A 57,671-nucleotide genomic window follows, 5' to 3' on the forward strand; every position below is an offset into this window, starting at 1 on the left:
GGTGTAGTTCTGATAATGATGTAGTTGATAATGAAGGAGGTGTTGGTGATAAAGAAAATGCACTATTAACTATTTCTAGAGGTTCAAATCTAGAGTTCTATACAGATGAAATCAAGGATTTTACAGTTGAAGCAGTTATCACAGGTGATGATGGTTCAGTTTTAGCAAGAAACTTTATAGAAACAAGTAAAGAAATAACGTTTAAAGCGGATTACGATACAAATAAAACCTATGATCTACATTTTGTTTGGAGATATATAAAAACTGCCGATGATATAAACCCCAACGATGTAATCAATTATTCTGTGCAAACTTTTTTAGATGTTTCAAACCGAACCTATTTTTATGACTTAAATTCTAAGGGAGAAAGTAGTAATGATTTTACAGGAGTTGCTAAACTAAATTTTAATAATATCCCTAACGATTTAATAAATACAACTTATAGTACAGGGTTTGGTAGTGGTAATTTTGGAGGGGCTTTTACTTCAAATAACTACACTTTTGATTTAGATGTTGCATCAGACAGGTCATTATTGGTGTATGCGTATGGAGAAACAGCAAATAAGGAAAGACGATATGTAAAGAGAGAATTTAGTAATGGGGAGATTGTAACAGAAGATTATAATACTTTGCCAAAAACGATACCAGTACCTATTAGTTATCCAGATTTAAATGATACAGCAGGCTTAAATACAATAAGAAAATCTCTTTTTGTTTATGGTTTTGATTCATCTACATATTCTCTCAAAGTAGATTCAGATATACAGCTAAACCAAGAAGATCAATTAAAACAGCAATATCATATCCCTAATAATGTTTTTGAGAATTATTCAATAGTTGGAGTGACTAGGTTAGATGATTTTCTAATTAGAACGCATAGATCTTATGGCGATATTAATGAAATTCCAGAAGTGTATACCCCTACAGATTTAAGAGCAACTATTACCAGTTATGACTTTTTGAATTTTGAAGCGAATACTGCAAATAATTATGATTATTTTAAGGTGAGAACTTCGTATTCTAATACAAGTGATGGAATAGCTGCTACAAAAACATTTGTTTGGAATGTATACGGAAAAGCTACCCCAAATATTTCTATTAAATTAATTGATTTAGTTAACAAATTTACCAAAGAAGGAGATGAGTTTGACATTACAGCTTCTGATTTATCAAAGGGGCAGTTGAGTATATATAATACTTCTGTAATAACTGATCAAGATGATTTTGTAGACATGATTATTGACAATAACTCTTCTCTGAACTCAAATAATTTTTCATTTGAGTCATGGATTTCAACTTCTAGAGCTAAAACTAGATCATTTAAATTACCTGAAATGAGTAAATCAGAATTAGAAGATAGATACATCAATTTAAAATACTAATACATCAAACGTATAATTCATTAATTTTTTGTAAAATTATTAAGATAAATATCATTAATAGTCTACGATTATTAAAGTTTAAAATCCTTAATATTACGTAAGCTGCTTTTTTACACTTGTATTACCCCTAAATTAAATTTCTTTTCAATAGGAGCGTGGTCGGCAGCTTCTATTCCCATAGAAATCCATTTTCTGGTATCTAATGGGTCAATAATAGCATCTGTCCAAATTCTAGCTGCTGCATAATAAGGAGAAGTTTGCTTGTCGTATTTGGCTTTTATAGAGTTAAATAGAGCTTTTTCATCCTCTTCAGATAATTGTTCTCCTTTTTTCTTCAATGAGGCAGTTTCTATTTGTAATAAAACTTTTGCGGCCTGAGCTCCTCCCATAACAGCAAGTTCTGCACTTGGCCAAGCAGCTATCAGTCTAGGATCGTATGCCTTACCACACATTGCATAATTACCTGCTCCATAAGAATTTCCAACAACAATAGTAAATTTAGGAACTACACTATTACTTACAGCATTTACCATTTTTGCACCATCTTTGATAATTCCTCCATGTTCACTCTTACTTCCAACCATAAAACCAGTAACATCTTGTAGAAATACCAAAGGTATTTTCTTTTGATTGCAATTGGCAATAAAACGGGTAGCTTTATCTGCAGAATCAGAGTAAATAACTCCACCAAATTGCATTTCTCCTTTTTTGGTCTTTACAATTTTACGTTGATTTGCAACAATACCAACAGCCCAGCCATCTATTCGTGCATATCCTGTAATAATAGTTTGTCCATATCCAGCTTTATATTCTTCAAAATCAGAATCATCAACAAGTTTATTAATGATTTCCATCATATCATATTGCTCATTTCTGGCTTTTGGTAGTATCCCATAAATATCTTCTTGATTTCCTTTGGGAACAATAGGTTTTGTGCGATTGAACCCTGCTTTATCAAAATCTCCAATTTTAGACATGATGTTTTTGATTGTATCAAGAGCATCAGCATCATCCTTGGATTTATAATCGGTAACTCCAGAAATTTCACAATGAGTAGTGGCACCACCTAATGTTTCATTATCAATGGTTTCTCCAATAGCAGCTTTTACCAAATAACTTCCTGCCAAGAATATACTTCCTGTTTTATCAACAATAAGAGCTTCATCGCTCATAATAGGTAAATAGGCTCCTCCTGCAACGCAACTACCCATAACTGCAGAGATCTGAACAATCCCCATACTACTCATCACAGCATTATTACGAAAGATTCTTCCGAAATGCTCTTTATCAGGAAAAATCTCATCTTGCATAGGTAGATAAACCCCTGCACTATCTACAAGATAAATAATAGGTAATTTATTCTCTATAGATAATTCCTGAGCTCTAAGATTTTTTTTTCCCGTAATAGGAAACCAAGCTCCTGCCTTTACAGTTGCATCATTGGCTACTACAATACATTGTTTACCGCTTACATATCCAATCTTTACAACAACTCCACCACTAGGGCATCCCCCATGTTCTGCGTACATGTCCTCACCAGCAAAAGCTCCAATCTCTATAGACTTAGCATCCGCATCCAAAAGGTAATCAATTCGCTCTCTGGCAGTCATTTTTCCTTTGGAATGAAGTTTTTCTATACGTTTCTCGCCTCCACCTAATTTTACTTTGGTCAATCGTCTACGTAATTCTGATACTAAAAGTTTATTGTGATCTTCGTTTTTATTGAAGTTTATATCCATTGTGCCTATTGTTTGCAACGAAAATACAAAAAACGTAGATTTTATAAAGGATAACCAGTTTTTTTAAAAAAAGAAAACGAGGGATTAATTATCAAATATAATTTAGAGGAACATTATAATACTAATTAAACTTTGAATTTACTGTAAAAAAGAAAATCAACTATTTTTTGTTTATGCAAGGAAGAAAAAGTTAGCATAGATATAGCTACGGTTAATTTTTATTGCGGTAAATTCAAAGTGTAAATGGTATAAGTATAGATATCCTCCTTAGTAATTCTAAAGTAAGTATAGATAAATAAAGGAATGGTTAAATGTTTGTTAATTAGGATAGGGAGGATTTATAAGTTATAAGAATTCCTACATATCAACAGATGTGATAAAAGTCTTGATAGTAGCGATTTATAGTTTTTAGTAGTAGAATAACATTATTTTGTGTTGTATTTGAGTTTGATTTGAATAAACCCAATACTAGCTGTGATGCCTATAGAATATGTCTTTTTTAGTACCTTTCCGCTGTGAAAATAAAAAAAACATTTGGTTGTTTCGAGATATTAAAAACCTTACTTGATTCAAAAAAATAAGGAACACATAAAAAATACTCAAAAAAGATAAAAAGTAGATTATAATGAAAGTGATAATAAAGATTTGCATTATTGTAATGATAATAATAATAGGTGGTTGTTCTAGTGATGATGACACGAATGTTTCTGTTGACCCTCTAGTAGGAACATGGCATATTGTCTATGATATAACAGAGGATGGAAATGGGAATTTTTTTCGGTATGATTCTTCAGAGTGTGAACAAAAATCACACTATATATTTAATGAAGATATGAGTTTTCAGTTTGTAACCTATGATGAAGAAAGAAATAATTTAGGCTGTATGAAAATTAATGAATCTAAAACCGCATTTTGGGAGAAGGTTGCAGATACTAGTTATGTTACACGTGGTAGTATGTATGATTATAGAGACGAAGATCAATTAGAAAAAGAATATACTGAGTACCCCGATAAATATACAATTCATAACGATACTTTGATTTTATTTTACCATAAAATAGAAGGTACAAGCAATAAGTATTATAATCAATTTATCTATAAGCGAGTAGAAAAATAGAGTTGAATACGCTAAATAAATAGATAAATCAAAATGTATATTGTTTTGTTTTTGTAAATTTAAATAACTCATTTTTAGATTTATATGTTTTTGATCTGTAATAGTAAGCTATTCTGATAAAAAACTTTATTACCTGAAAAAGGCACCAAAATATCGTTTGTTAATATATTGTAATAGAGCGGTTAAGGTGTTTTTTTATCTTAACAACTCTATAAAAAACTATGTTTTGACGATAAAATACCGATATTTGCGTCGGTTTATTTGAAAATGTAACTAACCATACTAAACTAAAAAAATAATTTATGGGAATGAATAAAAATACAGTGTTAGCTTGGGCTACTTTTATAATGATATTGGTAGGGCTCTCTCTTATTGCACTAGGAGCTTTTAGATACAGAGATGTGTCAGGATACGGTTTTGCAGCTGTTGGAGTAGGCTTTTTTGCAATAGCTTGGGTTTTTAATGCATTAAAAGGAAGAGTATAACACTTTATAGATAATCATCTTATAATACAAATAATAAAAGGGGCTTATGTCAGACGATAAAAAAGTAATTTTCTCAATGTCGGGAGTGAGTAAGACGTTTAAAAGCGCAAATACTCCGGTACTTAAAAATATATATTTAAGCTTTTTTTATGGAGCTAAAATTGGAATTCTGGGTCTCAATGGTTCAGGTAAATCTACATTATTAAAGATTATTGCAGGTGTAGATAAGAACTATCAAGGAGATGTTGTATTTGCTTCGGGATATACTGTTGGTTTATTAGAACAGGAACCACAATTAGATCCAGATAAAACCGTATTAGAAGTTGTAAAAGAAGGAGTTGCAGAAACTGTTGCGGTTCTAGATGAGTACAACAAAATAAATGACATGTTTGGTTTGCCAGAGGTATATGAAAATCCTGATAAAATGCAGGAGCTTATGGACAAGCAGGCAAATCTACAAGATCAGATAGATGCTAGTAATGCATGGGAATTAGACACGAAGCTAGAAATAGCTATGGATGCACTTCGTACTCCTGATCCAGACAAAAAAATAAGTGTGTTATCAGGAGGAGAACGTAGAAGAGTGGCACTTTGTCGTCTTTTATTAAAAGAACCAGATGTGTTATTATTGGATGAACCGACCAACCATTTAGATGCAGAATCTGTGCATTGGTTAGAGCATCATTTGCAACAATATAAAGGAACTGTAATTGCTGTAACGCATGATAGGTACTTTTTGGATAATGTAGCTGGATGGATACTAGAGTTGGATAGAGGAGAAGGGATTCCTTGGAAAGGAAATTATTCTTCGTGGTTAGATCAAAAAGCAAAACGACTGGCAAAGGAACAAAAACAAGCTTCTAAACGCCAAAAAACATTAGAACGTGAGTTAGAATGGGTTCGTATGGCTCCAAAAGGAAGACAAGCGAAACAAAAAGCACGTTTGAGTAATTATGATAAATTACTAAGTCAAGACCAAAAGCAAGTTGACGAAAAAGTAGAAATTTATATTCCTAATGGGCCAAGATTAGGAACCAATGTTATTGAAGCTAGTGGTGTAAGTAAAGCTTTTGGAGATAAATTGCTTTATGAAGATTTAAATTTTAATCTTCCTCAAGCTGGTATTGTTGGGATCATAGGACCCAATGGTGCTGGTAAAACTACCATTTTTAAAATGATTATGGGAGAGGAACAACCCGATAAAGGTAACTTTACTGTAGGTGATACCGCTAAGATTGCGTATGTTGATCAAAGTCATAGTAATATTGATTCTGAAAGAACTATTTGGCAGAATTTTAGTGATGAGCAAGAGTTAGTAACGATGGGAGGTAGACAAGTGAATTCTAGAGCATATCTAAGCCGTTTTAATTTTAGTGGAAGCGAACAAAATAAAAAGGTATCTGCACTTTCTGGAGGAGAGCGTAACCGATTACATTTGGCAATGACGCTAAAAGAAGAAGGAAATGTATTGCTCCTTGATGAGCCTACCAATGATTTGGATGTAAATACTTTGAGAGCATTAGAAGAAGGATTAGAAAATTTTGCAGGATGTGCTGTGGTTATTTCTCACGACCGATGGTTTCTAGATAGAATATGTACTCATATTTTGGCTTTTGAAGGAGATTCACAAGTTTATTTCTTTGAAGGGAGTTTCTCTGATTATGAAGAAAATAAAAAGAAACGTTTGGGTGGTGACTTGATGCCAAAGCGTATTAAGTATAAGAAGTTAGTAAGATAAGTAGTAAGAGATGTCTTTAAGTAAGATAAAAGTAATTGCTTTTGATGCAGACGATACCCTATGGGTAAATGAAACTTTTTTTAGAAAAGCAGAAGAAGAGTTTTGTGAGTTATTGGTAGAGTATATGCCTGTAGAAAAGGCTAATAAATTACTTTTTGAGGTAGAAATGCAGAATTTGCCTATATATGGATATGGTATTAAACCTTTTACTCTATCCTTGATAGAAGCCGCAATCAAAATATCTAATGGTAATATGACCATAGATTTGGTGCAGAAGCTTATTGAAAAAGGTAAGCAGATGCTTGAGGAGCCTATAGAGTTGATCGATGGAATTGATAAAACGTTACATACCTTATCAAAAAAATATCGATTGGTAATGGCTACCAAAGGAGATTTATTAGATCAAGAACGCAAATTAATAAAGTCTGGATTAGAGAATTATTTTCATCACATAGAAATTGTATCTGATAAGACAGAGATGCATTATCAAAAATTGGTAAAGCATTTGGATATTTCAGAAAATGAATTTTTGATGGTTGGTAACTCTTTAAAATCAGATGTGTTACCTGTTTTAAATATCGGAGCACATGCATTTCATATTCCGTTTCATACTACATGGGTACATGAAATGGTTGATGAAAAAATAGAGCATCCCAATTTTAAGAGCTTTGCCAAGGCTACCGATCTATTAGAGATATTGTAAAGATTTAACTCTCACAAGAAATTACCGTTTTATACAGTAACTTCTTGTGAGAAATGATATCGTTCTATATCTGCAATAAAATTATCAATCTGCTCATAAGAAACATTAGGCATACAAATAATATGCGACTGTCCTTTTTCTGTTGCCAATTGCCATTTATTTATAATTTTTGAATCAGGAGTAGGAAAAACGATGGTAATAGCATTGGGGTTTCTCCAAGCTTCGATCCCCAGTTTTTTTAATTTATCTTCTGTATACGATGCTACTGCAAGACTGTGCTCTGTACGTTTTTTAAAACCTTCTACTCCTAATTTTTTTATAGCATACCATAAAAATAATGGAGTATGCCCATTTCTAGACCCTGTAATTGTAGCATCAGAACTACCAATATATGCTATTCTTCTTGCAATTCTATCTCTATTATCTTTTCTTACAATCACAACTCCTGATGGCATAGGTGACCCTATAAATTTATGTCCACTTATAGAAATACTATCAACTCCATCCTCAAAATCAAATTCTGGTCTAGGAGAAACAAATGGAGCAAAACCTCCAGCTAAAGCCGCATCTGCATGAATATAATACTTTTTGATAGCCATGCTTTCTATAATTGTTTTGATTTTTCTAGTATTATCCTTGGCTTCGGTCATGGTAGTACCAATATTTGCAACCACAATAGCAGGTCTGTGTCTGTGATATCCAATTGCTTCTTGCAGGTCATTATAATCCATCTCACCATTTGGAAGTGATTTTATAATAACGTAATCAATATTGAGTAAGGTTACATTTTTTTGAATACTGTAGTGTGTAGCTTCAGAAAAATATACCATTCCCTTAGGGTGTAGTTCTCTTGCGACATATAATCCATAAAGATTCCCTTCTGACCCTCCATTAGTTACATATCCCCAAATATCATTTTCATGTGCCCTAAACAAATTGGCAAAGAAATTTACAACTTCACGTTCCATAGCTCTTGAATCAACCCGATAGGTAGATTCTCCAAAAGGATCTCCTAAATTGTTTAATGGAAATTGTAGAAAAGGTGTTAATTCTGAATAATCAAAATCTTTTGAGACTGGATATCCCAAAAAATTTTGAGTAGTATTTTTTATGCTGTTGTATAACTGTTCTAGTTGCTCTTGCTCTTGGCTATGTAATTTCATAACTGAATTTATAATGCGCCCAAAATTACATGTTTATGATTTATTTTCGCTTAAAATATGTTATTTTAGAAAATAATTCTTTAAAAATTATTATTAGTGATTTTTTATTCTTCATAAGAGTAATGTACTACTTATTTTTAGAATAAGATTCTTAAGTCTAGGGTAGGAGGGTAAAGAATATTTTTTACTAAGCGAAAAATCATTAAACGAATGGTTTAATAGATGTAATTTTTATGTTATTGGTTACGTGATGTTTATTTTTATAACTTCTCCTGTTTGCATTGACCCTAGATGAATATCGCCTACTCTAATTCTTACCAATCGCAATGTAGGAAAACCAACGGCAGATGTCATTTTTCTAACCTGACGAAACTTTCCTTCACGTAGTGTAATAGAAACCCAACTAGTAGGACCATGTCTATCATCTCTAATTTTTTTTGCTCTTTCAGGAAAATCTGGTATGCTATCTAATTTGATTGCTTTGCATGGAGAGGTCATGTATTTTTTTCCATCAAACCCAATTTCTACACCTTCTTGTAGTGATGCAATAGCCTCTTTTGTAATATCTCCATTCACCTGTGCATAATACTCTTTTTCTATAGAACTACTACATATACGATTACTGGTTTTGCCATCAGTTGTTAATAATAATAAGCCTTCAGATTTTTCATCAAGTCTTCCAATCGCCATTATTCTTTCAGGAAAATCATGTAATTCACCCAACAATTTTTTTTTATGTTGTTTTTGACCATTATTTACAAACTGACTTAAATAGCCATAAGGCTTGTAAATTTTGTAATGATGATGTTTTTTGTCTTCTGTATTTGTATTCATTCAGAAATGTGTTGATGCTCTTTCTTTCAGTCGTATTGGATAAAATCATCAAAAGGTTTGCGTGTAACAAACCTTTTGATAGTTATTATACTGTAAGTGTTATTTTATAGTAGGATACCAATCTAGTTGTATAACTTCTATATTGGGATCTATCGATACCATTTTTTTAAATTTTTTAACATCACTTAAACCTTGTGGTCCTTTAAAATGGTATGGGTATACTTGCTTTGGTTTAAACTCTAATACTGCATCGGCAGCACTCTCAACAGTCATAGTATAAGGTAGGTTCATGCATATAAACGCCATATCTATATATTGTAAAGCTCTCATTTCGGGGATATCTTCTGTATCTCCAGAAAAATAAACACGTTTTTTACCCAAGGTAAGAATATAGCCATTACCTCTACCTTTTTTATGAAACTTCAAGGCTTCTTCTCGTAAATTATACATGGGAATAGCTTCTATAGGGATGCCTTGTATTTCTTTTACATCACCGTTATTCAAGATGATCAGATGATCTGTATATTTTGCAGGAAGTTTTTCGGCTACAGCTTGTGGCGCTATTATTTCAGCATTTGATAAATCTAGACTATCTAATGTTTCTATATCCATATGATCACCATGTACATCAGTAATAAGAACTAAATTGGCAGGTTTTTTATCTTTAAAAGGGGCGAAACCTCCTGTAGGGTCTATGTAGATTGTTTTTTCTTTCCATTCAAGGATAGTAGTTGCATGTTGTATTGCATGAATAGAGATGTCACTTTTAGGTTTTTCGGGTGTTTTTTGAGGTGCTTGTAAGGTAGTTTCATTTGTGCTCTTAGGAGCTTCTTGTTTTTCTGATTTACAATTCAAAAAAACAAGACCAACTAATGCAATGTAAAGGGGGTAAAACTTCATGACAAATTGATTTTTGTGTTTAATTTGGATTTAAAAGATAAGAATAATGAATGATATATAAGTGGGGAGGTCAAGTATATTAAGGGAGGAGATACTATTTTGAAATTATTTTATTTGTACTCCACTGTAAATATGAGGAATACAAGAAGGTTTTGTTGTACGTGTAATTATGCGTTAATTTTGTTTTTTTAAGTCAAATGCTTTCAAAAGGGAGAAATTTAATTGCTTACCCATAATTTAATAGCCATTGTAATTACCATTATGATTAAAAATATTTTGACCAATCCTTCTCCTTTTTTTACAGACCACCGACTGGCAATCCATCCGCCTGAAGCATTTCCTATAGCGAGTACAAAACCATAGATATAATCGATTTGATTATTATATATAAAAACAGCTAGGGCTCCAATGGTGTATATAAAAACTACAAGCGCTTTGATGGCATTTGATTTTACAAGATTTAAGTGATTTATAGAAGTTAGTCCCAGCAAAATAAATATTCCAACACCAGCTTGTATAAACCCTCCATAGATACCAATGAGAAAAAACACAAATATTGATATCCAGAGATGCTTCCCTTGTGTCCTATCTACTAAATCCTGAATATTTATTTTTGGTTTGAATACCATAAAAAGAACAACGATAATCATTACAATGGCAAGAATTTTATTGAATGTATCTCCTTTGATATCTACCGCAATTCTAGCGCCTATTAAAGAGCCAATAAGTGCAGATATACCTAGATATATTCCAAAAGAACTAGGTTTGATGCCTTTGCTTTTGAAACCAGCAATAGAAAAAATAGATTGAATGAAAATTCCGATACGATTTGTGCCGTTTGCTACAGCAGGAGGTAACCCCATAAAAATCAATAAAGGTAATGTGAGTAAAGATCCTCCTCCTGCAATGGTATTAATAACTCCTGCAATAAACCCAATACATGCTAGGATAAGAAGGAGTAAATATTCGTTCATTGAGTTTTATAAATGATAAGTTGTGTACTATCTACTCAAAAATAAGCATTTCTTTAAACTATAAATATAAATCCTATTGAAAAATAAGAAATTAACTTTTGAGAAAACAGAAATGTAAATTCTTTTGGTATAACTTCTCAAACTATTGTAGATTTACCTAATTAATCAAAACTATATATAACGTTAAAGCACTACATAAAATAATCCCGTTCCTTCAGGTTTTTAAAGAAAAAAAATACAATCGTTCTGTTTTTAAGGCCGATAGTATTGCTGGTGTTACAGTTGGTGTAATTCTTATACCACAGGCTATTGCGTATGCGTTGCTTATGGGGGTATCACCTATCTATGGGCTATATGCTTGTTTGGTTCCTTTATTATTATATGCTGTTTTTGGTACTTCTAGGCAATTAAGTATAGGACCTGTAGCAGTTACTGCAATTTTGGTCATGAGTGGTGTAAGTCAGCTTGCAGAACCATTTACAGAAGAATTTATAGAATTGGTAGTGTTTTCTGGCTTTTTGATAGGAGTATTACAGCTTATTATGAGTGCCTTGCGAATGGGGTTCTTGGTAAATCTTATTTCTCAACCTGTTATCTCAGGATTTATCTCTGCAGCAGCAATTATTATTATAGTCTCTCAGCTAGAACAAGGGTTAGGGCTTAATATTCCTGATTTTAAGCATACCTATGAAACTATAGGTTATGCGATTTATCACTTGTCAGAAGTTAATTTAATTACGCTTGGTATTTGCTTATTTTCTATTATTGGAATTACTGTATTAAAAAAATGGAAAAACTCTTTTCCTGGTGCTTTGATGGTGCTTGTTGTGACAACTTTGATAACCTATTTCTTTGATCTTGAAAATAAAGGGGTTGCTCTTATTAAAGATGTACCGAGTGGATTACCCTCTTTTGCTATTCCAGAAATGAGTTACGATACCATGGTTGCTCTTATTCCTTCTGTACTTACTGTTACTTTTATTGGATATGTAGGAAGTATTGGAATTGCAAAATCTATGGAAATGAAAAAAAGAGATCATACCATACGACCAAATCAGGAGTTATTTGCTTTAGGTATAGCCAAGGTTATTGGTGCTTTCTTTCAGGCAGTACCTTCTTCAGGAAGCTATAGTAGAACAGCGATTAATGATAAGGCAGGAGCTAAAACAACAGTGTCTTCTTTTGTTGCAGCGCTTATGGTGATATTTTCATTACTGTTTTTAACATCATTCTTTTATTATATTCCAAAAGCAGTGCTAGCCGCAATTATATTGGTATCTGTATTAGGGTTAATTAATTTTAGTGAAGCCAATTACTTATTCCGTCTTAGAAGGCGAGATTTTATAGTAATGATTATCACTTTTGTTGGAACATTAGTTTTTGGGGTAGAGAATGGTATTTTTATAGGGGTTGTATTATCATTTGTGTTTCTTCAGTATTATAGTGCTCGACCTCATATTGCAGAGCTGGTAAATATACCTCAAACTACATATTATAGAAATATTAATAGATTTCCTGATGCAGTACAGTCTGAAGTGTATTTAATTATACGTTTTGATAATCAGTTATATTTTGGTAATTCAAGTTATTTTAAAGATGCTATTTTAGAATTTGTCTCCAAGCGAAAACCTTTACCTAGTTTTTTGATTCTAGATAATACAAATATGCATGATATAGACAGTACTGGTTTGCATGTGCTAGAAGATATTCAGCAATACCTAGACGGATTAGATATTCAGTTATTGATGGTGGGAACAATTGGCCCTGTAAGAGATTTCTTGAAACGATCAGGTTTTACAGATGAGTTAGGAGAAAATCGGTATTACTTAACAATTTCTGATGCTGTAGATTATGCTGAGAATCGTACTCAACACAAAGAAAAACATAAGGCAGCCGTGCAATTTAATGAGAAAAGAAGGTCTTTTCTGGATTGATATGATGTTTGTCTATAGTAATAAGTAATACATTTTAAGAGATTTAGAATCAGTCTTTTTCATATAAATGTAACTTCAAACCCATTCCGTAATTGGTATTATTGTTTTTGATAAGGTTGTTGTTTTGACTATACTTACGATCAAAACGTTGCCAAGTTCTATTCTTAAAAAATACTCTTCGTGTAAATGTCTTATAGGTATTTATTTTATCTGTAAAAGGAAGCAGAGGTCTAAATGTTGTAGACACCTTTACTGTACCTTTACGAGTTTGAATTTCACTATATTTTTTGGTTTGTTGTAGCTTTCCATTTTTATCTGCATACCCCATTACTTGTATAGAAATGAAGATGCCTTCTTTGGGGATAAAAACTTTGTACTCGGAAATATCAAGCTCAAAATTGGATTTATCTTTATCAGAAACATTAAATATAATGTCCTCATAAGGTAGTCTTTTATCAGGATACCCTTTGTTATTTTTATAAAATTGCATTTTGAATAGTGTCGAAAACGATTGGTCTTTTCCAGAGTTACGATTTGATGATTCTGTTTTAACAGGAAGGTATACAGATGCAATTTTGGTAGATTTATCAGAATCTTTAGGAAAAAAAACTGCGATTTCAGATTCTACCGTAGGTAACCAGCTCTTGAAATAATCATTATGTACAATAGAAGCTAATTTACGAGTCTTATATTTTCTTTTCTTTTCTGCTATGATATATACCTCTTTGAGTTCTGCTATATTTTGAGGTAACATTATTTTTTGAGGTAATGAGGCTGTTGATAAGGCTATTTCTTTGTGTCCTACAGCAGATATGTATAATGAATCTATATCGGGATACCATTTTTTTGAAAAACGAAAATTACCATCACCATCTGCAAATGTACCATTTCCATTTCCAAAAGAAATTGTAGCATAGGATATAGGTGTTTTTTGTACTGAGTCAAGTACAACGTAAGTCTGTGTATAGACAATTTGAGCTAAAAAAAGCAAGAATATTGGGGGTAGCTTTTTCATTTAAATTGGGGGATTAAAGAAACTAAAATAATAAAATATATTCAAAATAATACGATTATCATGCCAAAGAGTTTTGGTAAGCTATACTATTTTTATAATAATTTGTTTTTTATAAGAATAGAATTTAAGGAAGATCGTTTTCTTGTATAATAGATGAAATAATTAATCAACTATTCATTATTTTATACTAAAATGTATTTATGTATATTTTAATGTACTATAAATGCTTTTTAAGCTTTTAAAATATAATTAATTATTCTTAAAAAATAATATTAATATTTTATTAATAAAGAATATTAAAATATACTTTATTTGTTTTTTAAACTTTTAATGTATATTTTTATATACTTTAATAATTGATAAATGAAATTGAATAACCTTTCAGACGAACAAGTATTAATAGAACTTACTCGCAGAGTAAAACAAAAGCGTTTAAACCTTAATGTGACGCAAGATGAATTATCTAAGAAAGCAGGGGTGCATGTGCAAACGATTAAGAATTTTGAATCAGGAAAAACAACAACCTTATTAACTTTTATTCAGGTACTACGTGCATTAGGGGATTTAGATGTGTTTGATTCTTTTTTTCCTGATCCAGGGGTTAGCCCAATTGAGTTGTTGAAGCTAAAAGGGAAAGAGCGAGAAAGAGCATCTCGTAGTTATAAAAATAAAAATGAAGACCCGTCATGGTAGATGTAATAAAAATTACTTTATGGGGAGAAGAATTGGGGGCATTGAGCTGGGATAACGATAAGAAGTTTGCGTCTTTTGAATTTTTTTCTTCGTTTTTAAGTAAAAACCTAGATGTATCACCAATACATATGCCGATACGATCATCAGTAAAAAAAATATATAGCTTCCCTAGAATAAATGAAGATACTTACAAAGGATTACCAGGGATGTTATCTGATGTTTTGCCTGATGATTTTGGGAATAGACTGATTGATCAATGGTTGGTGTTGAATAATATTCCTAAATCTAAATTTACACCCCTTGATCGATTGTGTTATATAGGTACTCGTGGTATGGGGGCCTTAGAATTTCAGCCAGCCAAACGAATAGGGCAGGTGCAGGTCAATACGCTAGAGGTTGATAAATTAGCGAAATTAGCAGAAAAAATACTTAATACAAGAGAAAATCTTACACTTAATCTTTCTGATACAGAACATCTTAATGAATTAATTAAAGTAGGAACTTCTGCGGGAGGACAACGTGCAAAAGCTATCATAGCGTATAATTCAAAGACGCATGAAATACGATCGGGACAAGCTATAGCTCCAGAAGGGTTTGAGCATTATATGTTTAAATTTGACGGGGTAAATGATGCTACGCTCGGAGACCCAAAAGGATATGGGAGGATAGAATATGCATATTATTTGATGGCATTAGATAGTGGTATTGATATGGAGCATTCTTTATTGTTTGAGGAACATGATAGAGCGCATTTTATGACAAAGCGTTTTGATCGTTATCATAATCAAAAAATCCATATGCAAACGTTGTGTTCGATAGCACATTTTGACTATAAATCCCCAGGTTCATATTCTTATGAAAATGCTTTTGAGGTAATGCGTCAAATGAGGTTGTCTCATATTGATGCTATACGGTTGTATAAAAGGATGGTATTTAATGTTATTGCTCGTAACCAAGACGATCATACAAAAAATATCTCTTTTTTAATGAATAAGAAAGGAGAGTGGAAATTATCTCCTGCTTATGATGTAACATATTCATATAACCCAGAAGGGATTTGGACAAGTGTGCATCAGATGTCTGTAAATGGTAAGAGGGATGATTTTGTTATGAAAGATTTGATTACTATAGGAGAAAAAATAAGTTATAAAAACTGTAAAGAAGCAATAGAACAAGTTATAGAGGTAGTGTCTAATTGGGGAATGTATGCTCAAAAAGCTGGAATTCCAAAATTACAAGCAGATGTATTAGCTAAAGCATTTCGATTGAGCTTATAATAGCTTTAGTTTTTAAGTTACATTTGCTGCTATTATAAATTATGCTGTAAGGACTGATAGTTATGATTAATGATAAAATTTGTCTGAAATAGCCTAAAAAAATATAAGGCAGATGAAAAAAGCAATCTATTTTATGCTTCTCAGTGCTGTGTTTTTTACAACATTGAATTTGTTTGTTAAGTATTTGGCAAAATTTGGTGGAGCACAATTAGTTTTTTTTAGAGCCTTAGGCTCTTTGTTTTTTACAATGAGTTATTTGCTATGGAATAAAATCCCTATGTTAGGGAATCAAAAGAAATTATTGATTTGGCGTGGATTGGTGGGATTAACTTCTATGGGGTTGTTTTTTATGTCTGTAAATTATCTTCCTATTGGCTCAGCAGTATCATTGCGATATTTGTCTCCAATTTTTGCTACAATTCTGGCTGTGTTTTTTCTTAGAGAACGAGTGAAACCAATACAATGGTTGTTTTTTTTGATGGCTTTTGGAGGCGTGTTAATGATAAAAGGATTTGATCCAAATATTGATTCTTTTGGTTTGTTGCTAATATTAGGGTCTGCTCTGTTTAGTGGGGTGGTGTATGTGTTGATTAATAAAATAGGTAGAGATGATCATCCTGTAGTGATTGTTAATTATTTTATGTGGATTTCTGTAATAATAGGAGGTGTTCTTTCTATTTTTAATTGGACAACCCCTGTTGGGGTAGAATATTTATTGTTACTGAGTTTAGGAGTTTTTGGATATTTTGGTCAACTATTTATGACCAAAGCATTTCAATTACAAGCTACAAATAAGGTGGTGTCCCTTAAGTATATTGAAGTTCTATTTACAATGATTTTTGGAGTCTTTTGGTTTGGAGATATATATCCTATGCTAAGTATACTGGGAACTCTATTGGTGATCACTGGTTTGGTGTTGAATATATGGTATCGCAATAAAAAATAACACAAAAAGAATAGAGAAAAAGTCTATGGTTGATAATTGACCACTATCGTCATAAAGATCAAATGAACTTTAGGGATTTGAATAAAATTATAGTTTTGTAATTAAATATGAACCTAAAAATGTCAATAAAATTATCAACCATAGAGCCTTAACTAAGAAAAATCTTCTCTGAGATAATACATTAGCTTGCCTTTATCAGTAAAGCTTTTTATAGCTAAAATCTCATCTGTGAGTTTGTTATAAATTACTTCAACAAACAGTAAATCTACATAGAAAATAGAGTAATAAAAATCTCGATTTCTATCGTTAATTGTAAAAAGGTGAATACCTCTATTCCAAAGGTCTTTGTATTTGTTATCTAATTGTTGAGCATTAAACTCTTGCTCTAGGGTAGTTTTACGCATAAGTTATTCAATTTTTAATTTGAGGGATTATAAAACTACGGAAAAACCGTAATAAAAACAAATTATTTTAACCTAATAAATTGAAAAACAATGTTTTTGAGCTAAATAATTGTTAAAATTATGTGTTTGAAGTGTTGTTTTGAGGAGATAAAACTTTAAAAAAAATACTGCCTTAGAATTTGTGTTTAGTTATTTTGTGCTCTTGTGTATCGGGTTTGTGTTCATAACACAACACAAAAGCATAATATGTAACATCAATCCTTTATTAGAAGTGTTGAAAGAATATAATTAACTTATAATTCTTATTTTGAGATGTTTAATGTGTTTACTTTGGCGATAGAGTCACAATTCTCTATAAGCATTGTAAAGTTTTTTTCTTTAGTAGATCCTTCTATAAAATAAATTCGGCAAGAATCCAATTTAGTATTACTCTTTCCAAAATCTACACTACCAGAAGTAAGAATCTCTCTTATGTTGGAAGTGTCTATTTTGTGTGTTAGCATTGTGGTTAATGCCTGTTCAGAAAAAGATTTTTTCTTAATTCTTATGTTTTTTAAGACTCTTGCTGTTGGGCTATAGTCACAAGAAGCTTTTTTTCCTCCTAGAAAGAAAAATAAAAGAATAAGACCAATAACAAATCCTCCTGAGTAGTAAAATAATCGATGTGCCAGTTTCATAAACTTAATGAAATATTATGGGGCCAAAAGTAAGTAAATTTTGGAATTTAAAGTAAGAAACTATACAAAGTTAATTAGGGTAGAGTGCACTGTTTTACAAAATTAATAAATTGATATCTCTATAAGAAAGATCAAACCAATCGGCAATAGGTTTACTGGTCAAGATCCCGCGATAAAAATACAATCCATTTTTAAGACCTCGATCAAACCGAACAGCATTCTCTATTCCTCCTTCCTCGCCAATCTGTAATAGATAAGGGGTAAATATATTACTTATAGATAGAGAAGATGTTCTTGCATAGCGAGAGGGTATGTTAGGAACACAGTAGTGTAGTACACCATGTTTATCAAATGTAGGGTGATCATGAGAGGTAACTTCACTAGTTTCAATACATCCTCCCATATCGATACTTACATCAATAATTACAGCTCCTGTTTTCATACGTTCAACCATGGCTTCACTAACTATAATAGGGGCTCTGTTTTTTCCTCTAATTGCCCCAATTACCACATCACAACGGCGTAGTGCTTTTAGTAGGTTTTTAGGCTGAATGGTTGAAGTGTATAATGGTCTACCTACATTTGTTTGTATGCAACGAAGTTTGGTAATAGAATTATCAAAGACTTTTACATTTGCTCCTAGTCCAATTGCAGATCGTGCAGCAAATTCACCAACAGTACCAGCACCAAGAATTACAACCTCTACAGGAGGCACTCCGCTTATGTTACCCATCATCAATCCAGAACCATCGGTGGTTGCGCTACTCATCAATTCAGAGGCGATAAGAACAGCTGCTGTTCCTGCTATTTCGCTTAAAGCTCTTACGGCAGGGTATGCTCCATCAGCATCACGAATGAATTCAAAACCTAATGCAGTAATTCTTTTTTTTGCAAGTTCTTGAAAATATTCTTTGGATTGAGTTTTTAATTGCAGAGCAGATATTAATACAGTTTGCGGGTTTATATGTTCAAGCTCCTCAGTAGAAGGTGGTTCTACTTTGAGTATAATTGGGCATCCAAAAACCTTAGTTTTGTCGTTTGTAATTTCTGCACCAGCCTCACTATAATCTTGATCAGTAAAGCTTGCTCCAGTTCCAGCATTGGATTCTAGTAATACTCTATGACCATGAGTGGTTAGTGCCGCAACAGCATCGGGGGTAAGGCATACTCGCTTTTCCTGATAGTGGGTTTCTTTGGGTATACCAATAAAGAGTTTTCCTTTTTTACGAGCTACTTCAATCATTTCTTCTTGAGGAAGTAGCTGTTCTTTTGTAAAAGGAGATTTTGATGTGCTCATTTGCGTGAAATTCTGTAACTCAAATTACGAATAAAAAAGTCAAGAAAACAAATAGGATTCCTATTAGAGCGTATAATTTTATAAACTACTCTTTATTTTTATAATGAAAGAACCCTTTTGTTATCTTCTAGTAAGCTTATTTCCACAGTTGTACTATTCTCTGGTAGCAACTTAGATATTTTTTCTGGCCATTCTATAAAAACCCAAGCTCCAGAGTCAATATATTCTTCAAAACCAATGTGATGTGCCTCTTCTTCATCTTGAATTCTATAAAAATCAAAATGATAGATTACCCCATCATTACCCATATATTCATTTACTAAAGAGTAAGTAGGACTAGAAATTACATCTTTTACTCCAAGATGTTTACAAATTTCTTTTATTAAAGTGGTTTTACCCATTCCCATTTCGGCATTAAAAAGTATAATTTTATTTGTTGTATTTAAAACTACTTTTTCTGCTACTTCAGGAAGGTCCTGTAAGGTGTATTCTATTGTCATTTTTCTATTTCTATTTGCTGAGCCTAGAATACTGTGAGATTACATTACCTAGGGTTCATTACTATAAAAGGAATTACCATTTCTTCTAAAGAAACACCACCATGTTGATATGTGTTTCTGTAATAACTAACATAATGATTGTAGTTATTGGGATAAGCAAAGAAATAATCTCCTTTGGCAAAAATAAAAGAACTACTCATATTTATAGAAGGTAAATGTACAGTTTTTGGATTGGTAGCTTCCAAAACTTCTTTTCTTTCATAAGTAAGACTTTTACCAGTTTTATAACGTAAATTAAGACTAGTGTTTTTATCTCCTATTACCTTTGAAGGGTTTTTTACATTTATAGTACCATGATCAGTAGTGATTAATAATTTGAAGCCCAGTTGTTGTGCTTGTTGAATCATTTCTAGTAAAGGTGAATTTCTAAACCAGCTTTGTGTCAAGGACCTATAAGACTTGTCGTTTGATGCTAGTTCTTTGATGACTTCCATTTCGGTTTTACTATGAGAAAGCATATCAACAAAATTATATACCACTACAGTAAGATCATTATTTTTTAATCCTCTAAAATTTGCGGCTAATGTTTTACCTGACTTTTCATTAGTTATTTTGTAGTATTCATGTTTGATATCAAGACCTAGTCGTTCTAATTGAGCAGTTAAGAATTCATTTTCATTCATGTTTTTTCCGCCTTCATCAATATCATCAAGCCATAGATCAGGATGTCTTTTTTTCATTTCGGCAGGCATTAAACCTGAGAAAATTGAATTTCGGGCATATTGAGTTGCTGTAGGCAGAATACTGCAGTATGCAATTTCTTGTTCCTTTTTATAATAATTATTGATGGTAGGTTCAAAAGCTTTCCATTGATCATAGCGTAAATTATCTATAACTACTAGAAGAGTAGGTTGTTCTTTACTTATTTCTGGAATTACTTTTTCTCTAAATAATGTATGAGACATTACGGGAGCATCGCTTTTTCCATCAAACCAATCTGGATAGTTTTTATCTATAAATTTGCAAAACTGTGTATTAGCTTCTACTTTTTGAGATTCTAAAATCTCGAACATACCAGTATCTTCAATATTTTCAAGCTGTAATTCCCAGTAAATTAATCTTTGGTATAAATCAGTCCATTCTTCATAAGAATTTACCATTGCCATATCCATGGCTATCTTTCTAAATTCTTGTTGGTAATTTGAGGTAGTCTTTTCTGAAACTAATCTAGAGTTATCCAGATTCTTTTTTAAACTAAGAAGAATTTGATTAGGATTAACAGGTTTTATAAGATAATCTGCAATCTTACTACCAATAGCTTCTTCCATTATATATTCCTCTTCACTTTTGGTAATCATTACCACAGGAATACCATCTTCTTTTTCTTTTATTTCTGATAAGGTTTCAATTCCAGAAAGACCTGGCATATTTTCGTCTAGAAAAATGATGTCAAAATTATCATCATCTATGATGTCTAATGCCTCTGTACCACTTTGACATTTAGTTACCTCATAATTTTTCTTTTCTAAAAATAGAATATGTGGCTTAAGTAAATCAATCTCATCATCCACCCACAGTATCTTTATTTTGCTCATTAAGTCTTATTTTTTATCGTTTATTAGTTTCTTGTTTTATTTATAGTAAAACTATAATAGTTTAAATTCATTTTTGAAAAGTTCAATTATGCCAAGCATATATGTATATTTGTTTCCGTAAATATAAAAGGAACTTGAAAAAAAGAAATAAGCTCAAAATATTAAACGATCCAATTTACGGTTTTATTACGATACCTAACGAACTAATTTTTGATCTGCTAGAACATAAGTACTTTCAGAGGTTGCGTAGGATTTCTCAAATGGGATTATCTTATCTTGTATATCCAGGAGCACATCATACTCGTTTTCATCACGCTTTGGGATGTATGCATCTTATGCAAAAAGCAGTGAGAGTTCTACGTTTTAAAGGGATTGATATTTCTGACAAAGAAGAAGAAGCACTTTATATAGCGATATTATTACATGATATAGGTCACGGACCTTTTTCTCATGCTATGGAGCATAGTATTGTAAACGAGGTTAATCATGAGAAGATTTCTCTCATGTTTATGGAAAAAATTAATGCAGAATTTAACGGGAGTTTAACGCTTGCAATTCAGGTCTTTAAAGGGGAGTATCATCGTAATTTTTTGCACCAGCTCATTTCAGGGCAATTAGATATGGATAGATTAGACTATCTAAAAAGAGATAGTTTTTATACAGGAGTTGCAGAAGGGAATGTGAATAGTGAACGCCTGATTACAATGCTTACTGTCATTAATGATGAATTGGTGGTAGAAGAAAAAGGAATATATTCTGTAGAAAAATTTTTACTAGCCAGACGATTAATGTATTGGCAGGTGTATTTGCATAAAACAAGTTTGGTTGCAGAGAATTTATTGATTCGAGTGTTGCAGAGAGCAAAAGAGTTAGTTGATAATGGAGTAGCATTATCAGCAAGTAATGCATTATCATTTTTCTTAAAAAATAAAATTACCGCTGAGAATTTTACTACAGACGTTTTAGAAACATTCGCTAGGCTCGATGATTATGATATTGTTTGTGCAATGAAAGAATGGGTGTATGCAGAAGACTTTGTTTTAAGTAAACTATCTGCTATGATTATAGACCGTGATCTCCTCAAAGTAAAAGTTAAAAAGAAAGCATTTGGAAATAATAAGAAAGAAAGCCATATAGAAAAATTTAAAAATAAATATAAAATTTCTGAAGAAGAAGCTCGTTATTTTATTTTCGATGGCGTTATTTCAAACCAAGCTTATCACCTTAACAAACAGAATATAAATATTTTATATAAGTCAAGAAAAATAGTAGACATTGTCAAAGCTACAGATCAGTTTAATCTTGAAGCATTGTCAAAACCAGTAACTAAATATTTTATGTGCTATCCAAAGCATAAACATTAACACATTTTTTATACTTTTGCTAGAATGATTTTTACAGCCACACAAATTGCGGGTATTTTAAACGGAGAAATCGAGGGAGATGAGACTGTTGAAGTGTCCAAACTAGCTAAAATAGAAGAAGGAACAAAAGGGTCACTAACCTTTTTGTCAAATCCTAAGTACACACAATACATATATTCTACAGATGCCTCGATCACTATTGTAGATAAAACCTTTGAAGCAGAGACAAAGATTAAAACTACTTTGATAAGAGTAGATGATGCGTATAAGGCTTTTTCTCAATTATTGGAGTATTATAATATGGTGAAGATGAATAAAGCAGGTATAGAACAACCTAGTTTTATGTCAGAAACTGCATCATTTGGAGAGAATATTTATTTTGGAGCATTTTCTTATATGGGGGATAATGTTAAAATTGGCGAAAATGCCAAGATCTTCCCTAATGTATATATAGGAGATAATGTTACAATCGGTGATAATATAATTGTATTTGCTGGGGCCAAAATTTATTCTGAAACCATAATAGGCGATAACTGTGTGATTCATAGTGGTGCTATAGTAGGTGCAGATGGCTTTGGTTTTACCCCTAACGAAAAAGGAGAATATAGTAAAGTACCTCAAACAGGTAATGTTGTTATAGAAGACAATGTTGATGTAGGTGCAGGAACAACTATAGATAGGGCTACTCTTGGCTCTACTGTTATACATAGAGGAGTAAAACTGGATAATCAAATACAAATAGCTCATAATGTAGAAATAGGAGAACATACTGCAATTGCAGCACAAACAGGTATTGCAGGGTCAACTAAGATCGGTAAACATTGTTTGATAGGTGGACAAGTAGGTATTGCTGGACATCTTGTTATAGGTAATAATGTTAGAATTCAAGCTCAATCAGGTATCGGAAGAAATATAAAAGACGGAGAGGCAATACAAGGATCTCCAGCTCTTGGCTATTCTGATTATAATAAATCCTATGTACATTTTAAGAATTTACCTAAAATTGTAGATAGAATATACAAACTAGAGAAAAAAGAAAATAATAATGACTGACGTTGTGGTAAGCAAACAAAGAACCATTAAACAGGAAATAAAACTTACAGGTGTAGGCTTACATACTGGAAAAGAAGTGACCTTAACATTCAAACCTGCGCCAGAGAATCATGGATACGCATTTTGTAGAATTGATTTAGAAGGTAACCCTATTATTGAAGCAGATGCTAATTATGTAGTCAATACACAAAGAGGAACAAATCTGGAGAAAAATGGAGTTAGTATACAAACGTCAGAGCACGTATTGGCTGCTTGTGTTGGGTTAGAAATAGACAACCTTTTAATCGAGTTAAATGCTTCTGAGCCTCCTATAATGGATGGGTCAAGTAAGTTTTTTATGAAAGCACTTGAAGAAGCAGGTATTGTAGAGCAAGAAGCAGAAAGAGAAGAGTATGTTGTAAAGGATGTAATCTCTTATACCGATGAAGAATCAGGTAGCGAGATTATTGTAATGCCATCTGATGAATATCAAATCACTACAATGGTAGATTTTGGTACAAAAGTTTTAGGTACTCAAAATGCATCATTAAAACATCTTTCGGATTTTAAAAAGGATATAGCAGATGCAAGAACTTTTAGTTTTTTGCATGAACTAGAGATGTTATTAGAACATGGATTGATTAAAGGTGGAGACCTTAATAATGCTATTGTGTATGTGGATAAAGAATTAAGTCCTAGTACAATGGAGAAGTTGAAGGTTGCTTTTGGTAAAGAATCAATTGCAGTTAAGCCTAATGGTATATTAGATAATTTGACATTACATTATCCAAATGAAGCTGCTAGACATAAATTATTAGATGTAGTTGGAGATTTAGCATTAATAGGTACCAGAATTAGAGGGAAGATTATAGCAAATAAACCAGGGCATTATGTAAATACTCAATTTGCTAAAAAACTCTCTAAAATTATAAAGATTGAGAAGCGAAATAAAGTTCCTCAGTTTGATCTTTCCAAGACTCCACTTATGGATATTAATAAGATTATGAATATGCTACCGCATAGACCTCCGTTCTTATTGATAGATAAAATACTGGAAATGTCTGATAAACATGTAGTCGGACTTAAAAATGTAACTATGAATGAACCATTCTTTGTAGGGCATTTTCCAGGAGCACCAGTAATGCCAGGAGTATTACAAATAGAAGCAATGGCTCAAACAGGAGGTATTCTAGCATTAAGTACAGTGCCAGATCCTGAGAATTACCTTACCTATTTTATGAAAATAGATAAAGTAAAATTTAAACAACAAGTATTGCCGGGAGATACCTTAATTTTTAAATTAGAATTGATAACACCAATTCGTAGAGGTATATGTCACATGCAAGCTTTTGCTTATGCTAATGGAAAATTAGTTACAGAAGCAGAACTTATGGCACAAATCGTAAAATCAAAATAATCATAAAAAAGAAACTATAAAACTAGTAAGGATTTAGTAGTTATATAGATTCGCTATTTTTTTATTAAACAAATTAATTGATGAATCAACCGTTAGCATACGTTCATCCAGGAGCAAAAATTGCAAAAAATGTTGTAATAGAACCTTTTACAACCATCCATAATAACGTAGTGATAGGAGAAGGGACTTGGATAGGTTCTAATGTTACTATTATGGAAGGAGCGCGTATCGGGAAAAATTGTAGTATTTTTCCTGGAGCTGTTATTTCTGCAACACCTCAGGATAAAAAATTTAATGATGAAGATACTATAACCGAAATTGGAGATAATACTACAATTCGTGAGTGTGTTACTATTAATAGAGGAACGGCAGATCGAATGAAAACCAAAATAGGAAAAAATTGTTGGATTATGGCGTATTGCCATATAGCACATGATTGTATTGTTGGTGACAATTGTATATTTTCTAATAACAGTACATTGGCAGGACATATTAATGTAGGTGATTACGTGGTTTTGGCTGGTATGGCTGCTGTACAGCAATTTTGCAGTATTGGTAATCACGCATTTGTTACAGGAGGATCTTTAGTACGTAAAGATGTACCTCCTTATGTAAAAGCTGCTCGTGAACCTTTATCGTATGTTGGAATTAATTCTATTGGTTTAAGAAGAAGAGGCTTTACTACAGAAAAAATAAGAGAAGTACAGAATATATATCGAATTTTATATCAACAGAATTATAATAATTCGCAAGCAGTACAAATTATTGAGGCTGAAATGGAAGCAACTCCTGAGCGTGATGAAGTTTTAGAATTTATCAAAAACTCTCAGAGAGGAATTATGAAAGGATATTTTTCTAATTAACACTAGAAAAAAAACGAATACTATACTAATAAGAAATAAAGAATATAATGGCAAGTACTAGTGATATCAGAAATGGATTATGTATAAAGTATAATCATGACATCTATAAAATAATAGAGTTTTTACATGTAAAACCTGGTAAAGGCCCTGCTTTTGTAAGAACAAAATTAAAAAGTGTAACTACAGGAAAGGTAATTGATAATACATTTTCTGCAGGACATAAAATTGAGGATGTACGTGTTGAAACTCATAAATTTCAGTATTTGTATGCAGAAGGAGATACTTTTCATTTTATGAATACAGAAGATTATAATCAAATTACATTAGAGAAATCTTCATTAGATGCTCCAGGTTTATTAAAAGAAGGAGAAGTAGTAACGATAATTATCAACTCTGAAGATCAAATGCCTCTATCTGTAGAAATGCCTGCAAGTGTAATTCTTGAAGTTACAGCAACAGAACCTGGGGTTAAAGGAAATACTGCCACCAATGCAACCAAACCTGCAACTGTAGAAACAGGTGCAGAAGTAATGGTTCCTCTTTTTATTAATGAAGGAGATAAGATTAAAGTAGAAACAGATAAAGGTACTTATAAAGAAAGAATAAAAGAATAATTTTATATACTCTTAATTCCTAATTCCTATTAATGAAATTTCCACAAAAACATACTTTACAACAAATTGCTACTATTATATCTTCAGAATTTGTTGGTGAGCCTAATTTTCCTGTTTTAGGAATGAATGAAATTCATGTCGTTTCTCCTGGAGATATTGTATTTGTGGATCATCCTAAATATTATGATAAAGCACTACAAAGTGCAGCAACTGTAATTTTAATCAATAAGAATGTAGAATGCCCAAAAGGAAAAGCATTGCTTATTTCTGATGACCCTTTTAGAGATTTTAACAAACTTACCAAGTATTTTAAACCTTTTGAAAAGGCTAGTTCCTTAATTTCTGAAACCGCTACAATTGGTCAAAATACAATTATTCAACCTGGTAGCAGTATTGGTAATAATGTAAGTATTGGTGATAATTGTTTAATACATTGTAATGTAAGTATTTATGATAATACAGTAATCGGTAATAATGTAACCATACATGCAGGTACAGTAGTAGGATCAGATGCATTTTATTATAAAAAAAGAACAGAAGGTTTTGATAAACTGATTTCTGGAGGAAGAGTGGTTATTAAAGATAATGTTGATTTAGGAGCTTCATGTACTATAGATAAAGGAGTAACAGGAGATACTATTATTCATGAAGGAACTAAAATCGATAATCAAGTGCATATAGGGCACGATACTGTAATAGGAAAAAAGTGCTTAATAGCCTCTCAAGTAGGTATTGCAGGTTGTGTAGTAATAGAAGATGAAGTTACAATTTGGGGTCAAGTAGGGATAACTAGTGCTATCACTATTGGAACCAAAGCAATTATTTCTGCACAATCAGGAGTAAGTAAATCATTGGAAGCGAATAAAAGTTATTTTGGAACGCCAGCAGATGATTTTAGAAAAAAATATAAAGAAATAGCTTCTATACGGCAGATTCCAGATTTAATAGATAAATTGAACAAAAATGAGTGAAACAGTAAAAGATATTGTAAGGTCCTTTTATGAGACCGATCTTATTCATACTACCGAAGTTTTTTCTCAATATTTACACCCCGAAATAGAATTATATTGGAATAGTAGTTTTGGGTTTAATAAAAAAGATTTTAAGGATATAGTAAGTATGTTTAAAGAGATGTCTTCATCTTTTGACTCACTACGATGTGAAATTAGTCATCTTATAGCAGAGAATCAGACTGTTACTGTTCGGTATACATATTTTGTAAGAACTATAGAAAGACCAGATAAAGAGGAGGCAGTAGCCCACTTTATTACTATTTGGGAATTAAAAGATAATAAATTATATAAAGGATATCAAATAAGTCAACAAGGAGATAATACCTCTGAGAACATGATGTCATTTATATCAAAATGATTAGATCAAATCATTTGTAAACTTTGATTTATAATATTTGAGATATTTTGATATTCATTGAAAAGTAAAAGTTTGAAAAATAAAAAAATATTTTTTTATTTTTCACTTTAACTATAATGTTCAAAAGCTTACTTTTGAAACTCTTTAAAAAAAAATAAAAAATCATAACGCAATGAGTGTTTTAGTTAATAAAGATTCGAAAATTATCGTACAAGGATTTACTGGTAGCGAAGGTACTTTTCATGCAGGTCAAATGATAGAATATGGGACCAATGTTGTTGGTGGAGTTACTCCTGGAAAAGGAGGGCAAACTCATTTAGATAAACCTGTATTTAATACTGTAGAAGATGCAGTAAAAGAAGTAGAAGCAGATACTACAATTATTTTTGTACCGCCAGCTTTTGCTGCAGACGCAATTATGGAAGCAGCAGATGCAGGAATAAAAGTGATTATTACTATTACAGAAGGTATTCCAGTTGCAGATATGATTAAAGCATCAGATTATATCAAAGGAAAAGATTGTAGACTTATTGGACCAAACTGTCCAGGGATCATTACTCCAGGAGAGGCTAAAGTTGGTATCATGCCAGGATTTGTCTTTAAGAAAGGAAATGTAGGTATTGTATCAAAATCAGGAACACTTACATATGAAGCGGCAGATCAAGTAGTAAAACAAGGATTAGGGATTACTACTGCAATTGGTATTGGAGGAGATCCTATAATTGGTACTACAACCAAAGAAGCTGTAGAGTTATTGATTAATGACCCAGAGACATCTTGTGTTGTAATGATTGGTGAAATTGGTGGACAATTAGAAGCAGATGCAGCCAAATGGGTAAAAGAAAGTGGAACAACAAAACCTGTAGTAGGTTTTATAGCTGGAGAAACAGCTCCTGCTGGTCGTACCATGGGACATGCTGGTGCTATTGTTGGTGGTAGTGAAGATACTGCAGCAGCCAAAAAAGCAATTATGAGAGAATGTGGAATACATGTCGTTGATTCTCCTGCTGAAATTGGTAAAAAAGTAGCAGAAGTACTAGGATAAAAAGAAAGAACAAATACATAAAAAAAGCCTCTTGACTTAAATCAAGAGGCTTTTTTGTGTTTGTACAATTATTTGTTAAAAAAATATTAAATATTGTAACATTACCTTAAACTACACGTATTATAGTGAATTAATAGTTAACTAACTCGTTAATACTAACTCAGGTGACAACAACACCACAAAAACAACAAAAAAATAAGTATGAAATTTACTAAATTAACCTTATTACTACTCGCTATTATTAGCTTTGGTAGTTGTAAAAAATCATCAAATGACACCAAAGTTTCAAAGGAAATTAAGGTTGAGAAACACACTGATGGATCTGGTTTCGCTTATGAAACGATTACTAATGATCCAACAGGATTACGATTGTACACATTAGATAATGGGCTAAAAGTATATTTGTCTAAAAATGAAGAAGAACCAAAAATTCAAACATTTATTGCGGTACGCGCTGGTTCAAACTATGATCCTAAAGAAGCTACAGGGCTTGCACACTATTTAGAACATATGGTTTTTAAAGGTACCGATGAAATAGGTACTCAGGATTTTGAAAAAGAAAAAGTGTTGCTACAACAAATATCTGATTTATACGAGCAACATAAATCAGAAACAGATGAAGAAAAGAAGAAAGAAATCTATAAAAAAATAGATAAAATTTCTCTTGAAGCATCAAAAATTTCAATATCCAATGAATATGATAAGATGATTAGCTCCTTGGGTGCAGAAGGAACAAATGCACACACTTGGTTTGAAGAAACGGTATACAAAAATAAAATACCAGCAAACGAACTTGATAAATGGCTCAAAGTAGAAAGCGAACGTTTTAGTCAATTGGTACTGCGTTTGTTTCATACAGAATTAGAAGCCGTTTATGAGGAGTTTAATAGAGGACAGGATAATGATGGTAGAAAAATGTATGCTGCAATGCTTGAAGGATTATTTCCTAACCATCCTTATGGGCAACAAAAAACAATAGGAACTTCTGAGCATTTGAAAAACCCCTCTATGGTTGCTATTCATAACTATTTTAATAAATACTATGTGCCTAACAATATGGCAGTAGTATTAGTTGGAGATTTAGATTTTGACCAAACCATTCAAAAGGTAAATAAGACTTTTGGTAGCTTCGAGAAAAAAGAGGTAGTACATCCAGAATTACCAAAAGAAGAACCAATAACAAGCCCAATAACCAAAGAAGTATTCGGACCAACAGCAGAATCAATTTCTGTCTCATTTCGTTCAGATGCTATAGGAACAAAAGAAGAGAAACTTCTTACGCTTGCTGATATGTTATTGACAAACGGAGAAGCAGGTTTGATTGATTTAAACCTGAATCAAAAACAAGCAGTTCAGAATGCAGGATGTTTTCCTACTTTTTTGAATGATTATGGATATCATCAATTTTATGGACAGCCCAAAGCGGGTCAGACGCTTGATGAAGTAAAAGACTTGTTGCTTTCTCAAATAGAAAAATTAAAAAAAGGAGAGTTTGATGAGTGGATGATAGATGCTGTAATTAATGATTTAAAACTAAGTCAAACAAAAGAATATGAGAATAACACAGCTTTGGCTTCTGCATATTATAATGCATTTATTCATAGAGAAGACTGGAAAGACAAGGTAGAATTCTTGAACGAACTTAAAAAAGTTTCAAAACAAGAATTGGTAGATTTTGCTAATAGATTTTATAAAGACAATTATGTTGTTGTTTATAAGCGAAAAGGAGAAGATAAAAATATTGTCAAAGTAGAAAATCCTGGAATAACTCCTGTAGCGCTAAATAGAGATAAAGAGTCTAAATTTGTGCAAGATTTCAAAAAAATAGAATCTTCTTCTTTACAACCAAAATTTATAGATTATAAAACGGCTATAAAATCTACGCAAACTCAGAGTGGAATTTCAGTTTCTTATATAGAAAACAAAAACAATGATTTGTTTGACCTTAACATCATTTTTGATTTAGGATCTGATCATGATAAAAAATTATTAATAGCTTCAGGATATTTTGATTATTTAGGAACTGATAAATATTCTCCAGAAGAACTTAAAAAAGAATTTTATAAATTAGGAATTAGTTATAGTATTAATTCTTCTGCTGATAAAACTATTGTTGGTATTTCTGGATTAAAAGAAAATTTGGATAAAGGATTGATTTTATTAGAAGATCTATGGAAAAATGCAGTTCCTAACCAAGAAGCATACGACAAATATGTAGATCAAATATTAAAAGGAAGAGAAGATAGTAAAACTCAAAAAGGAAATATCTTATGGAGTGGTCTTCTTAATTATGGTAAATATGGTGAAAACTCAAGATTACGTAATATATATACATACAAGGAACTAAAAAAGATTAACCCTAAGGAGTTGATTGATAAAATAAAGAGCCTTGCTACGCTAAAACAACGTATATTTTATTATGGTAAAGATGTAGATGCAGCAATTACATCCTTAGATAAGAATCATATTATTACTGGAGATTTGAATGACTACCCAGAAAAAATAACTTATACAGAAAACGAAACAGGAGGTAATGTTTACTTTGTAGATTATGATATGGTACAAAGTGAAATGTTGTTTTTGGCAAAAGGAAAAGAATTTGACCCTGAAAAAATGGCAGCTTCTAGTTTGTTTAACACATATTTTGGTAGTGGACTTTCTTCTATTGTTTTTCAAGAAATAAGAGAATCAAAATCATTGGCATATTCTGCTTTTTCTCAATATAGTAATGCGAGCCAACAAGGAGATTCTAACTATTTGTATGCATATGTAGGTACTCAGGCTAATAAAATGCCAGAAGCAGTAGATGCTATGATGGAGCTATTGACAAATATGCCAGAAGCAGAGGCGCAGTTTAATCAAGCTAAAAAAGCAACATTAAAGAAAATTGCAGCTAAGCGAATTACAAAATCAAATATCTTTTGGTCATATGAGGGGCTTAAGAAAAGAGGGATCGATCATGACAATAGAAAAGAAATGTATGAAACTATAGAAAAGATGACATTGGCAGATCTTAAATCTTTTTTTAACGAGAATATAAAAGGAGAATCCTATAATATCCTTGTTATTGGTAATAAGAAAGATATCGATATGAAAGCATTATCAAAACTAGGAGCTGTAAAAGAAATGGATATTGATTACCTTTTTAATTATGAAAAAGAAATAATAAAGCAATAGTTAAAATATTAAATAAAGATGTTTATAAACCCTGTGAGAAATCACAGGGTTTATTGTTGATGACCTATTTGTAATTCTTATATTTGAATTCGTATTTATAAATTGATATACACAAACAAAAACATAGAAATATAAAGAATGAATCTTTTACAAGGTAAAACGGCAATTATCACAGGAGCTACTCGTGGTATTGGCAAAGGAATAGCAGAGGTTTTTGCACAACAAGGTGCTAATGTGGCTTTTACATATAGCTCTTCTGTAGAAGCAGCAAAAACTCTAGAAACTGAATTAAACAGTTTAGGAATCAAAGCCAAAGGATACCAAAGTAATGCTGCAAGTTATGAGCAAGCTCAGGAATTAGCAGCAGATGTTTTAGAAACATTTGGTAGTATTGATGTTTTGGTTAACAATGCTGGGATCACCAAGGATAACCTTTTGATGCGAATGAGCGAAGAAGACTTTGATAAGGTGATTGAAGTGAACTTGAAAAGTGTATTTAACATGACAAAAGCCGTTCAAAGAACGATGCTAAAACAACGTAAAGGAAGTATTGTAAATATGAGTTCTGTTGTTGGAGTAAAAGGTAATGCAGGACAGGCTAATTATGCAGCATCAAAATCTGGGATTATTGGGTTTTCTAAATCTGTGGCACTAGAACTTGGATCAAGAAATATTAGAAGTAATGTTGTTGCTCCAGGATTTATTGAGACAGAAATGACAGGTAAATTAGATGAAAAAGTAGTAGAAGGTTGGAGAAATGCAATTCCATTAAAAAGAGGAGGTACCCCAGAAGATATTGCAAACACATGTCTCTTTCTAGCTAGTGATTTGAGCGCATATATTACAGGGCAAGTGTTGAATGTTGATGGAGGTATGCTTACCTAATACTTTATAGTACTATAAAGAATGCAAACAGAAACAATTTTATTGATCATAGCAGCAGGTATAATCGCATTGATTATTGCACTATATCAATATCTATATAGAGCAAAAAACAGGAAAAAGAAGCTCCTGTTTTTTGCTTTTTTACGTTTTTTAAGTGTTTTTTCACTATTAGTATTATTAATTAATCCTACATTCAAACAAAATATATATTTTGAAGAAAAGCCTGCGTTGGTTGTTGCAGTAGACAATTCTTCCTCCATAAAATATTTAAAAAAAGACAAAGAGATAAAACAATTTGTTAATGAAATTTCTCTTCATAAAGAATTGAATAATAGATTTAATGTTGTCTACTATTCATTTTCTGATAAACTAAAAGATTCTTTACATTTTTCTTTTGATCAAAAGCAAACCAATATTTCAAAAGCTTTAGATGAATTAAATCAGGTTTATAAAAATACAATTGCTCCTACACTCTTATTAACTGATGGTAACCAAACTTATGGAACAGATTATCAATTTAGTACAAAAGGATATAAACAAGTGGTATACCCTGTTATCTCAGGAGATACAATAGCTGTAGAAGACACTAGAATTCAACAACTGAATGTAAATAGGTATGCATACTTAAAAAATAAATTTCCTATAGAAACAATTCTTACCTATTCAGGAAATCAGGATATTACAAGATTATTTCAAATTAAATCAGGGAACAGCACTATATTTTCTCAACCTATTTCTTTTTCAAAAGAGAATAATTCTAATGTGGTTAATTTTACATTGCCTGCAAATAGAGTAGGGGTAAATCAATATGTGGCTATATTATCACCTTTGGATAATGAAAAAAATACGATCAATAACTCAAAAACTTTTGCTGTAGAAGTAATTGATCAGAAGACAAATGTACTTTTGATCAGTGATATGGTTCACCCAGACTTAGGAGCTATTAAAAAAAGTATAGAAAGTAATGAGAGGAGAAGTATTACAATAAGTAAACCAAGTGAAAACAAAGATTTTAATGATTATCAATTAATCATACTCTATCAACCCAATACTAGATATAAAAAAGTGTATGAGAAATTAAATCTGGAGAAGAAAAATTACTTAACCATTATTGGAAGTAAAACAGATTGGGTATTTCTTAATACAATACAAAATAAATATACGCAAGAGATAACTAGGCAAACAGAGTATTATGTACCAAGGTTTAATAATAATTATGCCGCGTTTTTGCAAGATGATATAGGGTTTACTAGTTACCCCCCTTTAATAGGTAATTTTGGTGAATTAAAAATACATGCAAATCATGATCCTTTGTTGTATAGAACAATTGGTACTATTCATACTGAGGATGCTTTATTAGCAACAATAGAACAAAATGGAATAAGAGAAGCAGTGTTGTTTGGAGAAGGTATATGGAGGTGGAGAGCTCAAAACTATATAAATACTCAGACATTTAAAGATTTTGATGAGTTTTTTGGTAAACTAGTACAATATCTAGCCTCTAATAAAAGAAAAAGTAGATTAAATACAATTTCTGAGTCTTTCTATTATGGTAATGCAAGTATTGTTATCAAGGCAGAGTATTTTACTAAAAACTATGAGTTTGATAAAAGGGGGAGCCTAAAAATTATAATAAAAAACAAAGAAACAAAAGCTACTCAAACAATACCAATGCTCTTAAAAAATAATTCATACGAAGTAGATATAAGCAATCTTGGAGCTGGTGATTATGAATATACAGTAGCTGTATCAGGAGAACATATAACAAGATCAGGAAGTTTTGCCATTCTTGAATATGATGTAGAACAACAATTTCTCAATGCTGATGTAACAAAACTACAACAAGTAGCTACTAATACTAGTGGGAAGTCATATTTTTTGAATCAGAAAGAAGCTCTGATAAAAGAATTGATAGAAAATCAAAGATATCAAACCATTCAAAAAAGCAAGGAAAATGTAGTATCTTTAATAGATTGGAAATATCTTTTATTGATCGTTCTTTTATTGCTTACAATAGAATGGTTTGCACGAAAATATAACGGACTTATTTAAAAAAATTAAAACTCAATATTACTATGGAAAGATTACCAAAAATAGGGTTACCTATACTGATTGTTATTATTATACTTATAGTCTTTATCTCAAAATCAACAGTTACCATTGGTTCAGGAGAAGCGGGAGTGCTTTATAAAACATTTGGAGGAGGAGTAGTGACAGATTCACCACCATTAGGAGAAGGGTTTCATTTGGTAGCACCTTGGAATAAGGTAATCGTTTATGAAGTAAGACAACAAGAGGTTTTTGAAAAAATGCAGGTATTATCATCTAATGGATTAGAAATTAAATTAGATGCTTCTGCTTGGTTTCAACCTGATTATAATAAATTAGGGCTGTTGCATCAGCAAAAAGGAGAAAATTATGTAGGAAGAGTTTTGCTGCCAACTATTAGGTCTGCTGCTCGTAGTGTAGTTGGAAGATATACTCCTGAACAATTATATTCTAGTAAAAGAGATGCAATTCAAAAAGAAATTTTTGAAGAAACAAAAAAGATAGTTGGTGATCAGTTTATTCAGCTTAATGAGGTACTGGTACGAGATGTAACATTACCATCTACTATCAAGGAAGCGATAGAACGTAAATTGAGACAAGAGCAAGAGGCTTTAGAATATGAATTTAGATTAGAAAAAGCTAAAAAAGAAGCAGAAAGACAAAAGATTGATGCAGAAGGAAAAGCAGTTGCGAACCAAATTCTAAGTGCTTCTTTAACAGATAAAATACTTAAAGAAAAAGGAATAGAAGCTACATTACAATTGGCTAAATCACCTAACACTAAAGTAGTTGTAGTAGGCTCTGGTAATGATGGGCTACCTTTGATCTTAGGTAATCAATAAAATAATATATGTATTAAAAAAAGGCATTCATATGAGTGCCTTTTTTGATTTAGATAAGCTTAAATCATTTTTATAAAATGAAATTACACACATATAATACTACTGTTAAGTGGACTGGTAATACAGGTAGTGGTACTACAGATTATAAATCATACAGTAGGGATCATTCTATATCATCAATAGGAAAATATGGGGAGATATTATCTTCTTCTGACCCTTCTTTTTTAGGAGATAAAACAAAATACAATCCAGAAGATTTATTTCTTTCTTCATTATCTGCTTGTCATATGTTGTGGTATCTTCATTTATGTACGGTTAATCAAATAATTGTTATAGATTATGTAGATAATGCAACAGGAGTTATGGAAGAGTCTAAAGAGAATGGAGGGAGATTCAAAGAAGTAACTTTACACCCTATTGTTACTGTGCAAAACAAGAATATGGTAGAAAAAGCACATGAAATACATCACGAAGCTAATAAAATGTGTTTCATTGCTAATTCTTGTAATTTTAAGATAGGGCATAATGCCAAAATAATTGTAGAATAGAGCAGTTGATGTTGCTTTGGTCTCTTTTAGATCAAAACATTAGTGTATAGATCTAGGTTTTTCAAAACAATATCACTTCCTTTTACAACGGTTTCAAGAGGTTGATCACCTAGGTGTATAGGCAATTCTGTTGCTTTAGATAATCGATCATCCAATCCTCTCAACATAGACCCTCCACCAGTCAAATAAATTCCTGAATTATAGATGTCAGCAGAGATTTCAGGAGGAATTTCAGAAAGAGTTTCCATAATAGCATTTTCTATTTGAGCAATAGATTTGTCCAAACTTTTTTCAACTTCTTTATAAGATACTAGTATTTGCTTTGGTTTTCCTGTCATTAAATCTCTTCCTTCTACAGCCATATTATCAGGTGGTGATTTTAAATCCTCTAGAGCAGAGCCAATTTTTATTTTTATTTTTTCGGCCATAGATTCACCAATATGCAGATTACGAGATTCTCGTATATATTGAGTTATATTTTCATTAAAAACATTACCAGCTACTTTTATAGATTGTCCGCTGATGATACGACCCATAGAGATAACCGCAATTTCTGTAGTTCCACCACCAATATCAACTACCATATTACCTTTGGGTTCCAAAACATTAATTCCTCCTCCTATTGCAGCTGCAATAGGTTCTGGAATTAAAAAAATATTTTTAGCATTAAGACGCTTTGCAGATTCTTGTACGGCTCGTTTTTCAACTTCTGTACTCCCGCAAGGAATAGAGATAATCATGTTGTAAGAAGTAGAGAACATAGAAGAATTAAGGGTAGATAATTTTTTGATAAATGTTTTTAGCATTTTTTCAGCAGCATCAAAATTAGAGATAACGCCATTATCAAATGGATAAATTGTTTTGATGTTTTTATTTATCTTACCTCGCATCATACCAGCTTCTTTGCCTACAGCAATGATTTTTCCACTTATTTGATGAATTGTTATAATAGAAGGATTGTCTACTGCTATTTTTCCTTTATGTATGATGAGTGTGTTTGATGTGCCAAGATCTACTGCAATTTTTTCATTTAAAAAATCAAAAAAGCCCATGATAAATGTCCTTAGGTTAATATGTAATAAATAAGGGTAAACTAAAGTAACTTATATTCATGCATAATAGTTTAAAGGTAGATAACTTTGAGAAACCATAATTATTGTATTTATAAAGTAATTTTTGAGATCTTAAAAAATCAAAAAATACATTTTCAGTAATAAATAATAATTTCTAGAATTAGAAAGATACTATAAGCATAAGCGTTTATTAGCTATTTTTTTTGAATAACTTATATATTCCAGATTCTTTGCTTTACATTTGAAATCTATTAAATCTGTTATTAAGTAGTAAATTGGAATATAAAAAGATTATAATTGCCATTGATGGGCATTCGTCTACAGGAAAAAGTACAGTTGCAAAACAACTAGCAAAAGCATTAGGGTATATCTATGTAGATACTGGTGCAATGTATAGAGCGGTTTCTTTATATGCAATGAGAAAAGGTTTTATTGATGAATCTATGTTTGATGCTGAAGCTCTTGAGGAAAAATTGAGTGAAATAGAATTAAAATTTGAGATTAATTCAGAAACAGGATTAGCAGAGGTTGTACTAAATGGAGAAAATGTAGAACGAGAGATTAGAACACTTAAAGTTTCAAAATTTGTAAGTAAGATAGCAGCGGTATCCAGTGTACGTAAAAAACTTGTAGAGCAACAGCAGAAAATGGGGAAAGATAAAGGGATTGTGATGGACGGAAGGGATATAGGAACAGTCGTTTTTCCTAATGCAGAGCTTAAGCTATTTATGACTGCTACAGCCAAAGATAGGGCAGAGCGTAGATACCTGGAACTTACAGAAAGAGGAGAAAAAGTTACATATGAAGATGTTTTAAAAAATGTAGTAAACAGAGATCATATCGATAGCACCAGAAAAGATTCTCCTTTAAGAAAAGCAGAAGATGCTTTAAAAATAGATAACTCTAATCTTACTCTAAAAGAACAGTTCGAACAAATTCTACAGATTTCAAAAACAGCTATAGAGACCCACTAATTAATCTTTTGGGAGAACAATTGAGTCTGATAAGTTATTTTCTTTAAGATATATATCAGAAAGCTCTCTTGATTCATAAAGAGTCATATCTTCTTTTACCCATTCGATTAATTGTTTGTATTCATTATCACTTTGTATAATTAATACACGATTAAGTCTCAGTACATGATCCGTAAATTGCTTGTGTTTTTTAATAGAAGTATCAGAAACCAAATAAAAAGGCTTATTCACAAGGATTTTATATTGCTTACCGTTATTCATTACAATTTGATCTTTTCTCTCATAAATTATACGAGTTTTCGATAGTGATTGCGTATAACTGCTCAATGTTGTGAAGATAAAAATAAGTAATAGTATCTTTTTCATAGTTTCTATATCAATTACGACTACAAAATTACGGTAAAACCGTATATGTGTAAGTTTTTTGAATTGATATACTTTATTTTTTCGATAAAGAGTAAGATTTTTCGGGTATATGACAATTTATAAAAGCAAAAAAGCCATTGAAGATAAATCCAATAGCTTTTTCTAATTTTAAACTAAATAATTATTAATTAACTACCAGCTCTAATAAGCTGATATTTTGTAAGTCATTTTATATTAAATTCTATTAAAAAATAAGATAGAAAAGACTATTTGGTTACATTACTATTTAATATACAAAGTAGATGTAGTATTAGTAGTTATAAGTAATTGTGTAATCTCTTTTCTAAATACCAATGAAGTGATCGTGGTAATTAGGTTATCGGGATAAAAAGGAATCTTATGAACATCCAGAAGCATGTTCATGTATAAAAATAACTGAGTTTTCATGTAAATTGAGTTTGTGTGTGGTAAATGTATAAATATTATTTGATGATTTAGTTAATTATTAATGAATTGTTTAGTAATAATTGATTGTTTAAGGTGATTTTTATAATAATATTTAAGTTTTGTTAATAAACATAGAATAATAAGAGATATTCTTATGTATTTATAAGAAAGCATATTTATAATAAATAAAAAGACCACTTTATAAAGTGATCTTTTCTTACTTATAGATTTGTATATTTATCTTAAAGGTTAGGAATAATAAGTTCCTGATCAGGATGGATAACATCTGGATTTTTAAGAACATTTGTATTAGCTTCAAAAATAGCTTTGTATTTCATAGGGTCATCATAATAATGTTTTGCTATTTTACTTAGTGACTCACCACTTTTTACTACATGTCTATGGTATACAGAAGTATCAGCAACTTCTATATCAGCCATGATATCAGAAGGAGAATCTCCACCTATTTCTTTAATTTTATCCCAAAGCTGGTTTTTTTCGTACTGTGTTTGTGCAGTACCTTTTATCTTCAGAGTTCCATTTTCTTCAGAAACATCACCGTTCTGAATATTTAATTCTTGTCCTAAATCCAGAACACTTTGATATTTTGCTTTCACCATAACTAAGTTGATTTTTAAAATTATTAATTAGCTTTACCCAAATATAACAAATAATAGAGTGGAGTTTAAATAATTTGAAGATTAAAAATTAATCAATAATCGTTGAAATGCATAATTTATCTATATTCGAACCATTTTTAACTAAATAATAATGTTCCGTAAACGTTTCTATTACATCGTTCAATTACAATACTTAGGATTTCGATACCATGGTTGGCAGAAACAACCTACAGTTAATACTTTACAACGAATGGTAGAACGAACTATTAATTATGTCTTAGATCATTCAAATTTTAAAATCCTTGCTGCAGGTAGAACCGATGCAAAGGTTTCTGCAAATCAAGCGTATATGGAGTTGTTTGTAGATGGGCAACCTTTGGATATAGAAGAGTTTTATCCATTGTTTAATAAAAATCTTCCTCAGGATATTAGAGCAATGAGTATTGAGCAGACCGATGAGAATTTTAATATCATTCAATCTCCAAAAATCAAAGAATACTTGTATTTGTTTGCTTGTGAAGAAAAATTTCATCCTTTTTGTGCTCCATTTATGTATAATGTAATGGACACATTAAATATTGATATAATGAAAGAAGCTGCGAATTTATTTGTAGGAAAACATAATTTTAGATCCTACTGCCACAGACCGTCAGCTCATACAGTTCTTGAAGGAGAAATTATTTGTTGTGAAATCGAAAAAAATGAAGTGTATACTGCCAATTTTTTTCCAAAAGAAACTTACCTTTTGAGGGTAAAAGGAGAGGGGTTTAAACGAAATCAAATTCGATTAATGATGGGGGTATTATTGGATCTCGGAAAAGGAAAAATAGATATAGATTTTATAAAAAAAACATTGAATCCCGAAGCAGAAGAAATTGTATTAGAACACATTGTTCCAGGTTCAGGATTAATATTAAATGCTATCGAATTTAAAAAATAAAAAATGAAGGTTGTTTCTACAAATATTGCTGAGTTGCGTACTATATTATGGAAAGGAAAAGAAGAAAAAACAGGGATCTATAAACAACCAGTAAACGAACCTATTTTTCTTGGTAAAGAAGATGTAGAAAAAGATCATGTTATAGATAGAAAGTATCATGGAGGAATTGATAAAGCTTGCTATTTATATGCGGTAGATCATTACCCATACTGGAAAGATAAATACCCTGATTTGCAATGGCACTATGGTATGTTTGGAGAGAATATAACAATTGAAGGGTTTGATGAGAATGCTATCAACATAGGTTCTATATACACACTAGGAGAAGCAACAGTGCAAATATCCCGTTGTAGACAACCTTGTTATAAATTAGGTATTCGTTTTGGATCTCAGAAAATATTAAAACAAATGATAGATTCTAAGTACTCTGGGGTATATGTAAGAGTACTTGATCCTGGGTATGTTTCTGTTGGAGATGAGTTGTTACCGAAAAAAGAAAATGTTGATGGGGTTTCTATTGCAGAATTGAATACATTGTTATTTCATTATGATAATGAGAAACATTTGAGTTTGGCTACAAAAGCAATTCAAGATCCATTGGTTTCAGAGGGTGATAAAAAGTATTTTAGAAAAAAAGTAAAATAAATATCATGTCAGGTAAAATAAGGTTGCATACTATTGATGAAAAAAATAATGTGATTATAGATAAAGGAGAGCTTGTAAGTTTTACAGTAGACTCCATAGAAATCATGCATCAAAAAGGAGACCCAGGATGGGGTAATACAGAAATAGAAATGTTTCCTATTATTGGCGCAACCAAAGATAATAAGTTTTCTGTACAAACGCCAAAAGGTAATGCCAAGTTGGATCAACATGGGATTTTAAGAGCACTAGAGTACTCACTCAAAGAAAAAAGTGATAACAAAGCAAGTTTCTATAAAAAATATAAAGCGAATACACTAGTAGCAAACCCTAAGTATCCAAAAAAATCAACTCAGCAGTGGTTAGAATGGCCTTATGATTTTGAATTTGTAAAAACCTTTGAACTTTCTGAGAAAGGATTAAAAATAACTTTTGAGATTAAGTGTGAAGAAGATATGCCACTAATGCTTGGTTTTCATCCTGCTTTTAAGGTGTATAATCAAGAAGCTGTATTGGCTACTAATGATAAAGAAATAACTATTAGAGATATTCTTGAAGCAGGAGCTTCTGCTTATTTACTTGATAAATGTAAAGAAATTACTCTCAAAAATAACGGAGATATACGACTCATCATTACAACAAATGGCTTTAGACATATCATGCTTTGGACAGAAGTAACAAATATGATCTGTATAGAACCAATAACTTTTTATCCGTCTAGTGTTGTTGCAAGTGAGTTATATACTGGTTTTGATAGTGCTTCTGATTATGATAAGTTCGAGGTTATTATTTCACCATCATAATTAAGGAGGGTGAAAAAATAATGTATACTATTTTTATGATTATGTTTGTTCACTTTTTTCAAGAATAGTCAGTGCTAATCGAATGGTATTATAATCAATAGCTCCTTCAAAATGATCAAAATATGGTTTTAGAGCACTAGGGCTATCTAACTTTTCTTTAGCCTGTTTGATTGTTTTTATATCTTCTTTATCAACAAAATTTTGCAGATCAATATCCTCTCCACCTTCATACAATTTCATAATATGAGAAAATATAGTTGATTGAGCGAGTTTGCGCTCTATGGCAATTTCTTCTAGTGATAATCCTTGCTTATATAAGGTTAGAGTTTCTAAGTGAGTATTTCCTTTTTTTGTACTCTTTTTTTTCGTTTTTTTCGTTTTCTCAGCAGAGAAATCAATGATTGCCTTGATAAATTGATATCCGTAATTTTGCATTTTTTGCCTACCAACACCATTGATACGCATAAACTCTTCGTCATTCATTGGACGAAACTTTTCCATTTCTTTCAGTGTAGCATCATTAAAAACTTGATAGGCAGGTATCCCAGCTTCTTTGGATAGTTCTAATCGTAATAATCTTAATTTTTCAAACAAATTAGGAGCAGTTCCCTTATCAATAGATTTGTTATTTATATTTTGATTTGCTTTTTCAAATTCTTGTAAATGCGCTACTTTTACTTTTTCTTTTTCAAATAGTACTTTTTTTGAAAGAGCGGTAAGTTTCAATTTATTGTTTTGATGAAAAGCAATTTCCAGATATCCTTGATTGATTAATTGAATAATATATTGTTGCCAATCTCTCCATGCAATATCATTACCAATTCCGTAGGTTTTTACATTTTGATACTGCTTATCGTATACTGCAGCATTTTTAGCTCCGCGTAGTATATCGATTACAGTACCAATAGGTTCTTGCTCTTTGATACGAGCTACTGTAGATAATACTTTTTGAGCAATAATAGTTCCATCTATAAAAGTTGGTGGGTTTTTACATACATCACAATTGCCACAATCTTTTTCTACAAGTTCTCCAAAATAACTAAGCAAAATCTTACGCCTACAACTCAAAGAGTCTGCATACTGTTTCATGCGATCAAGCTTTGCCAATTGTACCTCTTGATTACCAGACATATTGGCAAATTTTTGTAATTGCACCACATCTGCATAGCTATGAAATAGCAGGGTAGAAGAAGGGAGGTTATCTCTACCAGCACGGCCGATTTCTTGATAGTACCCTTCTATATTTTTAGGAAGATTATAATGAATGACCCAGCGTACATTGGATTTGTCAATCCCCATCCCGAAGGCAATTGTAGCACAAACAATTTGTACTGTATCATTTATAAACCCATCCTGAACCTCAGCTCTCTTTTGGTGATCTATGCCTGCGTGATACGCCTCAGCATTATATCCTTGACTTTTTAGCTTATCAGCGAGGGTTTCTGTGGTTTTTCTACTTAAACAATATATAATTCCACTATCGTTTGGTTTATCATCAAGAAAATTGATGATTTGTTCTATTCTTTTGTTTCCAGGGCGTACTTCTAGACTAAGGTTTTTACGATCAAAAGAAGCAAGATGTTGCTTGGCATTATTAATATTTAATTGGTCACAAATATCCTTACGAGTTGCTTTGTCTGCGGTTGCTGTTAATGCAATTACAGGAGTTTTAGGGAATTTGTTTTTAAGATATCCTAATTGCGTATATGCAGGTCTAAAATCATGACCCCATGCCGATATACAATGTGCCTCATCTATGGCAATTAAGCTAATTTCTATTTGTGCAAGAATAGTATCTATAAAAGATAAGCTTTCTGGGGCTGTATATAACAGTTTGATCTCTTTATTAGACACCTTTTGATAAATCTGTTGTTGTTCACTTTCAGTTTGACTGCTATTGATGAATGCAGCTTTGATTCCATTTGCGATTAGCCCATCTACCTGATCCTTCATTAAAGCGATTAGAGGAGAGATAACTAGAGTTACCCCTGGTAAAAGTAATGCTGGTAATTGGTAACAAATAGATTTACCTCCTCCCGTTGGCATAATAACGAGATTATCATTTCCTGAAAATATAGAGGATATTATGTCTTGCTGTAATGGGCGAAAACTATCATATCCAAAATATTCTTTTAATGTGTCTAAGAGTTGTTTTTGATCTGGCATGATACAAAGAAAAGAAAATAGCTTGGTAAAATGTATATGTCTACAGTCGTTTTATTTTCTTTAAAAATGATATTACATCTATTATTATATAAATCTATAGCTGTTTTTTAAAAATAATAATTTACTCTTAAGTAGTACTCTAAAGAAAGGTAGTATTAATTATAAAAAATAGTATGGTTTTATGGTGTGATTTTCTTTGGTGTGAATTCCTTTTTTTTAGTTTTGTAGCACTTTAAAAATAAAAGATATGATCTCTGTAGACGGAGTAACAGTAGAATTCAGTGGAGAAACCTTATTTAGCAATATTTCTTTTGTTATCAATGAGAATGATAAAATTGCTTTAATGGGGAAAAATGGAGCGGGAAAATCTACTATGATGAAGATCATTGCAGGTGTTCAAAAAGCAACAAAAGGGAACATAAGATATCCTAAAGAAGCTGTGATAGCATATTTACCACAACATCTTTTAACAGAGGATGATTGTACAGTTTTTGAAGAAGCATCAAAAGCATTTGGACATATTTTTGAGATGAAACAAGAAATGGATCGTCTTAATAAAGAACTAGAAACTCGTACAGATTATGAATCTAAAGAGTATATGTCTATTATAGAAAAAGTGACAGACATAGGTGAAAAATTTTATACCATAGAAGAGATTAATTATGATGCAGAGGTAGAAAAGGCACTAATAGGATTAGGGTTTAAAAGAGAAGATTTTACCAGATCAACCAGTGAGTTTAGTGGTGGGTGGAGAATGCGAATAGAGCTTGCTAAAATTTTGCTACAAAAACCAGATTTGATTCTTTTGGATGAGCCTACCAATCACATAGATATTGAATCTGTAGTATGGTTAGAAGATTTCTTGATAAACAAAGCAAAGGCTGTAATTGTAATTTCTCATGATAAAACTTTTATTGATACCATTACCAATCGTACTATTGAGGTAACAATGGGAAGAATATATGATTATAAGGCAAATTATTCACACTACTTACAATTAAGAGAAGATAGGAGATTGCATCAGATCAAAGCATACCAAGAACAGCAAAAATTTATAGCAGATACCAGAACTTTTATAGAACGGTTTAAAGGCACTTATTCTAAGACTAATCAGGTGAATTCTCGCGAAAGAATGTTAGAGAAGTTAGAAATCATCGAGATTGATGAGATTGATAATTCATCATTAAAGCTAAGATTTCCTGCTTCGATTCGATCAGGAGATTATCCTGTAATTGCCAAGGATTTATCAAAACAATATGGAGATCATATTGTTTTTAAAGAAGCTAATATGTCGATTGCAAGAGGAGAAAAAGTATCATTTGTTGGGCGTAATGGAGAAGGGAAATCTACAATGATAAAGGCAATTATGGGAGAAATAGAATATGAAGGAAGTTGTGAATTGGGACATAATGCCAATGTGGGGTACTTTGCTCAAAATCAAGCATCTTTATTAGATCCTAATCTTACTATTTTTCAGACAGTAGATGAAGTTGCAACGGGTGATGTAAGAACACAGATTAAAAATATTTTGGGGCAATTTATGTTTGGAGGTGATGATATTGATAAAAAGGTAAGTGTGCTTTCTGGTGGAGAAAAAACCAGACTAGCAATGGTAAAGTTACTATTAGAACCTGTAAATGTCTTGATTCTAGATGAACCTACTAATCATTTGGATTTAAAATCAAAAGATGTGCTCAAAGAAGCCCTATTAGCTTTTGATGGCACTCTGATATTGGTTTCTCATGATAGAGATTTCTTGCAAGGGTTATCTCAAAAAGTATTTGAATTCAAGGAAAAAAGAGTAATTGAACATTTTGAAACGATTGATGACTTCTTAGAACGAAATAGAATTAGAAATTTGAGTGAAATTAACTTAAAAAGCTAAGACAACTTGACAAGGTTTCTTTAAAAGTGTAACTACGCAGGAAATGATACAGGGGTAAACTAGATTTCTATTTTACTCAAATAAATCAGAACTCAAATATCGATCTCCTCGATCACAAATAATAGCAACAAGAACACCGTTTTCGAGGTTTTTTGCGAGTTTTAATGCTGCAGCAACAGCACCACCACTACTCATACCACAGAAAATGCCTTCTTCTATTGCCAGACGTTTTGCCATAGTAGTAGCCTCTTCTTGACTTACCTCTATAACTTGATCAACCTTATCGGGGTTAAAGATTTTAGGTAAATATTCTTTTGGCCATTTACGTATGCCAGGTATTTTGGATTCATCAGTAGGTTGTACTCCTACAATTTGAACCTCTTTTGATTGCTCTTTGAGGTAGGTAGATGTACCTATAATAGTACCTGTTGTTCCCATAGAAGATACAAAATGAGTGATTTTTTGTTGCGTATCTTTCCAGATTTCTGGTCCAGTGGTTTTATAATGTGCCCGCCAATTATCCTCATTGGCAAATTGATTAAGCATCACATATCCTTCATTAGTTACTTTGGCTTCAGCATAATCTCTAGACCCCTCAATACCAACATCAGCAGGAGTAAGTGTTACTTTGGCTCCAAAAGCACGCATTGTCTGTACTCGTTCCTTGGTAGAGTTTTCTGGCATGACCAACTCAATATTTAATTTAAAAATACCAGCAATCATAGCAAGGGCAATTCCTGTGTTACCACTAGTAGCCTCTATAAGTTTACTATTTTGATCTATATCTCTACGATCTAATGCAGATTTAATCATGTTATAAGCAGCTCTATCCTTAACACTTCCTCCAGGATTATGTCCTTCTAATTTTAAAAATAATGTAATATTAGGGTTTTTGATTAGAGAAGAAGCCTTTACCAGAGGAGTATTTCCTATTAGATCTAAGATGTTGTGAGTCATTAAACTACTTTTTTTATTTTTATTTCTGCAGTGTTTGAGATGATAGAGTTATCAGGAACAGATGAAGTAATCCAAGTGTTACCACCGATGGTGCTATTAGCACCAATTACAGTACTTCCTCCTAATATGGTTGCATTTGCATAAATGGTAACATTGTTTTCTACAGTTGGATGACGTTTTACATTGCGCAGTTTTCTATCTACATACAATCCTCCTAGTGTTACCCCTTGATATATTTTTACGTTATCCTTTATAATTACTGTTTCTCCAATAACAATACCCGTAGCATGATCTATAAAGAAAGAATTTCCTATTTCTGCTCCAGGATTAATATCTGTACCAGTTAATCGATGAGAATACTCTGTCATTAATCGAGGAATCATTGGTAATCCAATTTTTAGCAATTCATGGCTTAATCTATAAATTGCTATCGCATAAAACCCTGGATATGCCATATATACTTCCTCAATAGAATTAGCAGCAGGATCACTTTGTAGAAAAGCCTTTGCATCCAGATTTAGTTTTTCTAAGATGCCAGGTAATTTATCTAGATAAGACTGCCAGAGTTTATTGCAAGGGTTTTCAGTCTCCCAACAAGCCAAATCTACAAGCTCTTCAAAGGTTTTTTCAAGAATATCAATATTTGCAGCTACTTCGGTATCTGTATCAAACAAAGTATAAAAAAGTAAATTGGTAAAATACTCCGTCCTTTCTTTGAGCTTTAGCTTAAGATTAGGATTCTTTTTTTGCTCTTCAATTTTGGCAATAATCTCGTCTCTTTCTTTAGTCATTTCAATTTATTTGAAAACTCTAGTAAATATATAGAATAAAGAATATAAAAGTCTTTTTTACTCGTAATTCCTTACATTTTTAAAACAATAATAACATTATAAGGTTTGAATTAAGATTCTTTTCTAAACTTTCGTTAAATTTTTATAGTGAACATGTATTGAACATCTACATATCAATAAAAAGATGTTCAATCTCTATAAAATGTCTTTTTACATATTAACATTGCAAAAATACTGTATATATCTGATAAAATTACAAAAATACAAATGAAGAAATAATGGACATACAAAGGAAGATAAAACGGTTATAAGTAGGAGTGTAATTGCTTAAAAAACTAATATACATTAACTGATATTTGTCATAATTAGTAAAGAAACTTGGGGGTATCTTTAGTAAAGAATTTAAACCTAATATAATGAAAAAAAGAACACCTGTTTCCAAAATTATGACTTCTGATGTAATAACTCTAAATCATACTAATGGCTTAGAAACAGCAGAAATGTTATTCAAAGAACATAATATTCGTCATATTCCTGTGGTGAGTGGAGAGACTATTATTGGTATGTTGAGTTATACTGATTTACTTCGTATAAGTTTTGCAGATGCAGTAGATATAGATGAAAAAGATGTTGATACTGTTGTTTATGAAATGTTTACTATAGAGCAGGTAATGGCAAAAAACCTAGTGAGTGTAAACTCTAATACTACAATCAAAGAAGTTGCAGAAATACTAGCCAAGAAAGAATTTCATGCATTACCAGTTATAGATAATAATGTATTAGTTGGTATTGTAACAACTACAGATTTGATAAATTATTTATTGGATCAGTTTTAAGAATACTTAATAACACTACATGATAAAGACAGGAGGCAAGAGTTGTTTCCTGTTTTTTTGTAATTATTTATTAAATTTTGAACAAATCCAGTTTGAGCAGATTGATTTTATTATTTTTAGGATCAAACTAAAATTTATGAGTACAATACCAAAGGATGCATTTGACTTTTTGAAAGACCTGAAAGAAAACAATCATAGAGATTGGATGACTGAACATAAAAAAAGATATCAAAGTAATGAAAAAGACTTAAAAAAATTTTATGCTTCTGTGGTAGAGCGATTAAATGAAAAAGATGAAATAGAAAAGACCAAAGTTTTTAGAATTAATCGGGATATTCGTTTTAGTAAAAATAAAACACCATATAATGTACATCGTAGTGTAAGTTTCAGTAGAGCAGGAGCACATAGAAGAGGAGGATATTATTTACGCTTAGAACCAGAGAATTCATTGATGGCAGGAGGCTTTTTTAGTCCTGAATCAGCAGATTTATTGCGTATCAGGAAAGAGTTTGAAATGGATGATGAAGAGATTAGAGAGATATTATCTAATAAAGATTTTAAAAAAGCTTTTGGTAGCTTTGACTCTTCAAATCAAGTAAAAACGGCCCCAAAAGGGTTTAGTAAAGATCACAAGAGCATTGATTTAATAAAAAATAAATCATTTATTGTGACTCATAAATTTAGTGATAAAGAAGTTTTTTCTCCTAACTTTTTAGACAAGGTTATTTTTCATTACGAATTACTAAGACCTTTTTTTGATTATATGAGTGACGTTCTTACAACTGACCTTAATGGTGTTTCATTGATTGATTAAGTAGGGCAGGGCTTATGCAAATACGAATTACAAATTTTTATCAAAATATATTACTTGTATTCTGGAGAGGGTAACAATTTAACTAAATCTAAAAAGGTTATTTTACAATAAAAAAACCTTACAGGCTCACATATTAGGGACAAAAGAATAGATACCTGTTAGGTTTTCTACGTTATGAGATTTTGATAGTAACTATTTTTTTGGGTTGCTATATCTGGCTCATTCCACCATCGACTTCTAATTCTACACCATTAATGTATGAAGCATCATCTGAGGCAAGAAATAATGCTGATTTAGCAACTTCTTCAGAGGTTCCGAAACGTCCTAATGGGACACGTTTGGCAAATCCTTTTCCCATTTCTTCAGAAACGTCTTTGGGAAGTCCCATTTTTCCAAAAATAGGAGTAGTAATTGGGCCTGGAGCAATTGAGTTTACACGTATTTTTCTGTCTTTTACTTCAGATACTAATACTCTCTGATAAGCACGCAATGCACCTTTGGTAGCAGAATATATACCTAGACCATCAAAAGCACGTTGTGTTACTACAGAGTTATTAAATAAGATGGATCCTTGGTCATTGATGTGAGGAAGTGCTTCTTTTATAGCCAAAATGGGCCCTTTTACATTAATATTAAAAATTTCATCATAATGTTCTTCGGTAATTTCACAAGTTTGAGTAGGGTGTAAGACTACACCAGCATTAAGAAATAGAATATCTATTTTACCATATTTGTGTATTGCCTCCTCAATTAGCTTTTTATTATCTTCGGCTTTGCCCACATCTGCGGTAACTATAATAAAATCTCCTGTTAGGGTTTTTGCAACTTCATCCAATGCTTCTTTACGTCTTCCTGATAGTACCACTTTGGCGCCTTCTTGCAAGTATAATTTTGCTGTTGCTAATCCGATTCCGCTATTAGCTCCTGTAATAACGGCTACTTTGTTGTGTAATCTTTTCATTCTATTGTTTTTTGGTTTATAAATTATACACAAAACCATATCTGTAAAATAAAACTTAGTAATATTATAAGATAACATGGTTTATACATTGATTCTCTTATTGAGGAAAAAAAAGTGTCTTATTAAGGAGGGGATAGAAAAGAATACCATAATTCTTGTACTAATGGGTAGGGTGGTAATTAATAAGATCGTTTTAGTTGGAATCACTCTTATAATAAGATTTGTAACCAATTGTATATAAGGTAATACATGTATATTGAGCTTTTTTTTGTGTAGAATGTTAATTGTATAATTTTCAGAATACTTAGAAAAGTAATAAGAATTAGCTGTATAAATTTTAGCTAAGATCTTATTTTGGAAGAGTTTTTTGCTTAATTCTAGTCTATTCATCCCATTAGTTTTCTGCATAGTAAGTACTACTACGTTAGATAATATATATGACCAGATGGGATATGTCTATAAAATAGTATTTAAAGACTCGTGGTTTTGTAGGTCTTTTCGTATTTATTATTTTATAATGTACAAATAATCAATTTGTTATGCAAATAAAATTAAAGCAATAGTATGATGGTGTTAAATAAAATAAGGTTTGATAACCCTTGTATCTATTAATAAACACAAAGATTATCAAACCTATTATGGAATGAAGTGGAATTAAATATGAAATTTATTTTGTATTTAAATTTGGCTCAATCCACCGTCGATTTCCAGTTCAACACCGTTGATATAAGAAGCATCATCTGATACTAGAAATAAGGCTGATTTAGCTATTTCTTCAGAGGTTCCGAAGCGTGCTAATGGTACTTGCTGTGCGAATCCTTTTCCCATTTCTTCTACTACATCTTCTGGTAATCCCATTTTACTATATATAGGAGTTTCTATAGGACCAGGAGCAATTGAGTTTACTCTTATTTTTCTAGATTTTACTTCAGAGGTTAATACCCTTTGATACGCACGTAATGCTCCTTTGGTAGCAGAGTATACGCCGAGACCGTCAAACCCTTTTTGAGTAACAATAGAATTTGTAAATAAAATTGACCCTCCATCATTTATATGAGGTAAGGCTTCTTTTGTGGCTAATATTGGCCCTTTTACGTTGGTATTGAATAAAGTATCATAGTGTTCTTCTGTTATCTCATGAGTAGGTGTAACTGGTGCAATGCCAGCATTTAAGAAAAGAACGTCTATTTTGCCAAATGTATCTGTTGCTTCTTTGATTAGTCTTTTATTATCTTCGGCTATTGATACATCTGCTTTTATGGTAATAAAATCACCTTCTAGTTTTTCAGCAACTTCATCAAGTGCTTCTTGACGTCTACCAGAAAGTACTACTTTGGCGCCTTCTTGTAAATATAGCTTTGCTGTTGCTAATCCTATTCCGCTATTAGCTCCTGTAATAACGGCCACTTTGTTTTGTAATTTTTTCATTCTGTTGTTTTAATTATGTTTATAAATGTTCTATTTGAAACAATCGTTTCAAATAGAGGTAAAAAAAATTAATAAAGTACTTTTAGTATTGTTTTGATCAAGTTTTTTAGGTCTTCTTCATTTTTATTTAGTATTCCAGTCATTCTTAATCCCTGCACAGAGGAGAATAAGTATAAAGCATATTGACCAGCAGTCTGCTCTTGGTTAAAGATCTTTTCCATTTGTCCTTTATATACAATATCTTCAAGCATGGCTATCGCTCTATCTTGATTTTTTTCCATAAAAGACTTGATAGAGGGTTCTTGATTTGCCATTTCAGATTTACAATTTACTACCATACATCCTTTACGATCATTGTCATTAATAATTTCATGCATGTGCAGGTCAAAAATGTTTTGTATAGCTTCTGAGGCATTATAAGCTTTTGCTAATTTTTTACTGAAACTATCATTATAAGTAGATTGATAATAAGAAAGAACATCTAAAAACATGGTCAATTTACTACCAAAAGAATTATAAATACTTGATCTGTTTAATGATGTAGCGTCTACCAAATCTTGCATAGAAGTACCATTATATCCTTTTTTATGGAATACTTCAGTAGCTTTTTGTAAGACAGCAATTCTATTAAACGTTTCTTCTTTTGGCATATCAATTATGAAATGATCGTTTCAAAAGTAAATAATTTATATTGTATTTATGTTATTAAAATCATAAAAAAAATTATAAGGTAAGTTTCATCATGATATCTGTCTGAATATCTGTACCTAATATGAATTGGTGTAAATCAAAAGTTTTAAAGCCATTTCTTTCATAAAATTTGATAGCTCCAGTATTTTTATCCCATACACCCAACCAGAGTATCTTTATTGATTTTGAATTAGCTATCTGCACTGCTTTTTCAAATAATACCTGGCCTATTTTTTTACCTTGATATTGTTTTAAGACATAAATCCGTTCTATCTCAAGAGTAATGCCTTCTACAGATTCGGTTTGTGCATCGCCCGTATTTATTTTTAGGTATCCAGCTATTTCATTGTCAAATAGAACGAAATAAAATTCGGATTCAGGATTTTGAAGTTCCTGAGTAATATTATCAAGTGTAAAATTTTGATCTAAGTAGTCATTAATATTTTTCTCTATATTATGAGGAGGACCAAACGCATCATAAAATGTTTGACGGCCGATATTTAATAATACCTTATTATCATTAAGATTTACTTTTTTGATGATAAGGTTTTCAGAATTCATAATAGGAAAATTAAATAATACGTTTAATTACTCTTAGTTTATGAGTATGAGTTCGTTTCTCTACATTATAGATTCCTGTATGATCTATACGATCCACGCGCACTTTACCATGCGCATGGATAATATAGTTATCTTTCATCATGATCCCTACATGGGTGATTGCACCTTCTTCATTATCAAAAAAGGCAAGATCACCAGGTTCACTTTCTTCTATAAAACTCAAAGGTTCTCCTTGTGTAGCTTGTTGAGATGCATCTCGTTGTAACTGATACCCATTTAGTTTATAAACCATTTGAGTAAAACCACTACAATCAATACCAAAATTTGTTTTTCCACCCCATAAATAAGGAGCATTAAGAAACAGAAAAGCGGTATCAATAAGATGTTTTTTAGCTTGTCTTTCTGTAATCTTGGTTCCTTCGTATTGATGATTAAAAAAATCTAATGCCTGCAAAGAAGCACCTAATGGGATAGGCATAAGTTGGTTATCTTCACAACTTACAAAATCTACCATATCACCCACTAAAGACATAGACATTTTATTAAAATTATCATAAGTCTCTTTATTGATCTCTATATATTGTTTATTATCGATCCATCCTTCATAAAGATCAAAAGCCAAACGAATTTTACTCCATTTTTTGCGCTGTTCTAATATTTTGAAATGTTCACCATATAACACTTGTGAAACCATTTCACTAGGATCTTGTGGTTCAAAGCGTAATGGAACAATACTCAGATTACAAATACCGTATTGCATGTAATAATTTTAATTATAAAAAACCAGATTAAAAAAAATGATTATACACGCTCTATTACCATAGCAGATGCACCACCACCACCATTACATATTGCGGCAGCTCCTATTTTTGCATTATTTTGTTCTAATACATTGATCAATGTGATTAAAATTCGAACTCCTGAGCATCCTAATGGATGACCTAGAGAAACAGCACCACCATTTACATTGGTATTAGCATCAGTTAGCCCTAGAATTTTTAGATTCGCTAATCCTACTACAGAGAATGCTTCATTAAATTCAAAAAAGTCAACATCGTCAAGAGATATTCCAGCTTTTTCTATGGCTTTTGGCAATGCTTTTGCAGGAGCCGTAGTAAACCATTTAGGTTCTTGTGCAGCATCAGCATAACTTTTTATTTTTACAAGAGGCTGTAATCCTAGTTCGGCAGCTTTTTCTGCACTCATTACCACTACGGCACCAGCCCCATCATTAATAGTAGAAGCGTTTGCAGCAGTTACAGTACCTTCCTTAGAAAAAGCAGGGCGTAAAGCAGGTATTTTTTCCATTTTTACATTCTTGTATTCCTCATCTTCTGTGACTAATACAGGTTCTCCTCGACGTTGCGGAACCGCAACAGGAACTACTTCATTAGTAAACTTACCATCAGACCATGCTTTTGTTGAACGCTCATATGATTGAATAGCAAATGCATCTTGATCTTCTCTACTAAAATTATGTTCGGTAGCACATAAATCTGCGCAAACTCCCATTGCATTTTGGTCATAGGCATCTACCAAACCATCTTTTTGCATACCATCCTCTAATGTCTGTGACCCAAATTTGTGTCCAGATCTCAACCTTACATAATGAGGAATTAAACTCATGTTTTCCATTCCTCCAGCTACCACGATATCAGCATCACCCAAAGCAATTGCTTGTGCAGCATGCATAACAGCTTTCATACCACTGGCACATACTTTATTTACAGTAGTACAAGGTACATTGTCATTAATTCCTGCTGCTAATGCTGCTTGTCGAGCAGGAGCCTGCCCATTTCCTGCTTGTACAACATTACCCATAAATACCTCTTGAACAAGAGAAGGGTCTAAATTTATTTTATCTAATGCACCTTTGATTGCAGTCGCACCTAGTTGAATCGCTGGAACAGTAGAAAGACTTCCCATAAAACTTCCGATTGGTGTACGCGCTGCAGATACAATTACTACTTCTTTACTCATGATCTATATTTTAAAAAAAATGTGTGTATTGTTATTTTGCGAATTTAATGATTTTTTAAGGGATATGCATAGGGAAGTTACTAACAAGAGTACTCGTATTGTACTGACTTATTTTTATTACTTTTGAATTCATTTATAGAATCATGCTTATAAGATGGATAGATAAGGAATCTGAACATCTATATTCTTTAAAGATTATAGATAGGAGATAAAAAGAAAGTTGAAAGACTGTAAGCGTTCTTAAATTTTGAATCATGAATAGCTTTTTAAATAAATTATATAAAAAACAATCCTTGATATACAGGATTTTTCTTTTTATATGTACTGCAATACTTATCGTATACTTATTTCCTAAAGGGGGGATATTCAAATATGAGTTTGCAAAAGGAAAACCTTGGCAATATGAAAACCTGTATGCCCCATTTGACTTTGCAATAGCAAAGACTGAAACAGAAATAGAAGCAGAAAAAAAGCGAATCAATGATAATGTAATTCCTTATTTTGAATATGATACTGTAATAGCAAATACAGCAAAGGAATCATATGATAAATCTTTTGCAAATTATCTCAAAACCTTAAATCAAAGTAGTTCTAGAGATCAGGCTAAACTTTTTGGTAGAATATTACTCAATGATATATATAGACATGGGATTTTACAAGAAACCTATTCATATAATGATCAAAGGCAGATTTTTTTAAATAAAGGAAATACGGCAGAGGCAATTACTTATAGTCAGATTTTAACTCCTGTTATGTTGACCCGAATCATTAATTCGCGAATTGACAAAAGTGAATATGTTAAGTTCAAAAGTGATTTTGTGGCGCTGTTTTATGATTTGATAAAACCTAATGTAAGGCTTAATCAGAAATTAACAGAAAGTACTTTAGAGATTGAATTAGAAAAAGTACTGACTACTAGAGGAGGGGTTTCTAGGGGTAGTAGGATCATTGCAAAAGGAGAAGTTGTAGAAGGAGATAAGTTACAAATATTAACCTCATTAAAAGCAGAATATGAATCGCAGGTATGGAGTGACAAGAATTTTTATTGGATAGTATTAGGGTATTGTCTTCTGGTCTCGCTAGCACTTATGATGCTTTTGTTATTTATAAGAAAGTATAGGCCTGATATTTATGATAATAATACACAGGTAACATTTATATTTTTTAATGTTCTTTTTATGGTATTGATCACTACATTGGTGGTTACCTACACATCAGATTATATATATGTAGTTCCCCTATGTATTTTACCTTTGATTCTTAAGGCATTTTTTGATTCTAGGTTAGGATTATTTACGCATGTCATTACTGTATTGATATTAGGTTTTGTGGTTCCTAATAGTTATGAGTATACATTTTTGCAAATTATTACCGGAATTGTAACCATACTTACTATTTCAGAATCTTTTAAAAGAGCTAATTTATTTATTTCTGTAGGACAAATTACATTGATTTATATTTTGGCATATATTGCTTTTCATGTGATTCATGAAGGAAGTATTGCCAATGTAGATTGGGTGACAATAGTTTTATTTGTAATTAGTGGATTTGCAACTCTGATTGTACATCCATTAATCTATGCCTATGAGAAGATTTTTGGACTTATTTCTGATGTTTCTTTATTAGAGCTCAGTGATACTAACTCTATATTACTCAAAGAACTGTCTAACAAAGCCCCAGGAACATTTCATCATTCACTTAATGTTGCTAATATAGCAGAAGCAGCAGCCAATGAGATAGGAGCTAATGCCATGCTAGTAAGAGTAGGAGCATTGTATCATGATATAGGTAAAATGATAAATCCAACTTATTATACAGAGAATCAATCTGCATCAGGTAATGCACATGATGTATTATCACCAAAAGAAAGCGCCAAAATTATTATCGACCATGTTATAAGAGGGGTAGAAATTGCCAAAAAATATAACTTGCCAGATCGTGTTATTGATTTTATAAGAACGCATCACGGTACAAGTACAGTATATTACTTTTATGCAAAAGAGAAAGAAAGTAACGAAAATGTAAATATAGAAGATTTTCAATATCCTGGTCCTAGGCCTTTTTCTAAAGAAACTGCTATCTTGATGATGAGTGATAGTGTAGAAGCTGCCTCAAAAAGTCTTAAAAACCCTACTAGTAGCCTTATAGATACTTTTG

Annotated in this window: 54 protein-coding genes (2 of these 54 only partly in view); 30 read left to right on the forward strand and 24 right to left on the reverse strand. The window is 31.7% G+C overall.

From position 1 onward, the window contains the following. Window positions 1-1,382 carry the 3' portion of a hypothetical protein gene (locus DG508_RS06240; protein WP_108867302.1) on the forward strand. It extends 46 nt beyond the left edge of the window, so only the last 1,382 of its 1,428 coding nucleotides appear in the window; its start codon lies off the left edge, out of view; the stop codon is at window positions 1,380-1,382. 110 nt (window positions 1,383-1,492) lie between these two features. On the opposite strand, the gene DG508_RS06245 is transcribed toward DG508_RS06240, so the two are convergent. Further along, window positions 1,493-3,121 (reverse strand): acyl-CoA carboxylase subunit beta, encoded by a 1,629-nt coding sequence (locus DG508_RS06245; protein WP_108867303.1) that lies wholly within the window; start codon window positions 3,119-3,121, stop codon window positions 1,493-1,495. Window positions 3,122-3,779: 658 nt separating this feature from the next. Between DG508_RS06245 and DG508_RS06250 the strand changes: the two genes are divergently transcribed. The 4 genes from DG508_RS06250 to DG508_RS06265 all read left to right on the forward strand — a co-directional run bounded on the left by DG508_RS06250 (window position 3,780) and on the right by DG508_RS06265 (window position 7,164). Next, window positions 3,780-4,238 (forward strand): lipocalin family protein, encoded by a 459-nt coding sequence (locus DG508_RS06250; RefSeq protein ID WP_159090713.1) that lies wholly within the window; start codon window positions 3,780-3,782, stop codon window positions 4,236-4,238. Between the two features lie 308 nt (window positions 4,239-4,546). Beyond that, window positions 4,547-4,723, forward strand: a complete 177-nt coding sequence (locus DG508_RS06255) for a CAL67264 family membrane protein (protein ID WP_199185033.1) — start codon at window positions 4,547-4,549, stop codon at window positions 4,721-4,723. 46 nt (window positions 4,724-4,769) lie between these two features. Then, window positions 4,770-6,461 (forward strand): energy-dependent translational throttle protein EttA, encoded by a 1,692-nt coding sequence (ettA, locus tag DG508_RS06260; RefSeq protein ID WP_108867305.1) that lies wholly within the window; start codon window positions 4,770-4,772, stop codon window positions 6,459-6,461. Window positions 6,462-6,471: 10 nt separating this feature from the next. Then, window positions 6,472-7,164: an HAD family hydrolase gene (locus DG508_RS06265; RefSeq protein WP_108867306.1), complete on the forward strand. Its 693-nt coding sequence runs from the start codon at window positions 6,472-6,474 to the stop codon at window positions 7,162-7,164. A gap of 29 nt (window positions 7,165-7,193) precedes the next feature. Here DG508_RS06265 and DG508_RS06270 read toward each other — a convergent pair whose 3' ends face one another. From DG508_RS06270 to DG508_RS06285, 4 genes are all read right to left on the reverse strand, one after another. Further along, window positions 7,194-8,327 carry a histidine decarboxylase gene (locus tag DG508_RS06270; protein WP_108867307.1) on the reverse strand — a complete coding sequence of 378 codons (1,134 nt, stop codon included), beginning with the start codon at window positions 8,325-8,327 and terminating at the stop codon, window positions 7,194-7,196. A gap of 243 nt (window positions 8,328-8,570) precedes the next feature. Continuing rightward, window positions 8,571-9,161, reverse strand: coding sequence for a pseudouridine synthase (locus tag DG508_RS06275; protein ID WP_108867308.1), 591 nt, complete (start codon window positions 9,159-9,161; stop codon window positions 8,571-8,573). 99 nt (window positions 9,162-9,260) lie between these two features. Further along, window positions 9,261-10,061, reverse strand: coding sequence for an MBL fold metallo-hydrolase (locus tag DG508_RS06280; protein WP_108867309.1), 801 nt, complete (start codon window positions 10,059-10,061; stop codon window positions 9,261-9,263). Window positions 10,062-10,279: 218 nt separating this feature from the next. After that, complete coding sequence (locus tag DG508_RS06285) at window positions 10,280-11,035, reverse strand: sulfite exporter TauE/SafE family protein (protein ID WP_108867310.1); 756 nt, start codon at window positions 11,033-11,035, stop codon at window positions 10,280-10,282. Window positions 11,036-11,238: 203 nt separating this feature from the next. On the opposite strand from DG508_RS06285, the gene DG508_RS06290 reads away from it, so the two are divergent. Continuing rightward, window positions 11,239-12,969, forward strand: coding sequence for a SulP family inorganic anion transporter (locus DG508_RS06290; RefSeq protein ID WP_108867311.1), 1,731 nt, complete (start codon window positions 11,239-11,241; stop codon window positions 12,967-12,969). Between the two features lie 49 nt (window positions 12,970-13,018). Here DG508_RS06290 and DG508_RS06295 read toward each other — a convergent pair whose 3' ends face one another. Continuing rightward, window positions 13,019-13,984, reverse strand: a complete 966-nt coding sequence (locus tag DG508_RS06295) for a peptidase associated/transthyretin-like domain-containing protein (RefSeq protein ID WP_108867312.1) — start codon at window positions 13,982-13,984, stop codon at window positions 13,019-13,021. A 363-nt stretch (window positions 13,985-14,347) separates the two neighbouring features. Here DG508_RS06295 and DG508_RS06300 point away from each other — a divergent pair, with 363 nt between their 5' ends. The 3 genes from DG508_RS06300 (at window position 14,348) to DG508_RS06310 (ending at window position 16,900) form a co-directional block, all read left to right on the forward strand. Continuing rightward, window positions 14,348-14,677 (forward strand): helix-turn-helix transcriptional regulator, encoded by a 330-nt coding sequence (locus DG508_RS06300; protein ID WP_108867313.1) that lies wholly within the window; start codon window positions 14,348-14,350, stop codon window positions 14,675-14,677. Beyond that, on the forward strand, window positions 14,671-15,954 hold the full coding sequence (locus DG508_RS06305; protein WP_108867314.1) for a type II toxin-antitoxin system HipA family toxin: 1,284 nt from the start codon (window positions 14,671-14,673) through the stop codon (window positions 15,952-15,954). The genes DG508_RS06300 and DG508_RS06305 overlap by 7 nt, the downstream gene beginning before the upstream one ends. 112 nt (window positions 15,955-16,066) lie before the next feature. Beyond that, window positions 16,067-16,900 carry a DMT family transporter gene (locus tag DG508_RS06310; RefSeq protein WP_234418188.1) on the forward strand — a complete coding sequence of 278 codons (834 nt, stop codon included), beginning with the start codon at window positions 16,067-16,069 and terminating at the stop codon, window positions 16,898-16,900. 152 nt (window positions 16,901-17,052) lie between these two features. Here DG508_RS06310 and DG508_RS06315 read toward each other — a convergent pair whose 3' ends face one another. From DG508_RS06315 to porX, 5 genes are all read right to left on the reverse strand, one after another. Continuing rightward, window positions 17,053-17,304 (reverse strand): hypothetical protein, encoded by a 252-nt coding sequence (locus DG508_RS06315; protein ID WP_108867315.1) that lies wholly within the window; start codon window positions 17,302-17,304, stop codon window positions 17,053-17,055. Window positions 17,305-17,606: 302 nt separating this feature from the next. Further along, on the reverse strand, window positions 17,607-17,981 hold the full coding sequence (locus DG508_RS06320; protein ID WP_108867316.1) for a DUF4258 domain-containing protein: 375 nt from the start codon (window positions 17,979-17,981) through the stop codon (window positions 17,607-17,609). A 94-nt stretch (window positions 17,982-18,075) separates the two neighbouring features. Beyond that, window positions 18,076-19,278 (reverse strand): alanine dehydrogenase, encoded by a 1,203-nt coding sequence (locus tag DG508_RS06325; protein ID WP_108867317.1) that lies wholly within the window; start codon window positions 19,276-19,278, stop codon window positions 18,076-18,078. Window positions 19,279-19,376: 98 nt separating this feature from the next. Next, on the reverse strand, window positions 19,377-19,778 hold the full coding sequence (gene tsaE / locus DG508_RS06330; protein WP_108867318.1) for a tRNA (adenosine(37)-N6)-threonylcarbamoyltransferase complex ATPase subunit type 1 TsaE: 402 nt from the start codon (window positions 19,776-19,778) through the stop codon (window positions 19,377-19,379). Window positions 19,779-19,822: 44 nt separating this feature from the next. Further along, a complete protein-coding gene (gene porX / locus DG508_RS06335; RefSeq protein ID WP_108867319.1) occupies window positions 19,823-21,373 on the reverse strand; it encodes a T9SS response regulator signal transducer PorX in 1,551 nt (516 codons plus the stop codon). Window positions 21,374-21,507: 134 nt separating this feature from the next. On the opposite strand from porX, the gene DG508_RS06340 reads away from it, so the two are divergent. From DG508_RS06340 to DG508_RS06400, 13 genes are all read left to right on the forward strand, one after another. Then, on the forward strand, window positions 21,508-22,737 hold the full coding sequence (locus DG508_RS06340) for an HD domain-containing protein (protein WP_108867320.1): 1,230 nt from the start codon (window positions 21,508-21,510) through the stop codon (window positions 22,735-22,737). Between the two features lie 24 nt (window positions 22,738-22,761). Beyond that, entirely contained in the window at window positions 22,762-23,790 is a 1,029-nt protein-coding gene (gene lpxD, locus DG508_RS06345) for a UDP-3-O-(3-hydroxymyristoyl)glucosamine N-acyltransferase (RefSeq protein ID WP_108867321.1), read from the forward strand. Next, the gene (locus tag DG508_RS06350; protein ID WP_108867322.1) at window positions 23,783-25,186 is read left to right on the forward strand and encodes a bifunctional UDP-3-O-[3-hydroxymyristoyl] N-acetylglucosamine deacetylase/3-hydroxyacyl-ACP dehydratase; all 1,404 of its coding nucleotides are present in this window, start codon (window positions 23,783-23,785) and stop codon (window positions 25,184-25,186) included. The genes lpxD (DG508_RS06345) and DG508_RS06350 overlap by 8 nt, the downstream gene beginning before the upstream one ends. A gap of 80 nt (window positions 25,187-25,266) precedes the next feature. Continuing rightward, a complete protein-coding gene (gene lpxA / locus DG508_RS06355) occupies window positions 25,267-26,049 on the forward strand; it encodes an acyl-ACP--UDP-N-acetylglucosamine O-acyltransferase (protein WP_108867323.1) in 783 nt (260 codons plus the stop codon). A gap of 47 nt (window positions 26,050-26,096) precedes the next feature. Next, window positions 26,097-26,663: an elongation factor P gene (efp, locus tag DG508_RS06360; RefSeq protein ID WP_108867324.1), complete on the forward strand. Its 567-nt coding sequence runs from the start codon at window positions 26,097-26,099 to the stop codon at window positions 26,661-26,663. A gap of 32 nt (window positions 26,664-26,695) precedes the next feature. Then, complete coding sequence (gene lpxD / locus DG508_RS06365; RefSeq protein WP_108867325.1) at window positions 26,696-27,634, forward strand: UDP-3-O-(3-hydroxymyristoyl)glucosamine N-acyltransferase; 939 nt, start codon at window positions 26,696-26,698, stop codon at window positions 27,632-27,634. Further along, window positions 27,627-28,034 (forward strand): nuclear transport factor 2 family protein, encoded by a 408-nt coding sequence (locus DG508_RS06370; protein ID WP_108867326.1) that lies wholly within the window; start codon window positions 27,627-27,629, stop codon window positions 28,032-28,034. The genes lpxD (DG508_RS06365) and DG508_RS06370 overlap by 8 nt, the downstream gene beginning before the upstream one ends. 172 nt (window positions 28,035-28,206) lie before the next feature. Continuing rightward, entirely contained in the window at window positions 28,207-29,079 is an 873-nt protein-coding gene (gene sucD / locus DG508_RS06375; RefSeq protein ID WP_103863976.1) for a succinate--CoA ligase subunit alpha, read from the forward strand. Between the two features lie 201 nt (window positions 29,080-29,280). Beyond that, on the forward strand, window positions 29,281-32,256 hold the full coding sequence (locus tag DG508_RS06380) for a M16 family metallopeptidase (protein WP_108867327.1): 2,976 nt from the start codon (window positions 29,281-29,283) through the stop codon (window positions 32,254-32,256). Window positions 32,257-32,394: 138 nt separating this feature from the next. After that, entirely contained in the window at window positions 32,395-33,141 is a 747-nt protein-coding gene (gene fabG, locus DG508_RS06385; protein ID WP_108867328.1) for a 3-oxoacyl-[acyl-carrier-protein] reductase, read from the forward strand. A 21-nt stretch (window positions 33,142-33,162) separates the two neighbouring features. After that, the gene (locus DG508_RS06390; protein WP_108867329.1) at window positions 33,163-35,193 is read left to right on the forward strand and encodes a vWA domain-containing protein; all 2,031 of its coding nucleotides are present in this window, start codon (window positions 33,163-33,165) and stop codon (window positions 35,191-35,193) included. Between the two features lie 23 nt (window positions 35,194-35,216). Then, window positions 35,217-36,032: a prohibitin family protein gene (locus DG508_RS06395; RefSeq protein WP_108867330.1), complete on the forward strand. Its 816-nt coding sequence runs from the start codon at window positions 35,217-35,219 to the stop codon at window positions 36,030-36,032. Window positions 36,033-36,109: 77 nt separating this feature from the next. Continuing rightward, complete coding sequence (locus tag DG508_RS06400; RefSeq protein WP_108867331.1) at window positions 36,110-36,580, forward strand: OsmC family protein; 471 nt, start codon at window positions 36,110-36,112, stop codon at window positions 36,578-36,580. Window positions 36,581-36,606: 26 nt separating this feature from the next. Here DG508_RS06400 and mreB read toward each other — a convergent pair whose 3' ends face one another. Beyond that, complete coding sequence (gene mreB / locus DG508_RS06405; protein ID WP_108867332.1) at window positions 36,607-37,632, reverse strand: rod shape-determining protein; 1,026 nt, start codon at window positions 37,630-37,632, stop codon at window positions 36,607-36,609. 296 nt (window positions 37,633-37,928) lie between these two features. Here mreB and cmk point away from each other — a divergent pair, with 296 nt between their 5' ends. Beyond that, on the forward strand, window positions 37,929-38,627 hold the full coding sequence (cmk, locus tag DG508_RS06410) for a (d)CMP kinase (RefSeq protein WP_108867333.1): 699 nt from the start codon (window positions 37,929-37,931) through the stop codon (window positions 38,625-38,627). Here cmk and DG508_RS06415 read toward each other — a convergent pair whose 3' ends face one another. From DG508_RS06415 to DG508_RS06420, 3 genes are all read right to left on the reverse strand, one after another. After that, the gene (locus DG508_RS06415; RefSeq protein WP_108867334.1) at window positions 38,628-38,993 is read right to left on the reverse strand and encodes a hypothetical protein; all 366 of its coding nucleotides are present in this window, start codon (window positions 38,991-38,993) and stop codon (window positions 38,628-38,630) included. It lies immediately after the preceding gene. Window positions 38,994-39,275: 282 nt separating this feature from the next. Then, window positions 39,276-39,440 (reverse strand): hypothetical protein, encoded by a 165-nt coding sequence (locus DG508_RS20970; RefSeq protein WP_159090715.1) that lies wholly within the window; start codon window positions 39,438-39,440, stop codon window positions 39,276-39,278. Window positions 39,441-39,682: 242 nt separating this feature from the next. After that, window positions 39,683-40,060 carry a LysM peptidoglycan-binding domain-containing protein gene (locus DG508_RS06420; protein WP_108867335.1) on the reverse strand — a complete coding sequence of 126 codons (378 nt, stop codon included), beginning with the start codon at window positions 40,058-40,060 and terminating at the stop codon, window positions 39,683-39,685. A 151-nt stretch (window positions 40,061-40,211) separates the two neighbouring features. On the opposite strand from DG508_RS06420, the gene DG508_RS06425 reads away from it, so the two are divergent. From DG508_RS06425 to DG508_RS06435, 3 genes are read left to right on the forward strand one after another with little or no spacing between them, the layout of a single operon-like run. Next, on the forward strand, window positions 40,212-41,000 hold the full coding sequence (locus DG508_RS06425) for a tRNA pseudouridine synthase A (protein WP_108867336.1): 789 nt from the start codon (window positions 40,212-40,214) through the stop codon (window positions 40,998-41,000). Between the two features lie 3 nt (window positions 41,001-41,003). Continuing rightward, complete coding sequence (locus DG508_RS06430; RefSeq protein WP_108867337.1) at window positions 41,004-41,645, forward strand: MOSC domain-containing protein; 642 nt, start codon at window positions 41,004-41,006, stop codon at window positions 41,643-41,645. Window positions 41,646-41,650: 5 nt separating this feature from the next. Next, window positions 41,651-42,445 (forward strand): aldose epimerase family protein, encoded by a 795-nt coding sequence (locus tag DG508_RS06435; RefSeq protein WP_108867338.1) that lies wholly within the window; start codon window positions 41,651-41,653, stop codon window positions 42,443-42,445. 39 nt (window positions 42,446-42,484) lie between these two features. Here the strand turns inward: DG508_RS06435 and recQ are convergent, their stop codons facing one another. Further along, complete coding sequence (gene recQ, locus DG508_RS06440; RefSeq protein WP_108867339.1) at window positions 42,485-44,611, reverse strand: DNA helicase RecQ; 2,127 nt, start codon at window positions 44,609-44,611, stop codon at window positions 42,485-42,487. Window positions 44,612-44,858: 247 nt separating this feature from the next. Between recQ and DG508_RS06445 the strand changes: the two genes are divergently transcribed. Beyond that, complete coding sequence (locus tag DG508_RS06445; protein ID WP_108867340.1) at window positions 44,859-46,496, forward strand: ABC-F family ATP-binding cassette domain-containing protein; 1,638 nt, start codon at window positions 44,859-44,861, stop codon at window positions 46,494-46,496. A gap of 72 nt (window positions 46,497-46,568) precedes the next feature. Here DG508_RS06445 and cysM read toward each other — a convergent pair whose 3' ends face one another. Further along, window positions 46,569-47,453: a cysteine synthase CysM gene (gene cysM / locus DG508_RS06450; protein ID WP_108867341.1), complete on the reverse strand. Its 885-nt coding sequence runs from the start codon at window positions 47,451-47,453 to the stop codon at window positions 46,569-46,571. Continuing rightward, window positions 47,453-48,244 (reverse strand): serine O-acetyltransferase EpsC, encoded by a 792-nt coding sequence (gene epsC, locus DG508_RS06455; RefSeq protein WP_108867342.1) that lies wholly within the window; start codon window positions 48,242-48,244, stop codon window positions 47,453-47,455. The genes cysM and epsC overlap by 1 nt, the downstream gene beginning before the upstream one ends. Before the next feature lie 416 nt (window positions 48,245-48,660). Here epsC and DG508_RS06460 point away from each other — a divergent pair, with 416 nt between their 5' ends. Both DG508_RS06460 and DG508_RS06465 read left to right on the forward strand, forming a co-directional pair. After that, entirely contained in the window at window positions 48,661-49,080 is a 420-nt protein-coding gene (locus DG508_RS06460) for a CBS domain-containing protein (RefSeq protein WP_108867343.1), read from the forward strand. A gap of 136 nt (window positions 49,081-49,216) precedes the next feature. After that, window positions 49,217-49,894, forward strand: coding sequence for a DUF2461 domain-containing protein (locus DG508_RS06465; protein WP_108867376.1), 678 nt, complete (start codon window positions 49,217-49,219; stop codon window positions 49,892-49,894). 208 nt (window positions 49,895-50,102) lie between these two features. Here the strand turns inward: DG508_RS06465 and DG508_RS06470 are convergent, their stop codons facing one another. The 6 genes from DG508_RS06470 to DG508_RS06495 all read right to left on the reverse strand — a co-directional run bounded on the left by DG508_RS06470 (window position 50,103) and on the right by DG508_RS06495 (window position 55,514). Beyond that, on the reverse strand, window positions 50,103-50,855 hold the full coding sequence (locus tag DG508_RS06470) for an SDR family NAD(P)-dependent oxidoreductase (protein ID WP_103863999.1): 753 nt from the start codon (window positions 50,853-50,855) through the stop codon (window positions 50,103-50,105). Window positions 50,856-51,533: 678 nt separating this feature from the next. Further along, window positions 51,534-52,283 carry an SDR family NAD(P)-dependent oxidoreductase gene (locus DG508_RS06475; protein WP_108867344.1) on the reverse strand — a complete coding sequence of 250 codons (750 nt, stop codon included), beginning with the start codon at window positions 52,281-52,283 and terminating at the stop codon, window positions 51,534-51,536. Window positions 52,284-52,351: 68 nt separating this feature from the next. Beyond that, window positions 52,352-52,933: a TetR/AcrR family transcriptional regulator gene (locus DG508_RS06480; protein WP_108867345.1), complete on the reverse strand. Its 582-nt coding sequence runs from the start codon at window positions 52,931-52,933 to the stop codon at window positions 52,352-52,354. Between the two features lie 73 nt (window positions 52,934-53,006). After that, window positions 53,007-53,534, reverse strand: coding sequence for a GNAT family N-acetyltransferase (locus tag DG508_RS06485; RefSeq protein WP_108867346.1), 528 nt, complete (start codon window positions 53,532-53,534; stop codon window positions 53,007-53,009). A 10-nt stretch (window positions 53,535-53,544) separates the two neighbouring features. Beyond that, a complete protein-coding gene (locus tag DG508_RS06490; protein WP_108867347.1) occupies window positions 53,545-54,294 on the reverse strand; it encodes a C40 family peptidase in 750 nt (249 codons plus the stop codon). A gap of 41 nt (window positions 54,295-54,335) precedes the next feature. Next, window positions 54,336-55,514 carry an acetyl-CoA C-acyltransferase gene (locus DG508_RS06495; RefSeq protein WP_108867348.1) on the reverse strand — a complete coding sequence of 393 codons (1,179 nt, stop codon included), beginning with the start codon at window positions 55,512-55,514 and terminating at the stop codon, window positions 54,336-54,338. A 254-nt stretch (window positions 55,515-55,768) separates the two neighbouring features. Here DG508_RS06495 and DG508_RS06500 point away from each other — a divergent pair, with 254 nt between their 5' ends. Further along, on the forward strand, window positions 55,769-57,671 hold the 5' portion of the coding sequence (locus DG508_RS06500; RefSeq protein ID WP_108867349.1) for an HD family phosphohydrolase. It continues 143 nt past the right edge of the window; 1,903 of the gene's 2,046 nt are visible here — the first part of the coding sequence; its start codon is at window positions 55,769-55,771; its stop codon lies beyond the right edge, outside the window.

This window comes from Aquimarina aquimarini (assembly GCF_900299535.1).
In the GTDB taxonomy this organism is placed as follows: domain Bacteria; phylum Bacteroidota; class Bacteroidia; order Flavobacteriales; family Flavobacteriaceae; genus Aquimarina; species Aquimarina aquimarini.

What these genes read in the sequence shown, in the direction of transcription:
- recQ (WP_108867339.1), bottom strand. Translation starts at nt 44,611, where the DNA reads ATGCCAGATCAAAAACAACTCTTAGACACATTAAAAGAATATTTTGGA.
- fabG (WP_108867328.1), top strand. Translation starts at nt 32,395, where the DNA reads ATGAATCTTTTACAAGGTAAAACGGCAATTATCACAGGAGCTACTCGT.
- DG508_RS06435 (WP_108867338.1), top strand. Translation starts at nt 41,651, where the DNA reads ATGTCAGGTAAAATAAGGTTGCATACTATTGATGAAAAAAATAATGTG.
- DG508_RS06310 (WP_234418188.1), top strand. Translation starts at nt 16,067, where the DNA reads ATGAAAAAAGCAATCTATTTTATGCTTCTCAGTGCTGTGTTTTTTACA.
- DG508_RS06495 (WP_108867348.1), bottom strand. Translation starts at nt 55,514, where the DNA reads ATGAGTAAAGAAGTAGTAATTGTATCTGCAGCGCGTACACCAATCGGA.
- DG508_RS06265 (WP_108867306.1), top strand. Translation starts at nt 6,472, where the DNA reads ATGTCTTTAAGTAAGATAAAAGTAATTGCTTTTGATGCAGACGATACC.
- DG508_RS06490 (WP_108867347.1), bottom strand. Translation starts at nt 54,294, where the DNA reads ATGCAATACGGTATTTGTAATCTGAGTATTGTTCCATTACGCTTTGAA.
- lpxD (WP_108867321.1), top strand. Translation starts at nt 22,762, where the DNA reads ATGATTTTTACAGCCACACAAATTGCGGGTATTTTAAACGGAGAAATC.
- ettA (WP_108867305.1), top strand. Translation starts at nt 4,770, where the DNA reads ATGTCAGACGATAAAAAAGTAATTTTCTCAATGTCGGGAGTGAGTAAG.
- DG508_RS06470 (WP_103863999.1), bottom strand. Translation starts at nt 50,855, where the DNA reads ATGAAAAGATTACACAACAAAGTAGCCGTTATTACAGGAGCTAATAGC.
- DG508_RS06325 (WP_108867317.1), bottom strand. Translation starts at nt 19,278, where the DNA reads ATGAGCACATCAAAATCTCCTTTTACAAAAGAACAGCTACTTCCTCAA.
- lpxA (WP_108867323.1), top strand. Translation starts at nt 25,267, where the DNA reads ATGAATCAACCGTTAGCATACGTTCATCCAGGAGCAAAAATTGCAAAA.
- DG508_RS06280 (WP_108867309.1), bottom strand. Translation starts at nt 10,061, where the DNA reads ATGAAGTTTTACCCCCTTTACATTGCATTAGTTGGTCTTGTTTTTTTG.
- DG508_RS06245 (WP_108867303.1), bottom strand. Translation starts at nt 3,121, where the DNA reads ATGGATATAAACTTCAATAAAAACGAAGATCACAATAAACTTTTAGTA.
- DG508_RS06300 (WP_108867313.1), top strand. Translation starts at nt 14,348, where the DNA reads ATGAAATTGAATAACCTTTCAGACGAACAAGTATTAATAGAACTTACT.
- DG508_RS06485 (WP_108867346.1), bottom strand. Translation starts at nt 53,534, where the DNA reads ATGAATTCTGAAAACCTTATCATCAAAAAAGTAAATCTTAATGATAAT.
- mreB (WP_108867332.1), bottom strand. Translation starts at nt 37,632, where the DNA reads ATGGGCTTTTTTGATTTTTTAAATGAAAAAATTGCAGTAGATCTTGGC.
- DG508_RS06465 (WP_108867376.1), top strand. Translation starts at nt 49,217, where the DNA reads ATGAGTACAATACCAAAGGATGCATTTGACTTTTTGAAAGACCTGAAA.
- DG508_RS06430 (WP_108867337.1), top strand. Translation starts at nt 41,004, where the DNA reads ATGAAGGTTGTTTCTACAAATATTGCTGAGTTGCGTACTATATTATGG.
- DG508_RS06475 (WP_108867344.1), bottom strand. Translation starts at nt 52,283, where the DNA reads ATGAAAAAATTACAAAACAAAGTGGCCGTTATTACAGGAGCTAATAGC.
- DG508_RS06320 (WP_108867316.1), bottom strand. Translation starts at nt 17,981, where the DNA reads ATGAAACTGGCACATCGATTATTTTACTACTCAGGAGGATTTGTTATT.
- porX (WP_108867319.1), bottom strand. Translation starts at nt 21,373, where the DNA reads ATGAGCAAAATAAAGATACTGTGGGTGGATGATGAGATTGATTTACTT.
- lpxD (WP_108867325.1), top strand. Translation starts at nt 26,696, where the DNA reads ATGAAATTTCCACAAAAACATACTTTACAACAAATTGCTACTATTATA.
- DG508_RS06425 (WP_108867336.1), top strand. Translation starts at nt 40,212, where the DNA reads ATGTTCCGTAAACGTTTCTATTACATCGTTCAATTACAATACTTAGGA.
- DG508_RS06295 (WP_108867312.1), bottom strand. Translation starts at nt 13,984, where the DNA reads ATGAAAAAGCTACCCCCAATATTCTTGCTTTTTTTAGCTCAAATTGTC.
- DG508_RS06390 (WP_108867329.1), top strand. Translation starts at nt 33,163, where the DNA reads ATGCAAACAGAAACAATTTTATTGATCATAGCAGCAGGTATAATCGCA.
- tsaE (WP_108867318.1), bottom strand. Translation starts at nt 19,778, where the DNA reads ATGACAATAGAATACACCTTACAGGACCTTCCTGAAGTAGCAGAAAAA.
- DG508_RS06350 (WP_108867322.1), top strand. Translation starts at nt 23,783, where the DNA reads ATGACTGACGTTGTGGTAAGCAAACAAAGAACCATTAAACAGGAAATA.
- DG508_RS06370 (WP_108867326.1), top strand. Translation starts at nt 27,627, where the DNA reads ATGAGTGAAACAGTAAAAGATATTGTAAGGTCCTTTTATGAGACCGAT.
- efp (WP_108867324.1), top strand. Translation starts at nt 26,097, where the DNA reads ATGGCAAGTACTAGTGATATCAGAAATGGATTATGTATAAAGTATAAT.
- DG508_RS06255 (WP_199185033.1), top strand. Translation starts at nt 4,547, where the DNA reads ATGAATAAAAATACAGTGTTAGCTTGGGCTACTTTTATAATGATATTG.
- DG508_RS06480 (WP_108867345.1), bottom strand. Translation starts at nt 52,933, where the DNA reads ATGCCAAAAGAAGAAACGTTTAATAGAATTGCTGTCTTACAAAAAGCT.
- DG508_RS06380 (WP_108867327.1), top strand. Translation starts at nt 29,281, where the DNA reads ATGAAATTTACTAAATTAACCTTATTACTACTCGCTATTATTAGCTTT.
- DG508_RS06395 (WP_108867330.1), top strand. Translation starts at nt 35,217, where the DNA reads ATGGAAAGATTACCAAAAATAGGGTTACCTATACTGATTGTTATTATT.
- DG508_RS06305 (WP_108867314.1), top strand. Translation starts at nt 14,671, where the DNA reads ATGGTAGATGTAATAAAAATTACTTTATGGGGAGAAGAATTGGGGGCA.
- DG508_RS06270 (WP_108867307.1), bottom strand. Translation starts at nt 8,327, where the DNA reads ATGAAATTACATAGCCAAGAGCAAGAGCAACTAGAACAGTTATACAAC.
- DG508_RS06285 (WP_108867310.1), bottom strand. Translation starts at nt 11,035, where the DNA reads ATGAACGAATATTTACTCCTTCTTATCCTAGCATGTATTGGGTTTATT.
- DG508_RS06275 (WP_108867308.1), bottom strand. Translation starts at nt 9,161, where the DNA reads ATGAATACAAATACAGAAGACAAAAAACATCATCATTACAAAATTTAC.
- epsC (WP_108867342.1), bottom strand. Translation starts at nt 48,244, where the DNA reads ATGACTAAAGAAAGAGACGAGATTATTGCCAAAATTGAAGAGCAAAAA.
- DG508_RS06250 (WP_159090713.1), top strand. Translation starts at nt 3,780, where the DNA reads ATGATAATAATAATAGGTGGTTGTTCTAGTGATGATGACACGAATGTT.
- DG508_RS06460 (WP_108867343.1), top strand. Translation starts at nt 48,661, where the DNA reads ATGAAAAAAAGAACACCTGTTTCCAAAATTATGACTTCTGATGTAATA.
- DG508_RS06315 (WP_108867315.1), bottom strand. Translation starts at nt 17,304, where the DNA reads ATGCGTAAAACTACCCTAGAGCAAGAGTTTAATGCTCAACAATTAGAT.
- DG508_RS06400 (WP_108867331.1), top strand. Translation starts at nt 36,110, where the DNA reads ATGAAATTACACACATATAATACTACTGTTAAGTGGACTGGTAATACA.
- sucD (WP_103863976.1), top strand. Translation starts at nt 28,207, where the DNA reads ATGAGTGTTTTAGTTAATAAAGATTCGAAAATTATCGTACAAGGATTT.
- DG508_RS06420 (WP_108867335.1), bottom strand. Translation starts at nt 40,060, where the DNA reads ATGGTGAAAGCAAAATATCAAAGTGTTCTGGATTTAGGACAAGAATTA.
- DG508_RS20970 (WP_159090715.1), bottom strand. Translation starts at nt 39,440, where the DNA reads ATGAAAACTCAGTTATTTTTATACATGAACATGCTTCTGGATGTTCAT.
- DG508_RS06445 (WP_108867340.1), top strand. Translation starts at nt 44,859, where the DNA reads ATGATCTCTGTAGACGGAGTAACAGTAGAATTCAGTGGAGAAACCTTA.
- cysM (WP_108867341.1), bottom strand. Translation starts at nt 47,453, where the DNA reads ATGACTCACAACATCTTAGATCTAATAGGAAATACTCCTCTGGTAAAG.
- DG508_RS06415 (WP_108867334.1), bottom strand. Translation starts at nt 38,993, where the DNA reads ATGAAAAAGATACTATTACTTATTTTTATCTTCACAACATTGAGCAGT.